Raw genomic sequence first — 57,671 nt, forward strand, 5'->3', positions numbered from 1 at the left:
TTCCGCTCCGCGTGCCCGTCGTCGGGCGACCCGTGCGGTGACCGCCCCGGAGGCGCCCGTCGCCGAGCCCGTCGTGGAAGCCGCCCCCGCGCCCGTCGTGGAGGAGCCCGCCGCCGCTCCGGCGCCGCGTGCCCGTCGTCGGGCCACCCGCGCCGTCGCCGCTCCGGCCGCCGTCGAGACGGTTGCCGAGCCCGTGGTCGAGGCCGCTCCCGCCGCGGCGCCCGTGGTGGAGGAGCCCGTCGCGGCTCCGGTTTCCGCTCCGCGTGCCCGTCGTCGGGCGACCCGTGCGGTGACCGCCCCGGAGGCGCCCGTCGCCGAGCCCGTCGTGGAAGCCGCCCCCGCGCCCGTCGCCGCCCCCGCGGCCGAGGACGAGGCCCCGGCCGCTCCGGCGCCGCGTGCCCGTCGTCGGGCCACCCGCGCCGTCGCCGCCCCGGCCGCCGCCGAGGCGCCCGTCGCCGAGAGCGCCGTCGAGACCCCGGCCGCCGTGCAGGAGGCCCCCAAGGCCGCCGCCCGCGCCGTGACCGTCGCCGACGCCGTCGACTCCCCGAAGCGCGGCGGTCGTCGCCGCGCCACCCGCTCCGCCTCGCCGGCCGCCCCGGCGCAGCCCGCGGCCGCCGTCGAGTCCGACACGGCCGCCGCCCCGGCTCAGAACCGCGCCGCCCGCCGCGCCGCGCGTCCCGCCGTGGCCGTCTTCCAGGCGCCGGTCTTCGCCGAGCCGATGTTCCAGACCCCGGAGACCGCCGCCATGGCCGCGGCCGCCGCAGCCGCCGCGTCCCACGCGGAGGAGGCCGAGGAGGAAGAGGACGAGACCGAGGTCGAGGCCCAGGCCCCGGCCCCCGTCGAGCAGCCCACCGGCCGTCGTCGCCGCCGCCGTGGCGCCGCCGCCGAGCCCGTCGCCGCGCCCGCCGCCCCCGCGCCGAGCGCTCCCGTGTCGCTGGCCGACGTCGAGCTCCTCGACGAGGAGCAGGACGCCGAGGCCGAGGCCGCCGACCTCGACGAGGACGAGGCCGACGAGTCGGGCGAGCGCCCCTCGCGCCGTCGTCGTCGCGGTGGCCGCCGTCGCCGTCGCGGTGAGTCCGCCGACCTCGACGAGTCCGCCGAGGAGGAGACCGGCGCCGCCGAGGAGCCCGAGGAGGAGGACGCCGACGACGCGGACGACGCCGAACTCGGTTCCTCGTCCAGCCGTCGCCGCCGTCGCCGGCGCCGTCGCAGCGGTGACTCCGCCGCCGACGCCGAGAGCGCCGAGGACGACGGCGTACGCACCGTCGTCAAGGTCCGCGAGCCGCGCCCGGCGCGCGAGCGCGGCGAGTCCACCTCCACCTCTTCCGACGAGGTCCAGTCCATCAAGGGCTCGACCCGCCTGGAGGCCAAGAAGCAGCGCCGCCGCGAAGGCCGCGAGCAGGGCCGCCGTCGCGTCCCGATCATCACCGAGGCCGAATTCCTGGCCCGCCGCGAGGCCGTCGAGCGCGTCATGGTCGTCCGCCAGGCCGGCGAGCGCACCCAGATCGGCGTGCTCGAGGACAACGTCCTCGTCGAGCACTACGTCAACAAGGAGGAGGCCACCTCCTACGTCGGCAACGTCTACCTGGGCAAGGTCCAGAACGTGCTGCCGTCCATGGAGGCCGCCTTCATCGACATCGGCAAGGGCCGCAACGCGGTCCTGTACGCCGGTGAGGTCAACTTCGAGGCGCTCGGCATGGCCAACGGGCCGCGTCGCATCGAGTCCGCCCTCAAGTCCGGCCAGTCGGTCCTCGTGCAGGTCACCAAGGACCCGATCGGCCACAAGGGCGCCCGCCTGACCAGCCAGGTCTCGCTGCCCGGCCGCTACCTGGTCTACGTGCCCGAGGGCTCGATGACCGGCATCAGCCGCAAGCTGCCCGACACCGAGCGCGCGCGCCTGAAGACCATCCTCAAGAAGATCGTCCCCGAGGACGCGGGCGTCATCGTGCGCACCGCCGCCGAGGGCGCGAGCGAGGACGAGCTGCGCCGCGACGTAGAGCGCCTGCAGGCCCAGTGGGAGGACATCCAGAAGAAGTCGAAGCAGATCTCGACCTCTTCGCCGAGCCTGCTGTACGGCGAGCCGGACATGACCGTCCGTGTCGTCCGCGACATCTTCAACGAGGACTTCTCGAAGGTCATCGTCAGCGGTGACACCGCCTGGGAGACCATCCACGGCTACGTGAACCACGTGGCCCCGGACCTGGCCGACCGACTGTCGCGCTGGACCTCCGAGGTCGACGTCTTCGCGACGTACCGGATCGACGAGCAGCTCGCCAAGGCGCTCGACCGCAAGGTGTGGCTGCCCTCGGGCGGCTCCCTCGTGATCGACAAGACCGAGGCGATGATCGTCATCGACGTCAACACCGGCAAGTTCACCGGTCAGGGCGGCAACCTCGAGGAGACCGTCACCAGGAACAACCTGGAGGCGGCCGAGGAGATCGTGCGCCAGCTGCGGCTGCGCGACCTGGGCGGCATCGTCGTCATCGACTTCATCGACATGGTCCTGGAGTCGAACCGGGACCTGGTGCTGCGGCGCATGCTGGAGTGCCTGGGCCGGGACCGCACCAAGCACCAGGTGGCCGAGGTCACCTCGCTGGGCCTGGTCCAGATGACCCGCAAGCGGGTGGGCCAGGGTCTGCTGGAGTCCTTCTCCGAGACCTGCGTCCACTGCAACGGCCGCGGCGTCATCGTGCACATGGAGACCCCGACCGTGGTCGGCGGCGGCGGCAACGGCAAGCGTTCCAAGCGCCGTGGCGGCCGTGGCACGGAGCACGACCACGACCACGAGACGGTCGAGACCGTCGGCACGGACGTGTTCGAGGCCGACGCGGAGATCGAGGCCGAGACCGAGGCCGAGGTGGCCGCCGAGGCCGCCGCGCCGCGGGCCCTGCCCGAGCCGGAGTTCGTCGCCGACGAGGAGCTGTACGGCAGCGCCGCCGAGGCGGAGGCCGCCGCCGGTGTCAGCGGTCGTCGCAACCGTCGTCGCGCCACCCGCAAGGCGACCGCTCCGGCGGGCGCCCCGCGCGGTGCGGTGCGGCCCGCCGCGGCCCCGGTGACCCCGGTGGTCGAGGACGAGCCGGTCGTGGAGCCCGCCGACACGGTCCTGGAGCCGACCCCCGAGGCCGCCGCGGTCGTCGAGGCGGTCGCCGTGGAGACCCCGGAGGCTCCGGAGGTCCCCGTCGAGGAGGCCGCGCCCAAGGGCCGGACCCGTCGTCGTGCGACCCGTAAGGCGACCGCTCCGGCGGGCGCCCCGGCCGGCGGGACCGCTGCCCCGGCAGCGTCCGTGACGCCGGAGGCGCCGGCCGCCCCGGAGGCCCCGGCAGCCGTCGAGCCGGAGCCCGTCGTCCCGGTCGTGGCCGACGAGGCCCCGGCCGCCGTCGAGGCCGAGCCGGTCGTGGAGGCCGCTCCGGCCCGTCCGCGGCGCCGCGCGGTCCGCAAGGCCACCGCACCCGCGGGTGCGGCGGAGGCGGCCGTCGTGGTGGTCGAGAGCGCCGCTGCCGACGTCGCCGAGCCGGTGACCGAAGCCGACGCCCCGGCCGCCGAGGCCGAGGCCGAGCCGGCTCCGGTGAAGAAGGCCCGTAAGGCGCCGGCCAAGAAGGCGACGACCACGGCCGCGAAGAAGGCCCCGGCCAAGAAGGCGGCGGCCGCGAAGAAGACCGTCGCGAAGAAGACGACGGCCAAGAAGACCGTGGCGAAGCGGGCGACGAAGAAGACCGCGGCGGCGGAGCAGACGCTCCCGTCCGTCTCGGCTCCGACCGACGAAGCCTGATCCGCTCCACGCCGTGGGCCCCGCCGGAAGGCGGGGCCCACGGCCGTGCGGGGCCCGGTTTGACCCCCCGGAACCAGCCCCGTAACCTAGACCGTCGGCGTGTCTTGAACGATTACCGTTCAACGTGCGTCGCGCTCCTGAGCACCTTCCTCCCACATCGTCCGCGCGAGCGGACGGGTCACGGGAGAGGCCGCTCGTCCAATCCGGATCACCGTGGGCCCCGGCCCGCGTGAGTGGCTGGCTTCAGGAGCATCCGTCCCGAGTGAGAGAGAGATCCGCGTGTACGCCATCGTGCGCAGCGGTGGTCGCCAGCACAAGGTTGCTGTCGGCGACATCGTTGAGGTTGACAAGATTTCCACTGCCAAGGTTGGCGACACGGTCGAGCTCTCGACCCTGCTCGTTGTCGACGGCGACGCCGTGACCAGCGACCCGTGGGTGCTGGCCGGGATCAAGGTTCAGGCCGAGATCGTGGACCACCACAAGGGCGCCAAGATCGACATCCTGCGCTACAAGAACAAGACCGGCTACCGCCGTCGCCAGGGTCACCGCCAGCAGTACACGGCGATCAAGGTCACCGGTATCCCCACGGCTGCGAAGTAAGAGGGACTGAGACATGGCACACAAGAAGGGCGCATCGTCCACCCGGAACGGGCGCGATTCCAATGCTCAGCGGCTCGGCGTGAAGCGCTTCGGCGGTCAGGTCGTTTCCGCTGGTGAGATCCTCGTCCGCCAGCGCGGCACCCACTTCCACCCGGGTTCGGGTGTGGGCCGTGGCGGCGACGACACGCTGTTCGCGCTGCTGCCCGGTGCCGTCGAGTTCGGCACCCACCGCGGTCGCAAGGTCGTCAACATCGTTCCGGCCGCCTGATCCAGCTCCTGCTGATCAAGGCGTACTGAACTCCCCGAGGGCGGATCTCAACTCTTCCCGGCGCATGCCGGGAAGAGAGGTCCGCCCTCGGCGCGTTGTCATATGGACACGTTAAATGGGTAGCAAGGCCTGCCCGGGACATTCCCGCATGTATCTGGAGGAACAACCATGACCACCTTCGTGGACCGCGTCGAGCTGCACGTCGCCGCGGGTAACGGGGGCCACGGCTGCGCCTCCGTTCACCGGGAGAAGTTCAAGCCGCTCGGCGGCCCCGACGGCGGCAACGGCGGCCGTGGCGGTGACGTCATCCTCGTGGTGGAGCAGGCGGTCACCACCCTGCTGGACTACCACCACAGCCCGCACCGCAAGGCGACCAACGGTCAGCCCGGCGCCGGCGACAACCGCTCCGGCAAGGACGGCCAGGACCTGATCCTGCCCGTGCCGGACGGCACCGTCGTCCTCGACAAGGAGGGCAACGTCCTCGCCGACCTCGTCGGCCAGGGCACCACCTACGTCGCCGGTGAGGGGGGCCGCGGCGGCCTCGGCAACGCCGCGCTCTCCTCGGCCCGCCGCAAGGCGCCCGGCTTCGCGCTCCTCGGTGTCCCCGGCACCACCGGTGACATCGTCCTGGAGCTCAAGACCGTCGCCGACGTGGCGCTGGTCGGCTTCCCGAGCGCGGGCAAGTCCTCGCTGATCTCGGTGCTCTCCGCCGCCAAGCCGAAGATCGCGGACTACCCCTTCACCACCCTCGTCCCGAACCTGGGCGTCGTCACCGCCGGCTCGACCGTCTACACCATCGCCGACGTACCGGGCCTGATCCCGGGCGCCAGCCAGGGCAAGGGCCTCGGCCTGGAGTTCCTGCGCCACGTCGAGCGCTGCTCGGTACTGGTGCACGTGCTCGACACCGCCACCCTGGAGTCGGACCGCGACCCGCTCGCCGACCTCGACGTCATCGAGGAAGAGCTGCGGCTGTACGGCGGCGGCCTGGAGAAGCGGCCCCGCCTCGTCGTCCTCAACAAGGTCGACATCCCCGACGGCCAGGACCTCGCCGAGATGGTGCGCCCCGACCTGGAGGCCCGCGGCTACAAGGTCTTCGAGGTCTCCGCGGTCGCCCGTACCGGTCTGAAGGAGCTGTCCTACTTCCTCGCCGAGGTAGTGGCCAAGGCCCGCGCGCGCAAGCCGAAGGAGGAGGCGACCCGCATCGTCATCCGCCCGAAGGCCGTCGACGACTCCGGCTTCACCGTCACGTACGACGAGGTCGAGGACGTCTACCAGGTGCGCGGCGAGAAGCCCGAGCGCTGGGTCCGTCAGACCGACTTCAACAACGACGAGGCCGTCGGCTACCTCGCGGACCGGCTCAACCGCCTCGGTGTCGAGGACGCGCTGAAGAAGGCCGGCGCCCGCGCCGGTGACGGCGTCGCCATCGGCTCCGACGAGAACTCCGTGGTCTTCGACTGGGAGCCGACCATGATGGCCGGCGCCGAGATGCTGGGCCGCCGTGGCGAGGACCACCGCCTGGAAGCACCGCGCCCGGCGACCACGCGCCGCAAGGACAAGGAAGCCAAGCGCGGCGACTCCTCCCAGCAGGAGTACGACGAGTTCCGCCCGTTCTGATCCCGCGGATCCGGGGACTTGAAGCCGGCCTTACATCGTTCGCCTAGGATCCTGCGGGTGAACAGCAGCAATTCCGGCACTGACGCCGCCGCGGCCCCCGCCGTCTCCGTGGTGGTGATCGCGTACAACGACGCCGGGCTCGTGGGCGAGGCCGTTTCCTCGGCCCTCGCCCAGGGCCCGGTGGTCGCCGAGGTCATCGCGGTCGACGACGCCTCCTCGGACGGCACCGGCCGGGTCCTGGACGAGCTGGCGGCCGTCCACCCCCGGCTGAGGGTCGTCCACCGCACGCGGAACAGCGGCGGCTGCGGCACCCCGCGCAACGACGGGATCGCCGCCGCGAGCGCCCCGTACGTCCTGTTCCTGGACAGCGACGACGTCCTGCCGCCCGGTGCCGCCGCGGCGCTGCTCGCGGCCGCCGAGGAGCACCGGGCCCCCGTCACCGTCGGCGCGTGCGTGCGCCGTGAGCTGCCCGAGGGCCGCGACGTGCCGTGGATGCCGGGGCTGCACACGCCGGGCGAGGTCATCGAACGGCCCGCCGACCGGCCCGAACTGGTCCGCGACACCCTCTGCGTCAACAAGTTGTACGAGCGCGCCTTCCTGGAGAAGCACGGCATCCGCTTCCCCGACGGCCGCTTCGTCTACGAGGACTTCCTCTTCACCGCCCGCGTCCTCGCCGCGGCCCCCCGCATGGCCGTCATCGGCGACCTCGTCTACGTCTGGCACGTGCGCCGCAGCGCCGCCCGGAAGTCGATCTCCCTCGACCGCGCCGACGTCAGCAACTGGCGCTCCCGCGTCGAGGCCCACCGGGCCGCCTGCGCCACCCTCGCCGAGGCCTCCGCGGAGCTGGGCCGCGCCTGCCAGGTCAAGTTCCTGGACTACGACCTGCGCATGTACCTGCGCGAACTCGGCCAGGACCCCGGCTACCGCGCGGCCTGGTGGGACCTCACCCGGACCTACCTGAAGGGCTTCGCCGAGGCCGACGTCGAGGCCGCCCCCGCCCGCGCCCGCTGGACGGCGCGCGTGCTGCTGGCCGCCCCGGCCCCGCCCGCCGACGTGGAGCGGCTGACGCGCCTGGCCGCCGAGCCGGCCCGGCTGCCGCCCCCGTACGCCGCGGACCCGGCCGGGCTGCCGGTGTGGAGCGCGGAGCTGCCCGTTCCCCTCGACGGCCTCGCCGAGCTGCCCGTCGCGCAGTTGCCCGTCACCATCGACGCCGAACCCGCCGCCGGCGGCGCCGTCCGCCTCCGCGTCCACGACCTGTACGGCCGCCTCGCGCAGGCCGGTCCGCAGAGCGTCGCGCTGACCTTCCACCCCCGCACCGGCGCGGAGCCCGTACCCGCCCGCCCGGTGGAGCTGAGCCCCGACGGCGACGGCTGGACGGCCGTGGTCCCGCTGCGGCCCGCAGCGCTCGCCGCCCTCGGCCGTCGCCGCGGCCTGCGCGGCATGCAGGCCTGGGACGTCCGGGCGGGCGTGCACTGCGCCGACGGAAGCTCCTTGATCACCTCCCTGCGCCCCCTCGGCGGACTGCTCCGCCGCCGCGCACTGCCCAGCAGCCGGTACGGTGTTCTGCTGGCGCAGCCCTACCGGACGGCGTCGGGAGCACTGGCCCTGCGCCTGGCCCCCGGCGCCGGGGGCGCCCTGACCTTCGTACGCAACCGCCTCGACCGCGCCCGCACGCGCCGGTCACGCTAGAGCTCGGGAGATACGCATGACATTTCTGATCACCGGTGGCGCCGGTTACATCGGCGCGCACGTCGTTCGCGCGATGCTGCTCGCCGGAGAGGAGGTCGTGGTGCTCGACGACCTCTCCACGGGCAACGAGGACCGTGTCCCGGAGGGCGTTCCGCTGGTGGTCGGCTCGGTCCTGGACCGGCTGGTGCTCGACGACACGATCCGCCGCCACCACATCACGGGCGTCGTGCACCTGGCGGGCAAGAAGCAGGTCGGCGAGTCCGTCGAGAAGCCGATGTACTACTACCACGAGAACGTGCAGGGCCTCACGGTGCTGCTCCAGGCCGTGGCCGCCGCCGGCATCCGCAACTTCCTCTTCTCCTCCTCCGCCTCCGTGTACGGGATGCCCGACGTGGACTCGGTCACCGAGGAGACCCCCTGCCGGCCGCTGAGCCCGTACGGCGAGACCAAGCTCGCCGGCGAGTGGCTGGTGCGCGCCGCCGGCAAGGCGCACGGCATCTCCACCGCCTGCCTGCGCTACTTCAACGTGGCGGGCGCGGCCACCCCCGAGCTCGCGGACACCGGTGTCTTCAACCTGGTCCCGATGGTCTTCGAGCGCTACGACGCCGGCGAGGGCGCCCGCATCTTCGGCGACGACTACCCGACCCCGGACGGCACCTGCATCCGCGACTACATCCACGTCGAGGACCTCGCCGACGCCCACGTGGTGGCCGCGCGCCGGCTCGCCGAATGGGGTGCCGCGGGCGACCACAAGGACCTCACGGTGAACATCGGTCGGGGCGAGGGCGTCTCCGTCAAGGAGATGGTCGAGCTGCTGAACGAGGGCACCGGGCACACCCACGCCCCGGTCGTCACCCCGCGCCGCCCCGGCGACCCGGCGAAGGTCGTGGCCTCGGCCGACCGGATCGCCGCCGAGCTGGGCTGGAAGGCCCGGCACGACGTACGCGAGATGATCACCTCGGCGTGGGCCGGCTGGGAGGCCAACAAGGCGGGCGCCCGCCGGGACCCGCACAAGGACGTCCACGCGGTCTGACACCACGGCACCGACGAAGCCGCCCGCCCCGGAACGGTCCGGGGCGGGCGGCTTCGTCGGTGCTGCGGGGCTCAGCGGTCCAGGAACGCGAACAGGCTTTCCCAGCGGTCGGTGATCTCGGCACTGGAGAAGCGCCGCACGTGACGGAAGCCGGCGTCGCCGAGCCGGTCGCGCAGGGCCGCGTCCGACATCAGGGCGTCCAGGTGCCCGGCGAGTTCCATGGTGTTGCCGAGGCGGGCCAACAGCCCGTCCTCGCCGTGCTCCACGATCGCCCGTACGCCCGGCGCGCAGTCGAAGGCGGCCACCGGCAGGCCCGCGGCCATCGCCTCCAGCAGGGTGATCGGGAACCCCTCGGCGCGGGAGGCCTGGGCGAAGACCGACGCCCCGCGCAGGGAGCCCAGTACGTCGTCGGTGCTGCCCATCCACTCCACGCAGTCGTCGAGCCCCAGCGAGGTGCAGTGGGCCCGCAGGGACTTCTCCTCCACGCCGGCGCCGTAGATCCGCAGGGTCCAGTCGGGATGGTGGGGGGCGGCGTCCGCCCACGCGTCGAGGAGCAGGTCCACGCCCTTCTCGAAGGCGAGGCGACCGACGCTCGCGACGACCTTCGAGCTGCGCGGGGCGGGGGAGTCCGGCATGAACGGCAGCGGGTTCGGCATGCTGTCGACGTTCTCCATGCCGGCCCGGATCCACAGGTCCGCGTCCTCCGGGGTCAGCACCAGCAGGCGGTCGACCTGGGAGTAGTGGCGGCGGACCCGCTCGCCCCGGGTGGACTTCCGGCTGGCCTCGAAGGACTCGTGGCTCATCCCGATGACCGACAGCCCCTTGGTGTCGGCGAGGGCCACCCACTCCATCGCCCAGACCTGGGTGACGATGACCACGGCGCCGGGCCGGGCCGCGCGGAAGAGACCGCTCAGCGTCTCCGCCCGGTCGCGCATCCCCGCCCGCCGGGCCGCCTGCCGGCGGCGCTCGGGGGCGTTGAGCCGGCCCTTGATGCCGCGCAGCCGGCGCGCCTTCGGCGGGTGGTTGTCGTAGAGCGTCGTCGTCGCGTACGGCAGGTCGTCCGGCAGCTTCTGGCGGATCTCCTCGGCGACGGGCGCGATGCCGACGACGTGCACCCGGTGTCCGCGGTCGGTCAACAGCCGGGCCATCTGGTGCGACCAGGTGGTCACCCCACCGAGCTCGTCCACGCTGTTGGAGACGAGGAAGACGTCGCGGCCGCCCGGCGTCGCGGACTCGTGGGGCTGGAGGCTCACTTGCCGCTCCTGGTGAAGAACTTCTCGACGATCTGGCGGGCGGCGTCGCCGCGGTCGTACTCGCCGAACTCGGTGAGGAAACGCTGACGGGCCTCGGCGTACTTGGCGTCCGCCTCGTCGAAGGCCGCGACGGCCTGCATCAGCTCGTCGGCCGTGGACACGACCGGGCCCGGCGCCTTCTCCTTCAGGTCGAAGTACGTGCCGCGGATGTCCGTCGCGTACGCCTCGTAGTCGTAGGCGAAGAACAGCATCGGCCGGTCCAGCACCGCGTAGTCGAACATCACGGACGAGTAGTCGGTGATCAGCCCGTCGGCCAGGGCCAGCAGCGGGGTGACGTCGTGGTGCCGGGACACGTCCAGGACCCGGCCCGCGACGGACGGCGGCAGCGACACGCTGTTGAGGTAGTGCGTGCGCACCAGCAGGGTGAAACGGTCGCCGAGCCGGTCGGCGAACTCCTCCACGTCGAAGGGGAACGCGAAGTTCTCCACCGTGCCGTCCGCGTTCGCCCGGAACGTCGGCGCGTACAGCAGCACCTTCTTGTCCGGGTCGATGCCCAGCTCCGCGGCGAGCGGTCCGCGCAGCCGCTCCCCGCTGTCCGCCTCGGCCCGCTGCGCCTCGACCAGGGCGTCGTTGCGCGGGTAGCCGGTGCGCAACAGGACCTCGTCGCGCAGCCGGAAGCCCTTGGCGAGGGTGCGGGTGTCGTGCTCGGAGCGGATCAGGAAGTGGTCGAAGCGGTCGACGGCCGCCTGGAAGCGGTCCTGCCCGGCCTTGCCCTGCGCCTTGGTGCGGGGCTCGTGGAAGCCCATCCGCTTGAGCGCGGACCCGTGCCAGGTCTGGATGTACGTGGTCCCGGGGCGCTTGGCCAGGGCCAGCGGGAAGCCCTGGTTGTCGACCCAGTACTCGGCCTGCGCGAGCGCCCGCAGGTACGGCCAGCTCCAGCGCCGCACCAGGGTGGCCTCCTTGGGGAAGCCGGTGGGCTTGCCACCCGCGTACGACCAGATGGCCTCGAACGGCGCGCCCTGACGGACCAGCTCCTCGTAGATGGCCTTGGGGCTGTCGCTGTACTGCTTGCCCATGTGGCTCTCGAAGACGACCGTGCCCTTCTTGACGGGCAGCTTCGAGAAGACCTCGTGGTAGACCTTCACCTTCTGCTCGCCCGAGCCGATGTTGCGGCGGGCCCTCAGCGCGCGGCGCAGGCCGCGCTTGACCACTCCGGCGGCCTTGCCGTGCATCGCGCTGTTGATCAGCGTCTGGGTGCGGACGGCCGCGGCGCCCTCGGCGGTCAGGACGTAGGAGAGGTTGCCCTTCTTCGTCACCTCCGGCTCGAAGCGGTCGGAGACGAGCCGGGTCAGCCGCGGGCGCACGCGCAGTCGGGCCGCCGAGTCGAGGTCGACGGCGCCGACGGAGACGCGGGTCGTCATCCGGTCGGCGCCCGCCGTCAGCTTCAGGCGGACGTCCCAGACGGCGTCGATGATGCCGAGCGGGCGGACGGTGCTGCCGACGTCGGCCGTGGTGGACCACTCGATCGAGTCACCGGCGTGGCGCACGGTGGCGACCGGGAAGCTGAACGAGCGGACCCCGATCTGGCGCCGGGCCCGGAATTCGAGCGTCGCCTTCAGCTCGCTGTCGGCGGCGATGCGGCCCAGCGGGTTCACGACGGAACCGGCCAGGGTCACGATGCCGCGCCCGTCGTCCTCGTAGGAGGTCAGACGGTTGCCTAGGGCCAGGGAGGCGAGCGGGGCGGTGTGGAAGCCCTGGCCGGTGACGTCCAGTATCCGGCGGCCCTCGGCGTCGTCGAGATGGCCCCCGCACCAGTAGACGCGGCCGTCGCGCTCCGCGAGCGGGGAGGACAGCCGGCCCTTGTTGGTCATCGCGTCGGCCGCGGCGAGCAGGTTGTCCCAGTCCTCCTTGCCGAGCAGGTAGGCGCAGATGGCCTGGAGGTGGGTGACGTTCTCGTACGCGGCCGGGTCGAGGTCCGCGAGGTAACCGTTCGCCAACCGGGCGAACTGCTGCCGGTAGTCGTGACCGAGGAGCGGCAGGTCACGCAGGTGCAGGACCAGGTCGTGCTTGAGGAACTTGGCGTCCTTCGCCGACTTGATCGCCGTGTGGCCCTTGGCGGCGAGCAGTTCGTCGACGCGGCGGTGGATCTCCATCCGGTGGACGAAGTTCGCGATCTCGTGGCGCCGGTTGCTGATCGACTTCGCCGCGGCCTTCTCGACCACGTTCCAGAAGTAGACGTGGTTCGGGATCAGCGTGATGCGGCGGGCGGCCACGTAGGCCTGCGCGGAGAACAGCAGGTCCTCGTAGTGGATGCCGACCGGGAACTCCAGGCCCTGCTCCAGCAGGAACGCGCGCCGGTAGCACTTGTTCGTGGAGAGGGTGTCGTAGACCAGCAGGTCCGGGTACTCGGTGATCGACTCCAGCGTGCGGGTGCGCGAGTAGATCCACGGGTACCACTCGGTGGTCTTGTTCCACCGGTTGTCCAGGTGCACGCGCACGCACATGCCCGACACCAGGTCGGAGCCGGTGCGCTCGGCGGCCGCCAGCATGTTCCGGCAGGCGTTGCGCTCCAGTACGTCGTCACTGTCCAGGAACATGACGTACGTGCCCGTGGCCTGCTTGATGCCGTGGTTGCGCGGCGCACCGCAGCCGCCGCTGTTCTCGGGCAGCTGGAAGGCGCGCACCCGTCCCGGATGCGCCGCTTCCAGCTCCTTGGCGACCGAGTAGGACCCGTCCTTGCTGCAGTCGTCCACGACCACGACTTCGACCCCGCGCAGGGTCTGGTCCAAAACCGACTGGACGGCTGTCGGCAGACGCTCTGCGTCGTTGTAGACGATGACGACCACGGAGACGTCAGGCACGTGCACCTCAATCCCTTCGTTCCATTCCGCTTATCCCGTCAAAGCTACCGTGTACCGCACGCGACTCCGGCAGGCCGGCCACCGGCGTGCATACTTCTAAGGAAGAGGTGAGTGGCGGGTCCGGTCGCCGACAATCACCCGTTCGGACCCAGCAGGAAGTACTCATGACCAAGCTGTCGGTAGTCGTCCCTTGTTACAACGAAGAAGCTGTCATCGACAGCTTCGACGCGGAGATCAGGCGGGTGCTCGACGCCCTGCCCGTCGAGTACGAGGTCTGCTACGTCGACGACGGCAGTCGTGACGGAACTCTCGAAAAGCTCCGCAAGATCGCCTCCGAGTGCCCCGACCGGACCCGGTACGTCTCCTTCAGCCGCAACTTCGGCAAGGAGGCCGGCATGCTCGCCGGCCTGCGCGAGGCGACCGGCGACGCCGTCGTGATCATGGACGCCGACCTCCAGCACCCGCCCGAGCTGATCGCCACGATGCTGGAGCACTACCGGCAGGGCCACGACCAGATCATCGCCCGCCGCACCCGCGAGGGCGACAAGAAGCTCCGCTCGGCCCTCAGCCGCCTCTACTACCGGGGCGTCAACCGCTGGGTCGACGTCGAGCTGGCCGATGGCGTCGGGGACTTCCGCATGCTGTCCCGGCCGGCCGTGGACGCCCTCCTCGCGCTCCCCGAGTACAACCGCTTCTCCAAGGGCCTCTTCTCCTGGATCGGCTTCGACACCGTCCACTTCGACTACCGCAACGCCCAGCGCGAGGCCGGCGAGACGAAGTGGAAGTTCGGCAGCCTGCTGAACTACGGCATGGACGGGCTGATCTCGTTCAACAACCGCCCGCTGCGGATCGGGATCTGGCTCGGCGTGTCGCTCGTCGGCCTGACCGGTCTGTACGCCCTGTGGATCACCATCATGGCGATCACCAACGGCATCGACTCCCCGGGCTACGTCACCCTCGTCGCGATGATCGCCGGCATCGGCGGCATGCAGATGATCATGCTGGGTCTGATCGGCGAGTACATCGGCCGCATCTACTACGAGACCAAGCGCCGCCCCCACTTCCTGGTCAAGGAGGCCCACGGAGCCGAGCGCATGCCCGGGATCTCCGAAGCCGTGATCGCGGAGCGCAGCCGCGGATGACGGAGCAGCGACCGGCGACGAACCAGCCGGCGACGAACCAGCCGCCGACGGCGGAGCAGCCGCCGATGACGAAGAAGGATCAGCTCGGCCAGATCTTCCGGTTCGCCCTCGTCGGCGGCGTCAACACCTGCACCTTCTTCGGGTGCTACCTGCTGCTCCACCCGTGGATGCCGTACTTCGCCGCCTACACCCTGGCGTTCCTGCTGTCGATGATCGGGTCGTTCTTCATGAACACCTACTTCACCTACCGCACCCGGCCCACCTGGAAGAAGTTCCTCTTCTTCCCGCTGACCAACGTCACCAACTACGTCATCCAGTCCGTCGGCCTCTACGCCCTGGTCACCTGGGCCGGCATGGACACCCGGATCGCGCCGCTCGTCGCGGCCGTCGTCGCCATCCCCTTCACCTTCCTGCTGTCCCGCAAGATCCTGGTACCCGGCGCCCCCCGCGAGGCGGAACCCGCACCGCGGCCGCCGTCCTCGTCCACGGTCTGAAACCGCCGAGCGCGCGCTCACGGCCACCCCGTAGATTGGGCGGGTCGGCCGGACCATCCGTCCGGCCGTCCGGCAAGGGGCAAGGGGACAGACGTGTCAGCGGCAAGGCAAGGCGTGCTGGACGCCCGCAGGATCGTGGTCAAGGTCGGCTCCTCCTCCTTGACCACGGCGGAGGGCGGACTCGACGCCGACCGGGTGGACGCCCTGGTCGACGTACTGGCCAAGGCGCGCGGCGGCGGGGAGAAGGAGATCGTCCTGGTCTCCTCCGGAGCCATCGCCGCCGGACTCTCCCCGCTCGGCCTGCGCCGCCGGCCCAAGGACCTTGCCCGCCAGCAGGCCGCCGCCAGCGTCGGCCAGGGCCTGCTCGTCGCCCGGTACACCGCTTCCTTCGCCCGCTACGGCATCCGCGTCGGCCAGGTCCTGCTCACCACCGACGACACCAGCCGGCGCGCGCACTACCGCAACGCCTACCGGACCCTCGACCAGCTCCTGGCCATGGGCGCGCTGCCCGTCGTCAACGAGAACGACACCGTCGCCACCGACGAGATCCGCTTCGGCGACAACGACCGGCTCGCCGCCCTCGTCGCCCACCTGGTCCGCGCCGACCTCCTCGTCCTGCTCTCCGACGTCGACGGCCTCTACGACGGCGACCCCTCGCAGCCCGGCACCACCCGCATCGACGAGGTGCGGGGCCCCCAGGACATCGCCCACGTCACCATCGGCAGCGCCGGCAAGGCGGGCGTCGGCACCGGCGGCATGGTCACCAAGGTCGAAGCCGCCCGGATCGCCGCCGCGGCGGGCATCCCCGTCGTCCTCACCTCCGCCAGCCAGGCCGCCGACGCGCTCTCCGGCCGCCCGACCGGTACGCACTTCCACGCCACCGGCCGCCGCTCCGCCGACCGGCTCCTGTGGCTCCAGCACGCCTCGACCCCGCAGGGCCACCTCGTCCTGGACGACGGGGCCGTCCGCGCCGTCACCGAACGCGGCAGCTCCCTGCTGCCCGCCGGGATCGCCGCCGTCGAGGGCGAGTTCGTCGCGGGGGACCCCGTGGAGCTGCGTTCCGCGGACGGCCGCGCCGTCGCGCGGGGCCTCGTCAACTTCGACGCCAAGGAGCTCCCGCAGCTCCTCGGCCGCTCCACCCGCGAGCTCGCCAGGGAGCTCGGACCGGCGTACGAGCGGGAGGTCGTACACCGTGACGATCTGGTGCTGCTCCAGGGCTGAGGTTCGGCAAAACCGCCGCGCGGGGGGCCGGGGACTGGTCAACTGTGAGGGGCGGACACGCGTAGCGCAGACAGGAGGCGGCTGGTGAGACGAGCGCTGACCAGCGTCGGCACCGGGGACGGCCACGGCCAGGGGAACGGTCACCAAAACGGCGACCACGGCTGCGGGGGCGACGGCCACGGGGACCGGGACGAGTCCCGCCTGTGGCACATCACCCTGAGCGTCTCCGGCAAGCCCGCACCCCTGTCGGAGGTCCGTCGCGGGCTGGAACAGCTCGCCCACGACCACCCCTTCCTGCTGACGAGCCGGTACGCCGACGATCACGCGGAGATCCGCTACTGGGAGGAGGCGCGCGACCTCCACGACGCGGCGGCCGTCGCCCTGCGCCTGTGGGGTGAACACCGCTCCTCGGCGCAGCTGCCGCCCTGGGAGATCGTCGGCCTGGAGGTGATCGACCGCGCGACCTACCACCAACGAGTGGCGGAGGGCTACGGCCCACCCCCGGCCCACCCGGTGGGCGTACACCCCTACTAGGCGGAGGCGGACCGCCCGGATCCAGCCGCCGTCGGGTGCCGCGCCCCCGGCCGCTCCCGGCCCCGCCGGCGTTTGAGGCGCGGGCAAGGGGTCCGGGCGCAGCCCGGGAAACGGAGAAGGGTCGGGGCGGGGCGAAGGCCCGCCCCCGACCGGTGGGGGGCCGGAGGGGGAGCCCCGCGCAGCGACCCGCGCCCCCGCGTCTCGCGGGATGGAACCCCTTCGGACCCGGTCGGACCGGGGACTACCCTGACCGCATGACCTCGCTCGACGACGCCCCCGCCACCTCCCCCGTCCTCGCCACCGCGCAGCGGTCCCGTACGGCCGCCGCCACCATCGCGCCACTCCCGCGGTCCGCCAAGGACACGGCCCTGCTGGCCATCGCGGACGCCCTGGAGGCCCGTACGGCGGAGATCGTCACCGCCAACGCCGTGGACACGGCCAAGGCGCGCGAGGCCGGCACGAGCGAGACGGTCATCGACCGCCTCACCCTCACCCCGGAGCGGATCAGGGCCATCGCCTCCGACGTGCGCGACGTCGCAGCCCTCCCCGATCCCGTCGGCGAGGTCGTCCGCGGCTCGACCCTCCCCAACGGCATCGACCTCCGCCAGGTCCGGGTACCGCTCGGCGTCGTCGGCATCATCTACGAGGCCCGCCCCAACGTCACCGTCGACGCCGCCGCGCTCTGCCTGAAGTCCGGCAACGCCGTGCTCCTGCGCGGCAGTTCGTCCGCCTATGCCTCCAACACGGCCCTCGTCGCGATCCTGCGCGACGCCGTGGAGAGCGCCGGCCTGCCCGCCGACGCGATCCAGCTCGTCCCCGGTGAGTCCCGCGACTCCGTCCGCGAGCTGATGCGCGCCCGCGGCCTCGTCGACGTCCTCATCCCGCGCGGTGGCGCCTCCCTCATCAAGACCGTCGTCGAGGAGTCCATCGTCCCGGTCATCGAGACCGGTACCGGCAACTGCCACGTCTACGTGGACGCCCTGGCGGACCTCGGCATGGCGGTGGACATCCTCATCAACTCCAAGGCCCAGCGGCCCTCCGTCTGCAACTCCGCCGAGACCCTCCTCGTGCACCGCGACATCGCCGACGCGTTCCTCCCGCTCGCCCTCGACGCCCTCGCCGACGCCGGCGTCACCGTCCACGGCGACGAGCGGGTCCTGGCCGCCGCCGAGGGCACCAAGGCCACCGCCCTGCCCGCCACCGACGAGGACTGGGCCGCCGAGTACCTGTCCTACGACATCGCCGCCGCCGTCGTGGACTCCCTCGACGACGCCGTCACCCACATCCGCCGCTGGACCTCCGGTCACACCGAGGCGATCGTCACCACCTCCCAGGCCGCCGCCCGCCGGTTCACCCAGCTGGTCGACTCCACCACCGTCGCCGTGAACGCCTCGACCCGCTTCACGGACGGTGGCCAGTTCGGCTTCGGCGCCGAGATCGGCATCTCCACCCAGAAGCTGCACGCCCGGGGCCCCATGGGCCTTCCCGAGCTCACCTCCACCAAGTACATCGTCACCGGCGACGGTCACATCCGGTAACCGTCGGGCGAACACGGTGTGGCCGGATCCCGGCGTACGCCTGCCCAAAGCCGCCCCCCAGGTCTACGCTGGTGGTGTGCCGGACGACGTGGGGGGCAAGCCGTTCCCGGACGACGGGGCCCCCGAAGACGATGCAGACGACCGCGGAGGCGCGGAACAGGACTTCGCCTCCGTGGTGTTCGACGAGGCCTTCGTCCGGAACGCCGAGATCCATGAACCGAGCGCCGCCGAGCGCCAGCGGGCCGCCGACCGGGCCCGGGCCGAGGCCGAGGCCGCCCGCGTCGCCGGCGGCTGGAACGGCGACGACGACCACGGCTACGGCCACCCCGACGGGTACGGCCTCGACGACGACCCCGGCTGGGATCCCGACCACCACGGCTACGGCTACGCCGAGGGCCCCTACGGCGCCTACGGCGGCAGCCTGCGCCCCTACCGCGGCCGGTCGCCGTGGCTGAGGCCGGTCGCCTGGGTGCTCGCCTTCGTCATGGGGCTCGGCATGGTCGCCCTCGCCTTCAGCGCCGTTTACCGCAACGCCTCCGGCGAAGCGGAGCCCGCCCCGGCGCCCGCCAGTACCCCGCTCAGGGAAGTCGGCGACGTCGGCGCGTTTACCTACCCCGTGGTTCGCCAACCCTGAAGGTACGACCCCGCTTGCGCGAACCGGAGACGGGGGCTTCTCTGAAGCGGGGACAGCGGGGAGAAGCAATGGCCGTTCCAGGAGATCCACCAGGCGGCACCCCCGACGGCATCGGCGGGGGCGATGACGAACTGCGCCCGGACGAGTACCGGTCGGTGGTGTTCGACGAGGACTTCGTCCGCGCTGCCCGACTCCAGGAGTTCTCCGCCGAGGAACGCATGGGGGAGCACGCCCGGGCCGTGCGCAGCCGCTCCCTCTGGTCGGCCGGCGGAGCCGCCACCGGGCAGCGGACGAGCACCCCCGGGCGCGGGGCCCGCCAGGGCATGCTGCTCGTGCTGCTCATCGCCACCGCCTTCGCGGTCGCCGTCTACATGGGCCTGCGCAACCCGTACGTCCCGCCGCCCGGCGGCACGGCCGAGCCGCTCAGCAGCGTCGTCGTCCCCCTCGCCCCGGCCGAGACGGTGCCCGGCGGGAAACCCGCGGAGCTGTACGAGAGGAGCCGGGCGGCCGACTACCGGGTCGGGGCGGCCGGGATCACCCTTCCGGCCCTGCGACGCACGCACCACTTCACCGAGGGGCAGGTCGTCGCCGCGCTGTCCATCGCCAAGGACTACCTGGTGCAGTCCTCGCTGGACCCCGACGTGCTGTCGGGGACCGCCTCACGGCCCGTCCGGGTCCTGCTCGATCCCGGCCAGCTCACCCAGTTCGACCAGAGCATGACCGCACCCTCCGGGGACGGCAGGCACGCCGCCACCGGCTGGCTCGTCCGCTTCGACCCCGCCGTCGCCCTCGTGGCCGACACCCGGGTCCGGGTCAGCGGCACCCTCGCCTTCCGGGAGCTGACCCCGGAGGTCCTGGAAGTGACCACCGACCACACCTTCGTGTACGCCGTCCGCCCGGCGGGCGGCGCGGCGGCCGGCGCCGACGGGGCCTCGCTGTTCACCGTCCGGCGCGAACTGCGGATGCGCTTCGACAAGGACGACCTCACGGCCCGCCGCACCGAGCTGACCTCGGCCTACGTGATGGCGGGCCCGCAGGACTGCGCCAGTGACCCCGCCGCCGGGTTCCGCCCGCTGACGGCCGGCGCGGCCCCCACCACCGTGGGCCCGCCCGCGACCGATCCCTGGACCGACGGCCGGCCCCGGCGCGCGGCCGGGCTGTGCGGGGTGCTGGCCCCGGCCGCAACGCCCACGGCGCAGCCGCCGCCCCCGCCCGCGCCGCAGGCCGTGGAGCCCGCCGGCGGCCCGGCCGGGACCGCGGCCCCCGTCAGCCCTGCTCCGGCGCCGGCCCCGTAGTGCCCTTGCCCTCGGAACCGCTGCCGCCGGCGGTACCCGTACCCGATCCCGAACCTGCCCCCGCCCCGGCTCCGGTGAACCGGTCGCGGAGCTTGCCGCCGAGGTCACCCGCGCCGCCGGCGATGTCGCCGACCAACTTCATCAGCGGGTCCTTGCTGGTGCGCACCGTGTCGGCGTAGTGCGAGGCCGACTGGCGGAAGGAGTCGGTCACGGAGGTGTCCTTGTCCTCCTCGCGCCGCGGGTAGTGACCGTCCATGATCCGCTGGTAGTCGCGGTGCTGGGACCACTTCTTCAGCTCGGCGGCCCGCACCGTGGTGAAGGGGTGGGTGCGCGGCAGCACGTTGAGGATCTTCAGCACGGAGTCGCGCAGGTCCCCGCTCTTCTCGTACTCGTCCGCCTGGGCCAAGAACGCGTCGACGTTCATCTCGTGGAGGTGGTTGCCGCCCGCGATCTTCATCAGGCCGCGCATCGATGCGTTCAGGTCCTGGCCGACCAGCAGACCGGCCCGGTCCGCGGACAGCTCCGACTTGCGGAACCACTCGCGCAGCGCGGTGACCAGCGCCATGATCGCCACGTTGCCCAGCGGGATCCACGCGACCTTCAGCGCCAGACCCGTCAGGAACAGCAGGATCGTGCGGTACACGGAGTGCCCGGACAGCGCGTGGCCCACCTCGTGGCCCACCACCGCCCGCATCTCCTCCTCGTCGAGCAGCTCCACGAGGCCCGTGGTCACCACGATGATCGGCTCGTCCAACCCGATGCACATGGCGTTCGGCTTCGGGTCCTGCTGCACGTACATCTGCGGGACCTTCTCCAGATCCAGGATGTAACAGGCGTCGCGCAGCATCTCGTGCAGGTGCGGGAACTGCGTCTCGCCGACCCGCACCGAGTCCGACAGGAAGAGCAGCCGCAGGCTGCGCTCCGGAAGCAGCCCGCTCAGGGTCTTGAACACCGTGTCGAAGCCGCTCAACTTGCGCAGCGCCACCAGCGCGGAACGGTCCGCGGGGTGCTCGTACGCCCGTGAGGAGATTCCGGGGAACCTCCTGCGATTGCGTGCCGGTACCTTCTCGAAACCCGTGTCCGTCATAGCGCCTCCCCCTTGATCGGCCTGTGTCCTCTGGCGTCCATCCTCTCCAACGACTGAGTCGGCGTGAGCGTGCCCAGGGGCCCCGCTTACGATGTGAGCGAAGTCTCCGCACGCTCCCCGACTCGATAGGTATCTGCCTGATGAGCCTCTCCACCACCACCCACAACATGGTCGTTCTCGCATCGGGGGGCGCCGAGCACGGCAGCAACCACGACAGCCTGAGCCCCTACCTCACCGGTGGCGCTGCGTTCGTCATCCTGATGCTGATGCTCTGGGTGACCACGCGCCTGAACCGCGACCGCTAAGCCCCTCCGTGCACGCGGCACCGGGCCAGTAGGCTCTGCGCTCATGGGAGAGCAGGAAATGCCTACGGGCCCGGTCAAGCGCCGGCTCGGCGTGATGGGCGGGACATTCGACCCGATCCACCACGGCCACCTCGTGGCCGCCAGTGAAGTCGCCGCGCTGTTCCACCTCGACGAGGTGATGTTCGTACCGACGGGTGAGCCCTGGCAGAAGTCGCAGCGGGCCGTGTCACCCGCCGAGGACCGGTACCTCATGACGGTCATCGCGACGGCCTCGAACCCGCAGTTCTCGGTGAGCCGCATCGACATCGACCGCGGCGGCCCGACGTACACCATCGACACCCTGCGGGACCTGAGCGCGCTCAACGACGACGCCGACCTGTTCTTCATCACCGGCGCCGACGCCCTCGCCCAGATCCTGACCTGGCGGAACGCCGACGAACTCTTCTCCCTCGCGCACTTCATCGGAGTGACCCGCCCCGGCCACGTGCTCACCGACGACGGACTGCCCGAAGGCGGCGTCTCCCTCGTCGAGGTCCCCGCACTGGCCATCTCCTCCACGGACTGCCGCGCCCGGGTCGCCCAGGGCGACCCGGTCTGGTATCTCGTTCCCGACGGTGTGGTGCGCTACATCGACAAGCGTGAGCTGTACCGGGGAGCCTGAGCTTCCGGAAGAGAGGGGCCCGCGGTGAACGACCCACAGGATCCGTACGACCCGTACGCCGCCCAGGAGCGCGAGCTCATCGGCTACGACCCGTACGGCAGACCCGTGTACGGCCCGGTCGCCGCGCCTCCCGCCACCCCGCCCCCCGCCGCGCCTCCTCCGTACGGGTACGCGTACGAGTACGGATACGAGCAGCAGCCGTACCCGCAACAGCAGCCGTACCCGCCTCAGCAACAACCGCCTCAGCAATACCAGCAGCCGTACGGGCAGCAGCAGTACCAGTACCAGCAGGCCCCGTACCCACAGGACTCCGGACCCGGGTACGACACCCGGCAGGCGCAGCAGTGGATTCCGCAGCAGAGCGCCCCGGAGCCGACGTACCTGCCCCAGGAACAGGCGCAGCCGCAGCCGCAGCAGCAGCAGCGGTACGAGCCGGCCGCGGAGCCGCCGCCGCAGGTGCCCGAGCCGCGCCGCGAGTCGGCCGGCGAACCGGGCGCCGACGCGGACCGGCGCGCCGAGCAGTTCGCGTTCGTCGACCAGCCGGACGAGGACTCCGAGGACGTCATCGACTGGCTCGCCTTCACCGAGAGCCGCACCGAGCGCCGCGAGGAGGCCCGCCGGCGGGGCCGCAACCGCGGGGTCGCGCTGATCGTCGTCCTGTCCCTGTTCGTCGTCGGGGGCGCCGGCTACCTCTGGTACGCGGACCGGCTGCCGTTCCTCGACGGCCCCGGCGGGCGGAAGAACACCGCCGCGCCCATCGGCGAACAGAAGCGCGACATGATCGTCGTCCACCTGCACAACACCAAGCGCGGCGGCACCTCCACCGCCCTCCTCGTGGACAACGTCACCACCCGCCGGGGCGCCACCGTGCTGCTGCCCAACACCCTCGGCGTCACGAAGCAGGACGGCACCCCGGCGGCCCTCGGCAAGGCCGTCGAGGAGGGCGCCCTCGGCACCCGCGAATCCCTCGACACGGTCCTCGGCACCCGCATCGGCGGCACCTGGCGCCTGGACACCCCCTTCCTGGAACGCCTCGTCGAGCTGGTCGGCGGCATCGAGACGGACACCGACACCGCCGTCCCGGCCGACGAGCAGGCCCGGACCCCGGCCGTCGGACAGGGACCCAAGCAAAGCCTCACCGGGGCGATGGCCGTCGCGTACGCCACCCACCGCGGCCCCGGGGAACCGGAGGCCAAGCAACTGGAGCGCACCGGCCGCGTGCTGTACGCCGTCCTGCGCAAGATCCCCGGCGACCCGAAGTCCGCCGCGACGACCGTGGAGAGCATGGGCCAGATCCTGGACCCCGGACTCGACGCGCAGAACCTCGGCGCGCTCCTGTCGCGGATCGGCGAGCACGCCAAGATCGGCGCGTACCGCACCGACGTCCTCGGGGTGAAGCCCGACGGCAGCCTCACCGACGAGGCGAACAAGAAGGTCGTCAAGGAGGTCCTCGGCGGTTCCTTCACCGCGGCCCAGCCGGGCGCCGCCCCACGGGTCGGCCTCAGGGACGCCACGGGCGACGAACGGACCGGGACCGCGGCGAAGGCGGCCCTGCTCAACGGCGGCTACGCGTTCGTGGACGGCGGGAAGGCGGACCGGACCGACGCCACCTCGCGAATCACCTACCAGGACGACGCCCAGCGGGACCGGGCGATCGACGTCGCCAAGACGCTCGGACTGCCGGAAACGGCCGTGAAGAAGGCGGAGAACGCGGTGAACGCGGACGTCGTGGTCGTCCTGGGCCGGGACTACAAGGCGTCCTGAGCGCCCCGAGGCTCCCTGCGCAGGGCCCCTGAGCCGGTGCCCAGCCCGCGCGGAACGTTCTGCGCGGGCGGGGTCGGCGGTACATGAGACCCTTGTAAGGATCTGCCCGTCAACCCGAAAGCATGGCCACGTGACCGCCACGGACCGCTCCATCGAGCTCATCACCGCCGCCGCCCAGGCCGCGGCCGACCGGCTCGCTCACGACATCATCGCGTACGACGTCAGCGACGTGCTGTCGATCACCGATGCCTTCCTCCTCGCCTCCGCGCCCAACGACCGCCAGGTCAAGTCGATCGTGGACGAGATCGAGGAGCAGCTCCTCAAGAAGCTCGGCGCCAAGCCCGTGCGCCGCGAGGGCGACCGCGACGCCCGCTGGATCCTCCTCGACTACGTCGACATCGTCGTCCACGTCCAGCACAGCGAGGAGCGCGTCTTCTACGCGCTGGAGCGCCTGTGGAAGGACTGCCCCGAGATCGAGCTCCCCGAGGACGCCAAGCTCACCATCGGCAAGGCCGAGGAGCACGCCAAGCTGCGCGAGGCGGCGGGCGACGACGAACTGGACGGTGATCTGTTCTGAGCACCAGCGCAACGGGCACGACCAGCAGGAAGATCGTCCTCTGGCGGCACGGCCAGACCTCGTGGAACCTGGAACGACGCTTCCAGGGCTCCACGGACATAGAGCTGACCGAGACGGGTGTGGCGCAGGCGCGCCGCTCCGCTCGGCTGCTCGCCTCGCTGCAGCCGGACGCCATCGTGGCCTCCGACCTCCGGCGGGCCGCGGACACGGCCGCCGAGCTGGCCGCCGTCACGGGCCTGTCCGTCCAGCACGACGAGGCGCTGCGCGAGACCTACGCCGGCGAGTGGCAGGGCCTCACCCACGACGAGATCCTCGCGAAGTACGGCGAGCAGTACGCCGCCTGGAAGCGCGGCGAGCCCGTCCGCCGCGGCGGCGGTGAACTGGAGACCGAGGTCGCCGACCGCGCCGCTCCGGTCGTGCTGCGCCACGCCGAGGCGCTGCCCGAGGGCGGCACCCTCGTGGTCGTCAGCCACGGCGGCACCATCCGTACGACGATCGGCCGCCTGCTCGGCCTGGAGGCGTACTACTGGGAGGGCCTCGGTGGGCTCTCCAACTGCTGCTGGTCCGTCCTCGGCGAGGGCGCGCGCGGCTGGCGGTTGCTGGAACACAACGCCGGCACGCTGCCGGAACCGGTGCTCGGCGACGACGACTGAGCCCGCGCGGAGCCCGGCCTGACACGTCGGAACGGGCCCTCCACCCGGATTTCACTTTCCGGCTGGTCACAGGCTAGAGTTCTTCTTGTTCGCAGCGAAGAACACCGGAAACGGGGGGAACGCGGCGGAGAGCGGGGCTATAGCTCAGTTGGTAGAGCGCCTGCATGGCATGCAGGAGGTCTGGAGTTCAATTCTCCATAGCTCCACAATCAGGATCCCGTCCCCAACAGGGGGCGGGATCCTTGCGTTTGTTCCTTTTGCGACGGCTGCCCCCGCCGGCACGGGCATGGCAGAATCGGACGGCCGGAGGGGGTCACGACGGCCCGACGCGGGAGGGAGTCGCTGACGGATGGGTGCACACCGGCGGCGGTGCGACTGGTGCGACAACGGCACGCCGATCGTGCGGGACATGGAACCGGTCAACCCCGACTACCAGTACTGGTGCGAGGAATGCGCGCGGGCGCTGATCATAAAAGGCGACCCGATCGAGACGTACCGGGAGCTCGAAGGGGAACCGATCTACGGGCGGCTGCTCGATGAGCACTGCACGTTGAAGCGGTTCTACCAGTTCGCGAGAGCCTGACGGGCCCGACGAGAAGGTAGCGAGAAGGCGGCGATACACCCCAAAACGGACATGGCCCGTGGTCGGCGGAAACCGATTTTTGGACCAGGGCCATGACCGTGTAATGTTTGGGACGTCGCCAAGGGGAACCGGCAAGGGAAACCGAAGCGGCAAGCAGAGCAAGGGGCTATAGCTCAGTTGGTAGAGCGCCTGCATGGCATGCAGGAGGTCTGGAGTTCAATTCTCCATAGCTCCACAGTGAAGAAGCGGGCCACCCGGATCGGGTGGCCCGCTTCTCGTCGTGCCCACCGCTCGGAACGGCAGAGCGGCCGTGGGGGCCGCTGCGGTACCCTGACGCCATGCGTGCCGTACGCCTTCTGCTTACCGAGCCGCGCTGATCAGTACCGACCCATCGAGCCCACGGATGTGATCGGCATCGGCGTGGCGTCCCCTCCTGTGCGAGGGGTTTTTTCGTTTGGGCAGGCAGAGACGGCAGAGTCGATCGATGGAGCTTCAGGAATCATGAGCGAGACGAACACCCCGGCCCCCGAGGCGGCCGAGGGGCACCGCTACACGGCTGCCATGGCCGCCGACATCGAGGCACGCTGGCAGGACGTATGGGACGCGGAGGGCACGTACGAGGCCCCGAACCCGAGCGGTGACCTGGCCGGCGACCCCGCCGTGGTCGCCCGGCCCAAGAAGTTCATCATGGACATGTTCCCTTACCCGTCCGGTGCGGGCCTGCACGTCGGCCACCCGCTCGGGTACATCGCCACCGACGTCTTCGCCCGCCACCAGCGGATGACCGGCCACAACGTCCTGCACACCCTGGGCTTCGACGCCTTCGGCCTGCCGGCCGAGCAGTACGCCGTGCAGACCGGCACGCACCCGCGCGTGTCGACCGAGGCGAACATCGAGAACATGAAGGTCCAGCTGCGCCGGCTGGGCCTGGGCCACGACAAGCGCCGCTCGTTCGCGACGATCGACCCCGAGTACTACAAGTGGACGCAGTGGATCTTCCTGCAGATCTACAACTCCTTCTACGACACCGACGCGCGGCGCGCCCGCCCGATCACCGAACTGGTCGCCGCCTTCGAGGACGGCAGCCGTGAGGTGCCCGGCGGCCGCGCCTGGGCCGAGCTGACCGCGGGCGAGCGGGCCGACGTGCTGAACGGCTTCCGGCTGGCCTACGCCTCCGACGCGCCGGTCAACTGGTGCCCCGGGCTGGGCACCGTACTGGCCAACGAGGAGGTCACCGCGGACGGCCGCTCCGAGCGCGGCAACTTCCCCGTCTTCAAGGCCAAGCTGAGCCAGTGGAACATGCGGATCACCGCGTACGCGGACCGCCTGCTGGACGACCTGGACGCGCTGGACTGGCCCGAGGCCATCAAGCTGCAGCAGCGGAACTGGATCGGCCGCAGCGAGGGCGCGCGCGTCGACTTCGCCGTCGGCGACGCCGGTGCGATCACCGTCTTCACCACCCGCCCGGACACCCTGTTCGGCGCGACCTACATGGTCCTGGCGCCCGAACACGAGCTGGTTTCCGCCGTCGTTCCGGCCGCTTGGCCCGAGGGCACGCACCCGGTGTGGACCGGCGGCTGGGCCACGCCCGCAGAGGCCGTCGACGCGTACCGCAAGCAGGCGGCGTCGAAGTCGGACGTCGAGCGACAGGCCGAGGCCAAGGACAAGACCGGCGTCTTCACCGGCGCGTACGCGACCAACCCGGTCAGCGGCGAACAGGTCCCGGTCTTCATCGCCGACTACGTGCTGATGGGCTACGGCACCGGCGCGATCATGGCCGTACCCGCCCACGACGGCCGCGACTTCGAGTTCGCGCGCGCCTTCGAGCTGCCGATGCGCTGCGTCGTGCAGCCGACGGACGGTCGGGGCACCGACCCGGCCGAGTGGGACGCCGCGTTCGTCGCGTACGACGCCACGCTGGTCAACTCCGCCGGCGAGGGCATCTCGCTGGACGGCCTGGGCGTCGTCGAGGCCAAGGCCGCCATCACCGACTGGCTGGCCGACCGCGGCATCGGCGAGGGCACCGTCAACTTCCGCCTGCGCGACTGGCTGTTCAGCCGTCAGCGCTACTGGGGCGAGCCCTTCCCGATCGTCTACGACGAGGACGGCGTCGCCCACCCGCTGCCCGCGTCGATGCTGCCGCTGGAACTGCCCGAGGTCGAGGACTACTCGCCGCGCACCTTCGCGCCGGACGACGCCGGCTCCAAGCCGGAGACGCCGCTGTCGCGCAACGAGGACTGGGTCAACGTCGACCTGGACCTGGGCGACGGGGCGGGCGTCAAGCGCTACCGCCGCGAGACCAACACCATGCCCAACTGGGCGGGCTCCTGCTGGTACGAGCTGCGCTACCTGGACCCGCACAACGCGGACGCGCTGGTCGACCCCGAGATCGAGCAGTACTGGATGGGCCCGCGGGAGGGTGCCCCGCACGGCGGCGTCGACCTGTACGTCGGCGGCGCCGAGCACGCCGTCCTGCACCTGCTGTACGCCCGTTTCTGGTCGAAGGTCCTGTTCGACCTGGGTCACGTCTCCTCCGTCGAGCCGTTCCACAAGCTGTTCAACCAGGGCATGATCCAGGCGTACGCGTACACCGACTCGCGCGGTGTGTACGTCCCGGCGGCCGAGGTCGAGGAGCGCGACGGCGGCTGGTTCCACCAGGGCGAGCCCGTCAAGCGCGAGCACGGCAAGATGGGCAAGTCCCTGAAGAACGCCGTCACGCCGGACGAGATGTGCGAGGAGTACGGCGCGGACACCCTGCGCCTGTACGAGATGGCCATGGGCCCGCTGGACGTCTCGCGTCCGTGGGACACCCGCGCCGTCGTCGGCTCGTACCGACTGTTGCAGCGCCTGTGGCGCAACGTGGTGGACGAGGAGAGCGGCGAGGTCACGGTCGTCGACGCGGAGCCGGGCGAGGACACCCTGCGGGCGCTGCACAAGGCGATCGACGGGGCCGGCGCGGACATGGCGGCACTGCGGTTCAACACCGCCATCGCCAAGATCACCGAGCTGAACAACTTCCTGACGAAGGCGGGCCGCCCGCTGGAGCGCTCCGTCGCCGAGCGGCTGGTGCTGCTGGTCGCGCCGCTGGCCCCGCACATCGCGGAGGAGCTGTGGCACCGCCTGGGCCACAGCGAATCTGTGGTCCACCAGGACTTCCCGGTCGCGGACCCGGCGTACGTCGTGGACGAGACCGTCACGTGCGTCGTCCAGGTCAAGGGCAAGGTCAAGGCGAGGCTGGAGGTGCCGCCCACGATCTCCGACGCGGACCTGGAGCAGCTGGCCGTCACGGACGCCGACGTGGTCGCGGCGCTGGGCGGCGCGGAGATCCGCAAGGTGATCGTGCGGGCGCCGAAGCTGGTGAACATCGTCATCTGAGGGGGCCTCGGGAGGGGCTCCCCGAGCGAAGGGCGTCCCCGGGTGAGGGACATCCCGTAAGGGCAGGTTGGGGGTTCGACGGGAACCCCCGACCTGCCCTTGGCGTTTACGGTGGAGGGGACGGATTCGGCGGAGGAAGGGAACCTCATGGAGGCGGGCGCTTTGATCATCTTTGCCCTGTTGGTGCTGTTCGCCTTCTTGGGGCTGGGTGCCTGGGCCACGGTGAAGGTGGTGGGCGCGGCGAAGCGCGGCGTCGACCGTACGATCACGCAGGCCCGCCGGACGGTCGAGGACACGACCCTGAGGGCGAAGAGCTTCGGCCAGGTCGGGGTCACGGGGGCGCTGGCACAGCTGCGGCTGGACCTGCGCAACTCCATGCGGGCCACGCAGCAGGCGCTGTACCAGGGGGTGCAGGCGGACAGCTCGCTGAAGGAGTCGATCCACCTCTTCGAGCGGCTCAGCGCCCACGGGTACGAGCTGGACGACGAACTGAAGCGGCTGGAGCACGACCCGGACCGCAAGCGCATCGAGGAGAGCCTGCCGGACCTCCGCGAACGCACCGCCAAGATCACGCAGGCTGCGGACGCGCTGCGCTGGGCCGCGCGGGACCGGGCCCGCAGGTTCGCGCAGGACGACCTGGACGTGTTGTCGGCGCAGATCGGCGTCGAGTCGGACGCGCTGCGTGACTGGTCCCCGGAAGCCGTCGACGAACTGGCCGCCGCCGCGGCCGCGTGGGACGCGCAGCAGGCGGGGGCGGGTTCGCAAGGTTCCCAGGGTTCGCAGGGTTCCCAGGCGTCTTCCGGGTGGGCGGCTCGGGAAGGGCGGCCGGAGGCGGCCGCGCTGAATCCGCCCGCGCCTGAGGTGCGGTACCCGTGGCAGAAGGCTCCGCGGCCCGAGGCCACCACCTGAGGTGGCCGGCTGACGGGTTTCGGGTGTTCGGGCCGTCGGGGTGGGCGGCGGGCGTGCTCGGGCCGTCGGGTTGGTGAGGCGTGCTCGGCCGCAGTGGCGGTGGGGCGTGCTCAGGTTTTTTCGGCCCCGACCGGTGTGGGGCTTGCGGGTCCGTCGTGGTGACGGACCCGGTCCGAAGTTTTCGCGGGGCTCGGACCTGCTGTTCTTCGTGAGCCGAGGGGCCGGGCTGCCGGATCGCCCCCGGTGGCGGTAACCTCCGGCTCATGTCCCGCCATGTCGCGATCATCACCGATTCCACGGCCTATCTGCCCCCACCGGCGATGGCGCGGCACGGGATCAGCTCCGTCCCCCTGACCGTGGTCCTGGGGGGCGAGGCCCTGGAAGAGGGCACCGAGATCTCGGCGCGCAGCCTCGCCATCGCCCTGCAGAAGCGCCGCTCCGTCACCACCTCCCGGCCGGGTCCGGAGGAGTTCGTACGGGCCTACCGGGCCGCGGCGGACGCCGGTGCGACCGGCATCGTCAGCCTGCACCTCTCCGCCGAGTTCTCCGGCACCTACGACGCCGCCGTGGTGGCGGCGAGGACGGCGCCCGTACCGGTGCGGGTCGTCGACACCGGCATGGTCGCGATGGCCCTCGGCTTCTGCGCCCTCGCGGCGGCCGAGGCGGCCGAGGCCGGCGGTTCCGCCGACGAAGCCGTGGCCGCGGCGGAGAAGCGGGCCGCGGAGATGTCGGCGTACTTCTACGTGGACACCCTCGACTACCTCCGCCGCGGCGGCCGGATCGGGGCCGCGCAGGCCCTCCTCGGCTCGGCGCTGGCGGTCAAGCCGCTGCTGACGCTGGACGGCGGGCGCATCGAGATGCTGGAGAAGGTGCGGACGGCCTCCAAGGCCATCGCGCGACTGGAGGAACTGGCCGTCGAGCGGGCGGGTTCGCTGAGCGTCGACGTCGCCGTGCACCACCTGGCGGCCCCCGAGCGCGCCGAGAAGTTGGCGCAGCGGCTTCGGGAACGGATCCCGGGGCTGGTCGAGCTGCACGTCAGCGAAGTCGGCGCGGTCATCGGGGCGCATACGGGGCCTGGGTTGTTGGCGGCGGTCGTCTCGCCACGGTGACCTGTGGTCGGGGTCGGGGTACGTGTGTGCGTGTGCGTGCGCGTGGTGGGGGATCGAGTTCGGGGATTCGCCACCGGAACGGGTGGTCGAGTTATCCACAACGCGACTGATATCCACTGGAATTGAGGGCTCCGAGCGGGGGTCGGGATTCGCCCCTAGCGTCGTGGCATGACTGTGCGAACGCGCTCCTCGCGCCACTCCGTAGCCTCCGGTGCCACCAGCGGTCCCGGCCGCCCCCGCCGTTCCGACGGACGTCCGCGCGACCGTCCCGACCCCGACCGCATGCGGCGTCGCGCCGAGGCGCTGCTGGCGTCCGGCGCTGCCGGGGGCGGGCGGGAGACCGGGCGGGCGCCCGATCCACCGCCGCCCGACGTCCAAGGAGGTATGGGTGGCTTCGGCGTGCGCGGCGTGCGGGCCGGGGGTGAGGGGCTCGGCGAGGATGCGCCGGGTATCGGCCCCGCTGTCTCCGGTGCGATGGGGGAGCGGGCCGGGGCGGGGGCTGCCGTGTCGGGCGGGTCGAGGGCGGAAGCCGGGGCGCTGAGCGGAGCGGCCGTGCGCCGACTGGCCGTACGGGAGCGGCTGCCGGTGTGGGTGCAGGCCCGCTGCGGTGTGGAGCGGCGCACCGTGGCCGCCGTGGCCGTCGTGCTGGCCGTGGCGGTCGGATTGGCCGCCCAGCAGTACTGGTCGGGTCGGCCGCAGCCGGTGACGGCGCCCGCGGTGGTCACCCCGGCTCCCGTACCGGCTCCCGTACCGGCACCCGGCCCGGCGCCGGGGCCCGGTGCCGTGGCGGGGCCGGGCGGGCGCATCGTGGTGGACGTCGGCGGCAAGGTCCGGGACCCCGGCGTGCGGAGGCTGCCCGCCGGTTCTCGGGTGGAGGACGCGCTGGCGGCGGCCGGGGGAGTGCGGCCGGGTACCGACACCACCGGGCTCAACCGGGCCCGGATCCTGGTGGACGGCGAACAGGTGCTGGTGGGGGCGCCGTCGCAGCCGCCGCCGATGGCGGGCGCCGCGGGTGCGGGTGCCGGTTCGGGTGCGGGCGCCGGTTCGGGCGTCGTGCCGCTGAGCCTTGGCAGTGCGACCGTCGAGCAGTTGGACGGGCTGCCCGGGGTGGGTCCGGTACTGGCCCGGCACATCGTCGACTTCCGCACCGCCCGGGGAGGATTCCGGGCCGTGGAGGAACTCCGGCAGGTCAACGGCATCGGTGAGCGGCGCTTCGCCGACCTGCGCCCCTTGGTCAGGCCATGAGTCCCCCCGGCGGGCGTGGTCCCGAGGGGCGTGGGCCCGGAGGGTGTGGGGGCGTCCCTGAGGGGTGCCGGGCTCACGGGGCCGGGTGCGTGGGGCGCGTGCGGCGGGCGGACGGTCCGGCGGGGCCGGCCGGTGCGGCGGCGGAGCGGTGCGGTGCCGGCGGGCGGGGGAGCGAGCGGGTCGGGTCGGTGGATCTCAGGCTCGTCGTGCCGGCCCTCGGCGCCTGGGCGGCGGCGGCCCTGGCCCTGGCGGCGCCGGGCCCGTGGAACGCCGTCGGGGTGGGGGTCGCGGTGGTCGCGGCGGGGGTGCTGCTGGTGTGCGGCGCCCGCGGGCCGCAGCTGCTGCGGAGGGTCGGGGTGACCGCGTCCGCCACCCTGCTCTGCGCGGCCGCCGGGGCGGGCGGGGCCGGGCTGGAACGGGCCGAGGCGCGGGCGGGACCCCTGCCCCGGCTCGCCGGGGAGCACGCCCGGGTCCTCGTGGAACTCACCGTCGGCGCGGACCCCCGGGCGGCCCGCGCGGGAACCGGGCCGCCCGTGGTGGTGATGGACGCCGTGGCCACCCGGGTGACGGGCCCCGACGGGAGGGGGAGCCGGATCCGGACCCCGGTGCGGGTACTCGCCGCGCACCCCGGATGGGTCCGGCTGCAGCCCTCCACCCGGGTCGCGGTGGTGGCCCGCCTCGCCCCGGCCCGGAGCGGCGAACGGGCCGTGGCGCTGGTCCGCCCCGCGGGCGATGCGCCGCCCCGGGTGACGGGCGGGCCGGACACCGCGCAGCGCTTCGCCGGGACCCTGCGCGCCGGCCTGCGCGAGGCCACCGACGGTCTCGCGCCGGATGCCAGGGCCCTGCTTCCGGGTCTGGTGGTCGGCGACACCTCACGGGTCCCGCCCGACCTGCACGACGCGTTCAGGGCCACCGACCTGCTGCACCTGCTGGCCGTCTCCGGGGCCAACCTGACCGTCGTGCTGTACCTCCTCATCGGGCCCCCGGCCCGCGCGCAGCACGTCGAGCGGCGGGGGTTGGCGCCCCGCCTGGGGCTGTCGCTCAGGGCCACCGCGTGGTGCGGGGCGGCGCTGACCCTGGCCTTCGTCGTGGTCTGCCGTCCCGAGCCGAGCGTGCTGCGCGCCGCCGCCTGCGGGGGGATCACCCTGCTGGCCCTCGCCACCGGGCGGCGCAGGTCCCTGATCCCCGCGCTGGCCGGGGCCGTCCTGCTGCTGGTGCTGTACGAGCCGTGGCTGGCCCGCAGCCCCGGATTCCTGCTCTCCGTCCTGGCCACCGGGTCGCTGCTCACCCTCGGGCCCCGTTGGGGCGAAGCCCTGCGGCGGCGGGGGATGCGGCCCCGGTTCGCCGACGCGCTGGGGGCCGCCGCCGCGGCGCAGGCCGTGTGCGCCCCCGTCGTGGTCGTGCTCTCCGCCCGGGTGAGCCTCGTCGCCATCCCGTGCAACCTGCTGGCGGAGCTCGCGGCGGGGCCGGCCACGGTGTTGGGCTTCGCGGTCCTCGCCACGGCTCCGTGGTGCATGCCCCTGGCGGAGCTGCTGGCGCGGTGCGCGGGCGTGCCCGCCGGGTGGATCGCCGCGGTCGCGCGGGCCGGGGCGCGGCTGCCGGGGGCGGAGCTTCCCTGGCCGGGCGGACCGGGCGGAGCCCTGCTGCTGGTGGCCGCCACGGCGGCCCTCGTCGGACTGGCCGTCAGGTTCGGCCGTCGGCGGGGGGTGTGCGCCGGTGTCGCCGTGGTGCTGCTGATCGCGGTACTGCGGCCGCCGCAGCTGATCCGTACGTTCACGGCCTGGCCGCCGCCCGACTGGAGTTACGCGCAGTGCGCCGTGGGCCAGGGTGACGCCGCCGTGCTCGCCGTCGGGCCGGGCACCGCCGTCGTGGTGGACACGGGGCCGGAGCCCGCTCCGGTGGACGCCTGCCTGCGGGCCCTGGGTGTGAGTCGCGTCCCACTCCTGCTCCTGACGCACTTCCACGCCGACCACGTGGGAGGGCTCCACGGCGTGCTGCGGGGCCGGTCCGTGGGTGTGATTCAAACCACCACCGTGCGGGAGCCTCCCGGGCAGGCGGCGTTCGTCGGGCGGGCCGCGGCGGCTGCCGGGGTGCCCGTCACGCAGGCCGTGGCGGGGGAGCGCCGGAGGGCCGGAAGGCTGGAGTGGCAGGTGCTGTGGCCCTCGGCGGCCGGCCCCCCGCCCGAGGGGGCCAATGACGCCAGCGTCGCCCTCCTGGTACGCACCTCCGGATCGACGTTCCTGCTGCTGGGAGACCTCGAACCACCCTCCCAGGAAGCCCTCTTGAGGGAACATCCCGAGCTGGGGCCGGTGGACGTGCTGAAGGTCGCCCACCACGGTTCGGCACGCCAGGACCCCGCGCTCCACGACCGTGTGCGACCGCGGATCGCGATCGTCCCGGTCGGCGCGGGCAACCGCTACGGCCATCCGGCGCCGAGCACGCTGGCCCGGCTGCGGGCCCGCGGAGCGACTGTCCTGCGCACCGATACCGACGGTTCGGTCGCGGTTTCCGGCAGCGGTCCCCGGATGAGGGCGTTTCCGGCCGGGCGGCGTCGCAGCGGGCTCGGGCATACCGGGCGCGACCATTCTGTTTGCCCACAACCCGGCAGCATGATCGAATGCGTCTTCGCCGGATCGGTCCGGGTCCACACAGCACGGGGGTGCGTCAACCATGTTCGGTCGTCGACGGGGGATGGAGTCGGCCGGCAGCGTCGACTCGCAGAGAACGGCGACGCTCACGCTGCCGCCGACGGCGCGGCTGTTGAGCTGTCGGGTCCTCGACACGGTCCACCAGCCCGTCAGGCAAGCCAAGTTCGAGGTCACCGATCCGATCGGCAGACGGGTCGTCAGCGGCGAAACCGATCCGTACGGAGGGTTCACCGCGGCCATGCCGGAGGGCGAGTACCGGCTCGCGGTGACCGCCGAGGGGTACGCGCCGTTCCACGGGGCGACCCTCGTGGGCGACCCGGCGCAGCTCGGCACCGCGGAGATCATCCTGGACGCGGTGGAACCGCCCCGGCTGCCGCAGCCCGGGCACTGGGAGCTCGACCCGTCGCACTCCTCGATCGCCTTCGCCGCCCGGCACATCGGGTTCGCCCGGATCAACGGCCGCTTCAACACCTTCGCCGGCGCGGTCCGGATCGCGGACCGCATGGAGGAGTCGTCCATGCACGTCATCATCGACGCGGCGAGCATCGACACCGGACTGCGCCTGCGGGACGACCACCTGCGGTCCGCGGACTTCCTCGACGCCGCCCGGCATCCGACGGTGGAGTTCTACAGCGAGCGGTTCATCCACCGCTCCGGCAGCCGCTGGGCGGTCGCCGGCGCCCTGACCCTCCACGGTGTCAGCCGTTCCGTCACCCTGGACACCCAGTACCTGGGTCACGGCACGGGCCTGGAGGGGGAACCGCGGGCCGCCTGCCGGGCCACCGCGGAACTGAACCGCGAGGACTTCACCCTGAACTGGCAGTCGATGCTGGCGGCCGGCGTCGCGGCCATCGGCGCGAGCGTGGAAGTGGCGCTGGACGTGCAGATCGTCCACAAGGCCTGACGCCCCGCCCCCGGAGCCCGGCCCGGCCGGGGCGGCCGTCAGGGGGCTTCCAGCCAGCCCTCGTACTCGGCGGCGAGGTCGTCCAGGGAGCCCGCGTCGAGCCGCTCCCGCGGGTCCTCCACGACCACCAGCCACTGGGCGTCCTCCGCGTCGTCCTCACCGGCGAGGGCGTCGCGCACCAACTGGGGTTCTTCGGGCAGGCCGAAGCGGTCGACGGCTTCCTGGGCCACCTCTTCGGCGGCGTCGCGGTCCGGGAGGACCAATACATGTCGCACGTTCACCCGACCATTCTCGGGTACCGGACGCGGGGGTCTGTCGGTGCGGCGTGGGATGCTGGAGCCGATGGCCACCAGGAAGAACTCCACCGACGACCTGCTCGCCCCGCTCACCCTCGCGGTGGGGCAGGAGGACCTGCTGCTCGACCGTGTCGTACGGGACGTGGTGACGGCGGCCCGCGCGGCCGACGCCGACACGGACGTGCGGGACCTCACCTCCGACCAGCTCCAGCCGGGCACGCTGGCCGAGCTGACCAGCCCCTCGCTCTTCTCCGAGCGCAAGGTCCTGATCGTGCGCAACGCGCAGGACCTGGGGGCGGACACGGTCAAGGAGGTCAAGGCCTACCTCGGCGCACCGTACGAGGAGATCGCCCTCGTCCTCCTCCACGCGGGAGGCGTCAAGGGCAAGGGCCTGCTCGACGCGGCTCGCAAGGCGGGCGCCCGCGAGGTCGCCTGCCCCAAGATGACCAAGGCGGCGGACCGGCTGTCGTTCGTGCGCGGGGAGTTCCGGACGCTGGGGCGCTCCGCGACCCCCGAGGCCTGCCAGACGCTGGTCGACGCCATCGGCAGCGACCTGCGCGAACTGGCGAGCGCGGCGGCGCAGTTGTGCGCGGACGTCGAGGGCACCATCGACGAGGCCGTGGTCGGCCGCTACTACACGGGTCGGGCCGAGGCCTCCAGCTTCACCGTCGCCGACCGGGCCGTCGAGGGGCGGGCCGCGGAGGCGCTCGAAGCGCTGCGCTGGTCCCTTTCCACGGGGGTCGCGCCGGTCCTGATCACCAGTGCGCTGGCCCAGGCGGTCCGGGCGATCGGCAAGCTGGCCTCCGCGCCGCGCGGGGCCCGCCCCGGCGACCTCGCCCGTGACCTCGGCATGCCGCCGTGGAAGATCGACCGGGTCCGGCAGCAGATGCGGGGCTGGTCGGCGGACGCCGTCTCCGACGCGCTGCGCGCGGTCGCCGCGGCCGACGCGGGCGTGAAGGGCGGGGGCGACGACCCCGAGTACGCCCTGGAGAAGGCAGTGGTGGCGGTGGCCCGCGCGGCCCGCCCGGCCCGTCACTAGGGTCCGCCCGGGAGCTTTCGTTCGCCGACCCGGCGTCCGATCCCTTGGTGCGGGTGCGCCGATCCGTCCCCGGGGAGGCGGGACCGGTTCCGCTCGGGCCGCAGCCGCCGGGCGGGACCGGGTGCGGGCCGGGCCGGGCCCGTAGCGGGCTCGACGAGGACGGCGGCCCCGCCGGTGGAGCAGCCGCCGGGCGGGACCGGGTGCGGGCAGCGCGAAGGCCCCGGCGGTCCGTCCTGGAGAAGGGCGGAGGCCGGGGCCTTCGGTCACTGCTTTGGTTGCGCCGCACCCGCGTGGCGAACGCAGGCCGCGTGCGGCGCGGTGTGCCGGTACGGAGCGGGAGAGAGGGCCCGCTGAATCCCTACCGGCGATTCACATCGAGAGCTCAGCCCTGGAGGGAGGCAACCTTGGAGGCCAGCGCCGACTTCTTGTTGGCGGCGGCGTTCTTGTGGATGACACCCTTCGAGACAGCCTTGTCGAGCGCACGCGCGGCGGCGCGAGAAGCCACGGTGGCCTTCTCGGCGTCACCGGCGACGACGGCCTCGCGGGCCTTGCGGATCGCGGTCTTGAGCGAGGACTTGACGGCCTTGTTGCGCAGGCGCGCCTTCTCGTTCGTCTTGTTCCGCTTGATCTGGGACTTGATGTTCGCCACGAAAGAGCCTTTTCAGGTTCAGAGTTTTGTTCTTCGGACTGCGTCCCGCAGCTGAGAGGGCATACGAGACACAGCTGCCCAGGCTACCAGGCACGCTCCGACCGGCCCAAACCGAGCGCACTGCCCCGTCCATGGGACCATGGGAACCTGCGTACAGATCCCACATCGCGCCGACGAGGCGACGAGAGCCGAACTTCACTTCGGACAACGCTTCCGACTCCGACCGAGAATCAGGACACTGCGTGCCCGCGATCCCCAGCCACGTGCCCGAGCCGAGCCGTACCGACCCGGCGCTGATCCGCAACTTCTGCATCATCGCGCACATCGACCACGGCAAGTCGACGCTCGCCGACCGGATGCTCCAGCTCACCGGCGTCGTCGACCAGCGGCAGATGCGCGCTCAGTACCTCGACCGCATGGACATCGAGCGTGAGCGCGGCATCACGATCAAGTCGCAGGCGGTCCGTCTGCCCTGGTCGCCCACGGAGGGCGAGGGCAAGGGCACCACGCACATCCTGAACATGATCGACACGCCCGGTCACGTCGACTTCACCTACGAGGTCTCGCGCTCGCTGGCGGCCTGCGAGGGCACGGTCCTGCTCGTGGACGCCGCCCAGGGCATCGAGGCCCAGACCCTCGCCAACCTGTACCTGGCGATGGAGAAGGACCTCGCGATCGTCCCGGTCCTGAACAAGATCGACCTGCCGGCCGCCCAGCCGGAGAAGTTCGCCGAGGAGCTCGCGAACCTGGTCGGCTGCCAGCCCGAGGACGTGCTGCGCGTCTCGGCGAAGACCGGTCTCGGCGTGGACGTTCTGCTCGACAAGATCGTCGCCACGGTGCCGGCCCCCGTCGGCCCCAAGGACGCCCCGGCGCGCGCCATGATCTTCGACTCGGTCTACGACTCGTACCGCGGCGTCGTGACGTACGTCCGTGTCGTCGACGGCCAGCTCAACAAGCGCGAGCGCATCCGGATGATGTCCACCGGCGCCACGCACGAGCTGCTGGAGATCGGTGTCTCCTCCCCGGAGATGACCCCGGCCGACGGCATCGGCGTCGGCGAGGTGGGTTACATCATCACCGGTGTGAAGGACGTCCGTCAGTCCAAGGTCGGTGACACCATCACCAGCCTGCACAACGGCGCGACCGAGGCCCTCGGCGGCTACAAGGACCCGCGTCCGATGGTCTTCTCGGGCCTGTACCCGCTCGACGGTTCGGACTACCCGGACCTGCGCGAGGCGCTGGACAAGCTCCAGCTCAACGACGCCGCGCTGGTCTACGAGCCGGAGACGTCCGCGGCCCTCGGCTTCGGCTTCCGCGTCGGCTTCCTCGGCCTGCTGCACCTGGACGTGGTGCGCGAGCGCCTGGAGCGCGAGTTCGGGCTGGACCTGATCGCCACCGCGCCGAACGTGGTCTACCGCGTGGTCATGGAAGACGGCAAGGAAGTCTCCGTCACCAACCCGAGCGAGTTCCCCGAGGGCAAGATCTCGGACGTGTTCGAGCCGGTCGTACGGGCCACCCTGCTCGCGCCCTCCGAGTTCATCGGCGCGATCATGGAGCTCTGCCAGCAGCGCCGCGGCACCCTCCTCGGGATGGACTACCTCTCCGAGGACCGCGTCGAGATCCGCTACACGCTGCCCCTCGCGGAGATCGTCTTCGACTTCTTCGACCAGCTGAAGTCCAAGACGCGCGGCTACGCCTCCCTGGACTACGAGCCCACCGGCGAGCAGTCCGGCAGCCTGGTCAAGGTCGACATCCTGCTGCACGGCGACAAGGTCGACGCCTTCTCCGCCGTCTGCCACAAGGACGCCGCCTACGCCTACGGCGTGCGCTTGGTCGCCAAGCTGCGCGAGCTCATTCCGCGTCAGGCCTTCGAGATCCCGATCCAGGCGGCCGTCGGCTCCCGCGTCATCGCCCGCGAGACCATCCGCGCCATCCGCAAGGACGTCCTCGCCAAGTGCTACGGCGGTGACATCTCCCGTAAGCGGAAGCTGCTGGAGAAGCAGAAGGAAGGTAAGAAGCGGATGAAGATGGTCGGCTCCGTGGAGGTCCCGCAGGAGGCCTTCATCGCCGTCCTCTCCAGCGACGAGTCCGGCGGCAAGAAGAAGTAGCCGTACCGGCGGCCGCCGCGCGCGGCAGCCAAGGGAACACCAAGGGCGGGTCAAGAAGCGGCATCGCCCAAGTCGTACGAAACGGGCCCACATGCACACGCATGGGGGCCCGTTTCGTTATGAAGCGGCCACTCGCGGGCTCTTACGTGCCGGGCACGCGGCCTCTAGTCTGATCACTGCTCCATGGTTACTCGCCAGTTCTATTGCGCCAGTCGAACCGCCATCCGCACGGGTGGCGGCTGCACCCCGCCAGTCCCAAGCGCCCCACGCCCACGCCCTGCCGCGTGGACCCGGTCCGGAGGATGTCGTGAGCGACACACAGACCATGATCGAGAACCGTCCGCCCTCCGTGGCGGCCCTCTTCCTTGACCGCGTCGCCGCCACGCCGAACAGGGAGGCCTACCGCTTCCCCGTGCCGGCGGCCGGCCCCGAGGGCGGACCCGACGACTGGAAGTCGCTCAGCTGGGGGCAGGCCGCGGAACGCGTCTTCGGCATCGCCGCCGGACTCATCGCGCTGGGCATCCAGCCCGAGCAGCGCGTCGCCCTCGCCTCCAACACCCGGGTCGAGTGGATCCTCGCCGACCTCGGAGTGATGTGCGCGGGCGGCGCCGTCACCACGATCTACCCCAGCACCAACGCGGAGGAGTCGGCGTACATCCTCGCGGACTCGGAGAGCCACGTGCTGATCGCCGAGGACGGCACGCAGCTGGCGAAGGCGCGCGAGCGCCGCGCCGACCTGCCGCACCTCGCCCACGTGGTGGTCCTGGAGGCGGCCGACGCGGTCGCCGCCGACGGCGACCCCGAGGGCTGGGTGCTCTCGCTCGCCGACCTCGAGGCGCGCGGCGCGGAGTACCTCGCCAAGCACCCGGAGGCGGTGAAGCAGCGGATCGCGGACATCACCGCCGACCAGCTCGCCACCCTGATCTACACCTCCGGCACCACCGGCCGACCCAAGGGCGTGCGGCTGCCGCACGACAACTGGTCGTACATGGCCAAGGCCACCGTCGCCACCGGTCTGATCACCGCGGACGACGTCCAGTACCTGTGGCTGCCGCTGGCGCACGTCTTCGGCAAGGTGCTCACCTCCGGCCAGATCGAGGTCGGGCACGTCACCGCCGTCGACGGACGCATCGACAAGATCATCGAGAACCTGCCGATCGTCCAGCCGACCTACATGGCGGCCGTCCCGCGCATCTTCGAGAAGGTCTACAACGGTGTCGCGGCCAAGGCCCGGGCGGGCGGCGGTGCCAAGTACAAGATCTTCCAGTGGGCGGCCGGCGTCTCCCGCGAGTACGCCAAGGTCACCCAGGACAACTTCCGCCGCACCGGCCGGGCGAGCGCCCCCTTCGGCCTCAACACCCAGCACAAGATCGCCGACGCGCTCGTCTACTCGAAGCTCCGCGAGGCCTTCGGCGGCAACCTCCGCGCCGCCGTCTCCGGGGCCTCCGCCCTCGCCCCCGAGATCGGCTACTTCTTCTCCGGCGCCGGCATCCACATCCTGGAGGGCTACGGCCTGACGGAGTCCAGCGCGGCCTCCTTCGTCAACCCCGGCGAGGCCTACCGCACCGGCACCGTCGGCAAGCCGCTCCCCGGCACCGAGGTCCGCATCGCCGACGACGGCGAGGTCATGCTGCGCGGCCCCGGCATCATGCAGGGCTACCACCAGCAGCCCGACAAGACCGCCGAGGTCCTGGAGTCCGACGGCTGGCTGCACACCGGTGACATCGGGGAACTCTCGCCCGACGGCTACCTGCGCATCACCGACCGCAAGAAGGACCTGATCAAGACCTCGGGCGGCAAGTACGTCGCCCCCGCGGAGATTGAGGGCCAGTTCAAGGGCATCTGCCCCTACGTCTCCAGCATCGTCGTGCACGGCGCCGACCGGAACTTCTGCACCGCGCTGATCGCCCTCGACGAGCCCTCGATCCTGGCCTGGGCCGCCGACAACGGCCTGGAGGGCAGGACGTACGGGCAGGTCCTGGCCGCGCCGGAGACCGCCCGCCTCATCGAGACGTACGTCCAGACCCTGAACGAGGGCCTCCAGCGGTGGCAGACGGTCAAGAAGTTCCGGCTGCTGCCCCGTGACCTGGACGTCGAGCACGGCGACCTCACGCCCAGCCTCAAGCTGAAGCGCCCGGTCGTCGAGCGCGAGTTCAAGTACCTCATCGAGGAGATGTACGAGGGCTCGCGCGAGGCCTGACACCGGCCGCCCGCACCCGCCCGCGGCCACCTCGCGGGCGGGTTCCCCGGCGCCCCGCCGCGGGCGGACCGCCCGGGGCGGCGGGTGCGGGACAATGGGGGCATGCCTTCCGCACTGCCCGACGGTGAACCCATGCCCGAAGACGGCTCGCTGCCGTCGCACGCCCTCGTGGGTGCGGGGGACCGGCCGCTCGGGTTCTACCTGCACGTCCCGTACTGCGCCACCCGCTGCGGGTACTGCGACTTCAACACCTACACGGCCACCGAGCTGCGGGGCACCGGCGGCGTGCTCGCCTCCCGGGAGAACTACGCCGACACCCTGATCGACGAGGTCCGCCTCGCGCGCAAGGTGCTCGGCGACGACCCGCGCGCCGTGCGCACCGTCTTCGTGGGCGGCGGCACGCCCACGCTGCTGCCCGCCGGCGACCTCGTACGGATGCTCGCGGCGATCCGCGACGAGTTCGGCCTGGCCGAGGACGCGGAGATCACCACCGAGGCCAATCCCGAATCGGTGAACCCCGCCTACCTCGCCGAACTGCGGGCCGGCGGCTTCAACCGGATCTCCTTCGGCATGCAGAGCGCCAAGCAGCACGTCCTGAAGGTCCTCGACCGCACCCATACGCCGGGGCGGCCCGAGGCGTGCGTGGCCGAAGCCCGGGAAGCCGGCTTCGAGCACGTCAACCTGGACCTGATCTACGGCACGCCCGGGGAGTCCGACGACGATTGGCGGGCCTCCCTGGAGGCCGCGCTGGGCGCCGGGCCCGACCACGTCAGCGCCTACGCCCTGATCGTCGAGGAGGGCACCCAGCTGGCCCGCCGCATCCGTCGCGGCGAGGTCCCCATGACCGACGACGACGTCCACGCCGACCGGTACCTGATCGCGGACTCGGTGATGGCCGACGCGGGCTACTCCTGGTACGAGGTGTCGAACTGGGCCACCTCGGAGGCGGGCCGCTGCCTGCACAACGAGCTGTACTGGCGCGGCGCCGACTGGTGGGGCGCCGGACCGGGCGCCCACTCGCACGTCGGCGGGGTCCGCTGGTGGAACGTCAAGCACCCCGGCGCCTACGCGGCCGCCCTCGCCGAGGGCCGCTCCCCGGGCGCGGGGCGCGAACTCCTCTCGGCGGAGGACCGCCGGGTGGAGCGGATCCTGCTGGAGCTGCGCCTCGTGGACGGCGTCCCGCTGTCGCTGCTCGCCCCGGCCGGGCTCGCGGCGGCCGGCCGGGCCCTGTCCGACGGCCTGCTGGAGCCGGACCCGTACGCGGCCGGCCGGGCGGTGCTGACCCTGCGCGGGCGGCTGCTGGCCGACGCGGTGGTCCGGGACCTGGTCGACTAGGACGGCCGCCCGGCCCCGTCGCCCGGGGCCTCAGGGCGCCGTGACGAAGTCGATCAGTTCCTCGACGCGTCCCAGCAGGGCCGGCTCCAGGTCCCGGTACGAGGTGACGCGCGACAGGATGTGCTGCCACGCGGCCCCGGTGTTCTCCGGCCAGCCCAGGGCGCGGCAGACGCCCGTCTTCCAGTCCTGGCCGCGCGGCACCACGGGCCAGGCCGCGATGCCCAGCGCGGACGGCTTCACGGCCTGCCAGACGTCCACGTACGGGTGGCCCACGACCAGCACGTCCGCGCCGGTCACCGCCGCGGCGATCCGGGACTCCTTCGAGCCCGGAACCAGGTGGTCCACCAGGACGCCCAGGCGGGCGTCCGGAGCCGGGGCGAACTCCGCCACCACGGCGGGCAGGTCGTCGACGCCCTCCAGGTACTCCACGACCACGCCCTCGATGCGCAGGTCGTCGCCCCAGACCCGCTCCACGAGCTCCGCGTCGTGCCGCCCCTCGACGTAGATCCGCCCCGCGCGGGCCACCCGGGCCCGGGCCCCCGGGACGGCCACCGAACCCGACGCCGTACGGGCGGGCGCGGCCGGCGCCCGCGAGGCGCGGACCAGGGTCACGGGGGCGCCCTCCAGCAGGAAGCCGGCCGGCTCCAGGGGGAAGGCCCGGCGCTTGCCGAAGCGGTCCTCCAGGGTCACGGCGCCGGCCTCGCACTCGACGACCGCGCCGCAGAAGTCGCCGCCGGCCACCTCGACGACCAGGCCGGGATCCGCCGGCACCTGGGGCACCGCCCGGGGACGCTTCCACTGCGGGGTCAGGTCGGGGGAGTACTCGCGCATCCGGCCGAGCGTAGGAGAGCCGCGCCGATCACGCCTCCGACACGCCGAACCTGGCCGCCAGTGTGGCGCGTTGCTCACGTACGAAGTCGGCCGTGACCAGCGCTCCGTGACCCGGCACGTACACGGCGTCGTCCCCGCCGAGCGACAGCAGCCGGTCCAGGGCGGCCGGCCACTGCCCGGGAACCGCGTCGCCGCCCGCCTGGGGTTCGCCCGACTCCTCGACGAGGTCACCGCAGAAGACCACCTCGCGCTCGCCCGGCACGAAGACGGTCAGGTCGTACTGCGAGTGCGCGGGCCCCAGATTGGCCAGCAGCACCTGCACCCCGCCCAGCTCCAGCGTCCACTCGCCCGACACCAGGTGCCGCGGCGCCCGCAGGAGCTCCGCGGCCTCGGCGGCCTCGTCCTCGGCCAGCCCGTTGCGGACCGCGCTCGCCCGCAGTTCCTCGCGGCCCCTGGCGGGGGCCAGCAGCCGCTCCAGGCCGACCGCGCCGAAGACCTCGGCCTCCGGGAAGGCCGGCGCGCCCATGACGTGGTCGAAATGTCCGTGTGTGAATGCGATATGGGTCACGCGGCGCCCCGTCAGACGCTCCGCCTCGGCGCGCACCCCGGCGCCCTCCCGCACCGAGGAACCCGGGTCGATCAGGAGGACCGAATCGTCCCCCACCACCAGTCCCACCGTGCAGTCCCACACCGGAAGGCGGCGACGGCCGGCCCGTCCGGTGAGCCGTTCCCAGCCCGCCTCTTCCCAACGTACGTCCATGGCGCGACGCTACCCTGACGGGCCGCCCTTGCCCCGCTCGTACCACCCGGCCGTACACTGACCGGGGGTTCTCTGGCACTCGCACGCTCGGAGTGCCAACAACGGTCGATCGAGCCGGACCGAAGTCGGGCCGCAGATCGACCGTAGCCCGACCGGGACCGACCGATACGACCGCATCCGGAGGTGTGCGCGATGCTCAGTGAACGCAGGCTCGAAGTACTGCGCGCCATCGTCCAGGACTACGTCGGGACGGAGGAACCGGTCGGTTCCAAGGCGCTCACCGAGCGGCACCGCCTCGGCGTCTCCCCGGCGACCGTGCGCAACGACATGGCCGTGCTGGAGGAGGAGGGCTACATCGCCCAACCCCACACCAGCGCCGGCCGGATCCCCACGGACAAGGGCTACCGCCTCTTCGTCGACAAACTGGCGGGGGTCAAACCGCTGTCGACGCCCGAGCGCAGGGCCATCCAGAACTTCCTCGACGGGGCCGTCGACCTCGACGACGTGGTGGGACGCACGGTGCGCCTCCTGGCGCAGCTCACCCGCCAGGTCGCCGTCGTCCAGTACCCGTCCCTGACCCGCTCCACCGTCCGGCACGTCGAGCTGCTCTCCCTGGCCCCGGCCCGGCTGATGCTCGTGCTGATCACGGACACCGGGCGGGTCGAGCAGCGGCTCGTGGACTGCCAGACGCCCTTCGGGGAGGCCTCCCTGGCCGACCTGCGGGCGCGGCTGAACAGCCGGGTCGTCGGCCGTCGGTTCACCGACGTGCCGCAGCTCGTGCAGGACCTTCCGGAGTCGTTCGAGACCGAGGACCGGGTGACGGTCAAGGCCGTCCTCGACACCCTCCTCGAAACGCTGGAGGAGGAGGCGGAGGAGCGGCTGATGATCGGCGGCACCGCCAACCTCACCCGCTTCGGACATGATTTTCCCTTGACGATCAGGCCGGTGCTCGAAGCGCTGGAGGAGCACGTCGTGCTGCTCAAGCTGCTGGGTGAGGCAGGGGAGTCGGGGATGGCGGTACGGATCGGTCACGAGAACGCCTACGAGGGGCTCAACTCCACGTCGGTCGTCTCCGTCGGCTACGGTTCGGGCGGCGAGGCAGTCGCCAAACTCGGCGTGGTCGGACCGACCCGCATGGACTACCCCGGAACGATGGGAGCGGTACGCGCAGTGGCACGTTACGTCGGACAGATCCTGGCGGAGTCGTAAGTGGCCACGGACTACTACGCCGTACTCGGCGTGCGCCGCGACGCATCGCAGGACGAGATCAAGAAGGCGTTCCGGCGGCTCGCGCGCGAGCTGCACCCGGACGTCAATCCCGATCCCAAGACGCAAGAGCGCTTCAAGGAGATCAACGCCGCCTACGAGGTCCTCTCGGACCCGCAGAAGAAGCAGGTCCACGACCTCGGCGGTGACCCCCTGTCCGCCGGCGGCGGTGGCGGCGCGGGTGGCTTCGGAGCCGGTGGCTTCGGCAACTTCTCGGACATCATGGACGCCTTCTTCGGCCAGTCCCAGCAGCGCGGACCGCGCTCGCGGACCCGCCGGGGCCAGGACGCCATGATCCGCCTGGACCTGGAACTGGACGAGGCGGCCTTCGGGACGACCAAGCCCATCCAGGTCGACACGGCCATCGTCTGCACCACCTGCTCCGGTGAGGGCGCCGCACCCGGCACCTCCGCGCAGACGTGCGACATGTGCCGCGGTCGCGGCGAGGTCTCGCAGGTCACCCGGTCCTTCCTGGGCCAGGTCATGACCTCGCGGCCCTGCCCCCAGTGCCAGGGCTTCGGCACCGTGGTCCCCACCCCGTGCACCGAGTGCGCGGGCGACGGCCGGGTCCGTTCCCGCCGCAACCTGACGGTCAAGATCCCCGCCGGTGTCGAGAACGGCACCCGGATCCAGCTCGCGGGCGAGGGCGAGGTCGGCCCCGGCGGCGGCCCCGCCGGTGACCTCTACGTGGAGATCCACGAGCTGCCCCACCCGACCTTCCAGCGGCGCGGCGACGACCTGCACTGCACGGTCACCATCCCGATGACCGCGGCCTCCCTGGGCACCAAGTGCCCGCTGGAGACCTTGGACGGCATGGAGGAGATCGACATCCGGCCCGGCACCCAGTCCGGCCAGTCGATCCCGCTGCACGGGCGCGGCGTCACGCACCTGCGCGGCGGCGGCCGCGGCGACCTGATCGTCCACGTCGAGGTGACCACCCCGAGCAAGTTGGACGCCCAGCAGGAGGACCTGCTGCGCCAGCTGGCGAAGCTGCGCGGCGAGGAGCGGCCCACGGGCCAGTTCGCGCCCGGCCAGCAGGGCCTGTTCAGCCGCCTGAAGGACGCGTTCAACGGCCGCTGAGCGGCCCGCGACAGCACGCAGGAGCCCGGCCCGGGTCACCCGGACCGGGCTCCCGCGCGTTGCCGCACAACCCGTACGGGCCTTGCGGGAAGCGGACTATGCCAGGCGAATGCCGTGATTCGGTCCGGTGGTCGGGACGTGGCACGATGCAGTCCATGTCCTCCGCACCGAACGGTCTCTCCCCGTACCCGATCGTGCAGGCTCCCATGGCGGGCGGCGCCTCCTGCCCGCCCCTGGCCGCCGCCGTGTGCGAGGCCGGCGGGCTGGGATTCCTCGCCGGTGGCTACAAGACCGCCGACGGCATGTACCAGGAGATCAAGCAGACGCGCGGGCTCACCCGGCGCCCCTTCGGCGTGAACCTCTTCATGCCGCAGAACGGCTACGTCGACCCGGCCGCCGTCGAGGCCTACCGCGGACAGCTCGCCGGCGAGGCCAGCTGGTACGAGGTCTCCCTCGCCGAGGAGGACATCATCGGGACCTGCGACGACGGCTACGACGCCAAACTCGCGATCCTCCTCGACGACCCCGTCCCCGTCGTCTCCTTCACCTTCGGCTGTCCCGCGCCCGCCGTGTTCACCCGGCTGCGCAAGGCCGGCACCTACGGGATCGTCACCGTCACCTGCGTCGACGAGGCCCGCGCCGCGCAGGAAGCCGGCGCCGACGCCCTCTGCGTCCAGGGCGTCGAGGCCGGCGGCCACCAGGGCACCTACCGCGACGATCCGCAGATCGACGGCACCGCCGGCGTGGGCCTGCTCGCCCTGGTCGCCCAGGTGCGGGAGGCGGTCACCCTGCCCCTCATCGCCTCGGGCGGCCTCATGCGCGGCGCGCAGATCGCCGCGCTCCTCGCCGCGGGCGCGGAGGCGGCGCAGCTCGGCACCGCCTTCCTCGCCTGTCCCGAGTCGGGCGCGCACCCGCTGCACAAGAAGGCCCTGACGGACCCCCTGTTCGCCCACACGGAACTCACCCGGGCGTTCTCGGGCCGCCCCGCCCGGGGCCTCGTCAACCGGTTCATGCGCGAGCACGGACCGTACGCCCCGGCCGCCTACCCGCAGGTCCACCACATGACCTCGGGGCTGCGCAAGGCGGCCGCGGCCGCCGGCGACCCGCAGGGCATGTCCCTGTGGGCCGGGCAGGGGCACCGGCTGGCGCGGACGATGCCGGCCGGGGACCTGGTGGAGCTGCTGGCGGCCGAACTGGTCGAGGCACAGAGCACGTTGAAGATGTTGCACATGAGGAGAGCGTCATGACGGCCCCCGTGTTCGTGGTCGAAGAGGTCCCCACGGGGCCCGAGTTCGTGCTGGACGGCCCCGAGGGCCGGCACGCCGTGTCCGTCAAGCGGCTGAACCCGGGCGAGGAGCTCGTCCTCACCGACGGCCGGGGCCGCTGGGCCGAGGCCGTCGTGAAGTCCGCCGAGGGCAAGGACCGGCTCGTCGTCTCCGTCGCCGAGGTGTCCGAGGAGGCCGAACCGGCCGTCCGCATCACCGTGGTCCAGGCCCTGCCCAAGGGCGACCGGGGCGAGGTCGCCGTCGAGACGATGACCGAGACCGGCGTCGACGCGATCGTCCCCTGGCAGGCCTCGCGCTGCATCACGCAGTGGCGCGGCGACCGCGGCGCCAAGTCCCTGGCCAAGTGGCGGGCCACCGCCCGGGAATCCGGCAAGCAGTCCCGCCGCGTCCGTTTCCCCGAGGTCGCCGAGGCGCTGTCCACGAAGCAGGTCGCCGCGCTGCTCGCCGAGGCCGACCTGGCCATGGTGCTCCACGAGGACCGCGACGCCGCCTCGGACGCCCTCGCCACGGTCCCGCTGCCGGAATCGGGCTCCGTCGTCCTGGTCGTCGGCCCCGAGGGCGGCGTCTCGCCCGAGGAACTGGCCGCGTTCGCGCAGGCCGGCGCCCGGCCCCACCGGCTGGGCCGCAGCGTCCTGCGCACCTCCACCGCCGGCACGGCCGCGACCGCCGTCCTGCTGGCGCGCACCGGCCGCTGGTCCTGATCCGCAACGCCTCGAGGGGCGGGCGGGCTCCGGCGGATCTCCGGCGGACCGAGCCGTTCGCGGAGCCGGGGGCGGTTACGATGCCCGGACCGATCAACGTCACGGGAGGCGCAGCAATGGCCGGGGAACCGCAGGCGGACTGCCTGTTCTGCAAGATCGTCGCGGGCGCCGTACCGGCGACCGTGGTCCGGGAGACCGGGACGACCATCGCCTTCCGGGACATCAACCCGCAGGCACCGACCCACGTCCTGGTCATCCCCAAGGCGCACTACCCCGACGCGGCCTCCCTCGCGGCCGCCGAGCCGGCCCTCGCCGCGGACGTGCTGGCCGAGGCCGGCCGGGTCGCCGCCGACGAGAAGATCGAGGAGCACGGCTACCGGATCGTCCTCAACACGGGCGCCGGCGCCGGCCAGACCGTCTTCCACGCGCACGCCCACGTGCTCGGTGGCCGCGGCCTCGAATGGCCCCCGGGATAAACCGTGTCCGTACGTGAATTCGTGGTGCTCGGCACCGCCAGCCAGGTCCCCACCCGGCACCGCAACCACAACGGCTACCTGCTGCGCTGGGACGGCGAGGGCATCCTCTTCGACCCGGGCGAGGGCACGCAGCGACAGATGCTGCGCGCCGGGGTCGCCGCGCACGACATCAACCGGATCTGCGTCACGCACTTCCACGGTGACCACAGCCTCGGCCTGGCCGGGGTGATCCAGCGCATCAACCTGGACCAGGTCCCGCACCCGGTCACCGCGCACTACCCGGCCTCCGGGCAGAAGTTCTTCGACCGGCTCCGGTACGCGACGGCCTACCGGGAGACGGTGGCGCTCGCCGAGGAGCCGGTGTCGCGGGACGGGGTGCTCGCGCAGGGGCCCTCGTACGTCCTGGAAGCGCGGCTGCTCTCGCACCCCGTCGAGTCCTTCGGCTACCGGATCACCGAGCCGGACGGGCGCCGGATGGTGCCGGAGCTCCTCGCGCGGCACGGGATCAAGGGGCCGGACGTAGGGCGGATCCAGCGCGAGGGGCAGCTGGGCGGGGTCGGTCTCGACGACGTCAGCGAGCACCGGGCCGGTCAGCGGTTCGCCTTCGTCATGGACACCCGTCTGTGCTCCGGGGTGGACGAGCTGGCGCAGGGCTGCGACATGCTGGTGATCGAGTCGACGTTCCTGGAGGCCGACGAACGGCTCGCCACCGACCACGGCCACCTCACCGCGGGTCAGGCGGCGCGGGTGGCGCGGGACGCGGGCGTCCGGCACCTGGTCCTGACGCATTTCTCGCAGCGGTACTCCGACCCCTCGGCCTTCGAGCGTGAGGCGCGGGCGGCGGGGTTCGAGGGCGAGCTGACGGTCGCGGCGGACCTGGTCACGGTGGCGGTGCCCAAGCGTCCCTGACGGGTCGGCCGGGCCGCCGGGGGCACGTGTGGCGGGAGAGCGGCGATCCGGTGGTGAGGTGCGTCACACTGGTTTCGGTTCTGCCGGGCCGGCCGGCGCCGGCGCTCACCCCGGCTCCGCACCGTGAAACCACGAGAAGAAACGACACTTCGCTTCACGGGGCTCCAAGGAGCTCCACAGACCTTCGCGCACCGGGGAGTACACCGTGACCAGTCGGGACAGCCTCATCAGCCCGCAGGGAAAGCTGGACAAGCTGGACCCGCTGGGTCCGCTCCGCGATCCCCACGAACCGGGCTGCGACGTCTTCCTCACCGGCACCGTCTTCCTCGACATCATCTTCACCGGCCTCGACTCCGCCCCGGTGCGCGGTACGGAGTCCTGGGCGCGCGGCATGGGCTCCAGCCCCGGCGGCGTCGCCAACATGGCCACCGCGCTGGCCCGGCTGGGACTGCGGACCTCCCTCGCCGCCGCCTTCGGCGACGACCACTACGGCGAGTACTGCTGGGACGCGCTCGAACAGGGCGAGGGCATCGACCTGGCCATGTCGCGGACCATCCCCGGCTGGCACAGCCCCGTCACCGTCTCGATGGCCTACGAGGGCGAGCGCACGATGGTCTCCCACGGCCACGAGGCCCCGCCCCCCGCCGGCCCCGGGGCCGTCCCGCGCTGCCCCCCGAAGGCCCGGGCAGCCGTGGCCTCGCTGGCCGCCGGGCCGGGGGAGGCGTGGATCGCCGAGGCCGCCCGGCGCGGCTCGCGGATCTTCGCGGACGTGGGTTGGGACGAGACCGGGCGCTGGGACCTGGGCGCCCTCACCGACCTGGAGCACTGCGAGGCCTTCCTCCCCAACGCCGGCGAGGCGATGCGCTACACCCGGACCGAGTGTCCGCGCGCCGCCGCCCGGGCGCTCGCCGAGAAGGTGCCGGTGGCCGTGGTGACGATGGGCTCCGAGGGTTCGTACGCGGTCGACTCCCGGACCGGGGAGACCGCCGAGGTGCCCGCGATCGCCGTGGACGCCCTGGACCCCACCGGCGCGGGGGACGTCTACGTCGCCGGGTTCGTCACCGGCAGCCTGGCCGGGTGGCCGCTGGCCGACCGGCTGGCCTTCGCGGGGCTGACGGCCGCCCTGTCCGTCCAGGAGTTCGGCGGCTCCCTCTCCGCCCCGGGCTGGCCGGAGGTGGCCCACTGGTGGCGCGCGGCCCCGGAGCCGCTGCGGGAGCGGTACGGCTTCCTGGACGCCCTGGTGCCCCCCGGCGCGACCCCCTCGCCGCGCCGCCGCGCCGTCCCGACGATCGGCTTCAAGCACCCCGTGTGACCGTACGCCCGTTCCCGGCGCGGCCCAGCCGGAAAACCCCTCGGGTAAGCGACGCCGTGGACGTACCCTTGGTACTCCGGAGGTCGGCGATCCGCGCGACCCTTCAGTGGGAGGTATGCGCAGGCCACAGTGCCGGCCCATGACTCAGACACCGACAGGCCACACCCCCGCGCCGGGTCAGGCGCGCGCCCACTTCACGGTTCCGGCCAGCCACCCCATGGTGACGGTGCTCGGTTCCGGCGACGCCCTGCTGCGCGTGATCGAGAGGGCTTTCCCGAAGGCCGACATCCACGTTCGGGGCAATCAGGTCAGCGCGATCGGTGAAGCGGCGGAAGTCGCCCTCATCCAGCGCCTGTTCGACGAGATGATGCTGGTGCTCCGCACCGGGCAGCCGATGACGGAGGACGCAGTGGAACGCTCGATCGCCATGCTCCAGGCGAACGGCTCGGGAGGCGGCGAGGCCGAGACCCCCGCCGAGGTGCTCACGCAGAACATCCTCTCCAGTCGCGGCCGCACGATCCGCCCCAAGACGCTCAACCAGAAGCGGTACGTCGACGCGATCGACAAGAACACGATCGTCTTCGGCATCGGCCCCGCCGGTACCGGCAAGACCTACCTCGCCATGGCGAAGGCGGTCCAGGCCCTGCAGTCCAAGCAGGTCAGCCGGATCATCCTGACCCGCCCCGCCGTCGAGGCCGGTGAACGCCTCGGCTTCCTGCCCGGCACCCTGTTCGACAAGATCGACCCGTACCTGCGGCCGCTCTACGACGCCCTGCACGACATGATCGACCCGGACTCCATCCCCCGCCTGATGGCGGCCGGAACGATCGAGGTGGCGCCGCTGGCCTACATGAGGGGTCGCACCTTGAACGAGGCCTTCGTCGTCCTCGACGAGGCGCAGAACACCACCACCGAGCAGATGAAGATGTTCCTGACCCGGCTCGGCTTCGATTCGAAGATCGTGATCACCGGTGACGTGACGCAGGTCGACCTGCCGGGTGGCGCCCGTAGCGGTCTGCGACAGGTCCAGGACATCCTCGAAGGCGTGCCCGACATCCACTTCTCGCGGCTCACGTCCGAGGATGTCGTCCGCCACAAGCTGGTCGGCCGTATCGTCGACGCGTACGAGAAGTACGACGACAGCCAGCAGGCCACGAACGGCCACCAGCGGAAGTAGAGCTCAGCGCACCATGTCGATCGACGTCAACAACGAGTCCGGAACCGAGGTCGACGAGCAGGCGATCCTCGACATCGCCCGCTACGCGCTCACCCGGATGCGGATCCACCCGCTCTCCGAGCTCTCCGTCATCGTCATCGACGAGGACGCCATGGAGCAGCTCCACATCCAGTGGATGGACCTGCCCGGCCCGACCGACGTCATGTCCTTCCCGATGGACGAACTGCGTCCCCCGTCGAAGGACGACGAGGAGCCCCCGCAGGGGCTCCTCGGCGACATCGTGCTGTGCCCCGAAGTGGCGAAGAAGCAGGGCGAGGAAGCCCCGACGCAGCACTCCATGGACGAGGAACTCCAACTCCTCACCGTCCACGGGGTGCTGCACCTCCTCGGGTACGACCACGAGGAGCCGGACGAGAAGGCCGAGATGTTCGGCCTCCAGGCGGCCATCGTCGACGGCTGGCGCGGTGAACGCGGCATGACCGGCGCGTCCCCGGCCCCCACCGTCTCGTGAACGCCCCCCAGCTGATCACGGGAGCGGTCCTGCTGGTGGTGGTGGCCTGGTTCGCGGCGTGCGCCGAGTCCGGGATCGCCCGCGTCTCCAGCTTCCGCGCCGAGCAGGCCGTACGGGAGAACCGGCGCGGCAGCGCGAAGCTCGCCCAGGTCACCGGGGACCCCACCCGCTACGTCAACGTGGCGCTGCTGGTGCGCGTCACCTGCGAGATGGCCGCGGGCGTGCTCGTCACGTACGTCTGCCTCGACGAGTTCGGGGAGAACTGGACGGCGCTGTTCGTCGCCATCGGCGTGATGGTGCTGGTCTCCTACGTCGCGGTCGGCGTGTCCCCGCGCACCATCGGGCGCCAGCACCCGCTGAACACCGCGACGGCGGCCGCGTACGTCCTCGTACCGCTCGCCCGGATCATGGGGCCGATCCCGCAACTGCTCATCCTCATCGGCAACGCGCTCACGCCCGGCAAGGGCTTCCGCAAGGGGCCCTTCGCCTCCGAGGCCGAGCTGCGCGCGATGGTGGACCTGGCGGAGAAGGAATCGCTGATCGAGGACGACGAGCGCCGGATGGTGCACCAGGTCTTCGAGTTGGGCGACACCCTCGTGCGCGAGGTGATGGTGCCGCGCACCGACCTGGTCTGCATAGAGCGCTACAAGACGGTCCGTCAGGCCACCACGCTGGCCCTGCGGTCCGGCTTCTCGCGGATCCCCGTCACCGGGGAGAACGAGGACGACATCGTCGGGATCGTCTACCTGAAGGACCTCGTCCGCAAGACCCACATCAGCCGGGAGGCGGAGGCCGACCTGGTCTCCACGGCCATGCGGCAGGCGGTGTTCGTGCCGGACACGAAGAACGCCGGTGACCTGCTGCGCGAGATGCAGTCCGTGCGCAACCACGTGGCCGTCGTCATCGACGAGTACGGCGGCACGGCCGGGATCGTCACCATCGAGGACATCCTGGAGGAGATCGTCGGCGAGATCACCGACGAGTACGACCGCGAACTGCCGCCCGTCGAGGACCTGGGCGGCGATCGCTACCGCGTCACGGCGCGACTGGACATCACCGACCTCGGCGAGCTGTTCGGGGCGCTGGCCTTCGACGACGAGGACGTGGAGACGGTCGGCGGGCTGCTGGCGAAGGCGCTGGGCCGGGTGCCGATCGCGGGCGCCTCGGCCATGGTCGACCTGCCGGACGGGCGCCCGCTGCGGCTGACGGCCGAATCCCCGGCGGGACGCCGGAACAAGATCGTGACGGTGCTGGTCGAGCCGGTGCCGCCGGCGGCGGCCGACGGGGAGGAGGGCGAATGACGCCCGCCCAACTGCGCGCGTTCTGCCTGGGCTTCAACGCGGCGGTCGAGGAGTTCCCGTTCACCCCGGAGACCTCGGTGTTCAAGGTGCTGGGCAAGGTGTTCGCGCTGAGCGCCCTGGACGCGGAGCCGCTGAAGGTCAACCTCAAGTGCGAGCCGGAGTTGGCGGTGCGCCAACGCGAGGAGCACGAGGCGATCGTGCCGGGTTGGCACATGAACAAGCGGCACTGGAACACGGTGACCGTGGGCGGCCTGCCGGACGCGCTGGTGCGCGAGCTGGTGGAGGACTCGTACGACCTGGTCGTCGCGGGGCTCCCGAAGGCGGAGCGGCTGCGGCTCGACCGACCCTGAGCCGACCGGGGGCGGGGCCGGTCGTACGGCTCCGCCCGCGCTCTCCCTATGCTTTCGACCATGACGGAGAGCACGGGCATCGACCCCGAGGACACCAAGATCATCACACTGGCCCGCAGTGCCCGCGCCCGCAACGGGGTGCCCGAGGGGGCGGCCGTGCGCGACGAGACCGGCCGGACGTACGTCGCCGGGACGGTGGCGCTGGACTCCCTCAAGCTGAGCGCGCTGCGGACGGCGGTCGCGATGGCCGTGGCGAGCGGGGCGCGGTCGCTGGAGGCGGCGGCCGTGGTGACGGAGGCCGGGGCGCCGGCGGAGGCCGACCGCGCCGCCGTCGCGGACCTGGGCGGTCCGGACACCCCGGTCCTCCTGGCGGCCCCGGACGGCACCCTGAAGTCGACCACCCCGGCCGGCCCCCCTGCCTGACCGCGCCGCCAGGCGCCCCTGCGCGAGTTCCCCGCCGAAACTTCCACCCCGGCCCCCCGCACCGGCGGGCTGGGGTGGCCGGGCTGTGCGGCGTCGGCCGCCGTCTCCCCCGGGGCTCCGCCCCGGACCCCGCGCCTCAAACGCCGGCGGGGCTGGGGTGGCCGGGCTGTGCGGAGCACGGCTGGATGGGCGGCCTGGCCCCGAGCGGTTGCTGCGCGGAGCGGCCCCGAGCAGGCCGAACGGCGCCGTCTCCCCCGGGGCTCCGCCCCGGACCCCGCGCCTCAAACGCCGGCGGGGCTGTATGGGCGCCGGCGAGGCTCGGGTAGCGCCTGCGGGGCTGGACGGATGCCTGCGGGGCTGGATGGACGGGCCGCCGTCGGCCAGGGTGGGCCGCGCAAGTCGGGGTCGGGGACGGGGTGGGGTGTCGTCAGGGACTAAAACGTGATGTGTTGGCGCCCACTCCCGCCCCACCGGCGCAGCCCGGGACAGGGCGCCATAAATCATGCCCGTCCCGGACGACACCCCACCCCGGCACCGGCCCCGACCCCACCCGCAGCCCCGAACCCGCCCGGCCCGGCCCCACCCGCAGCCTCCGTCCCCGTCCCCGCCCCCGGACCCGACCCGACCCGACTCGCCCGCAGCCCTCAGGCGGTCATCCCCGGACCCCCGTCGGCGCGGCCCCGCCTGATGACCATCGCCATCAGGGCCGCCACCGCGCACAGCCCGCCGGACGCGTACCAGACGAGGTCGTACGAGCCGAACGCGTCGCGGGCCACCCCGCCCAGGAAGGCCACCAGCGCCGCGCCCACCTGGTGCGAGGCCAGGACCCAGCCGAAGACGATCGCGCTGTCCTCCCCGTAGTGCTCCCGACACAGGGCGATGGTCGGCGGCACCGTGGCCACCCAGTCCAACCCGTAGAAGACGATGAAGAACACCATCGGCGGGTGCACCGACGGCGCGAGCAACATCGGCAGGAAGAGCAGCGAGATCCCCCGCAGCGCGTAGTACACCGCCAGCAACCGCCGTGCCTCGAAGCGATCCGTGAACCAGCCGGAGGCGATCGTCCCGAGGACGTCGAACACCCCGATCACCGCCAGCAACCCGGCGGCAGCCGTCACCGGCATGCCGTGATCGTGCGCAGCCGGCACGAAGTGCGTCTTGACCAGCCCGTTCGTCGACGCCCCGCAGATCGCGAAGGTACCGGCCAGCAGCCAGAACGGCCCCGTCCGAGCCGCCTTGAACAGCACCGTCACCGCCCGCCGCGCAGCGCCCCGTACCGGCGCCGGTTTCGGCGCGTACGCACCCCCGTACGGCGCGAGCCCCACATCGGCGGGGTGGTCGCGCAGCAGCAGCCACACGAACGGTACGACGGCCAGCGCCGCGAGCGACACGGTGACCGCCGCCGGGCGCCAGCCGTGGTGTTCGACCATCCAGGACAGCAGCGGCAGGAAGACCAGCTGCCCGGAGGCGCCCGCCGCGGTCAGGATCCCGGTGACCAGGCCGCGCCGCGCGGTGAACCACCGGTTGGTGACGGTCGCGGCGAAGGCCAGCGCCATCGAGCCGCTGCCGAGGCCGACCAGGACGCCCCAGTACAGGACCAGCTGCCACGGTCGCGTCATCCACACGGTGGCCACCGACCCGCCGGCGATGACGGTGAGGGCCAGGGCGACGACCTTGCGGATGCCGAAGCGGTCCATCAGCGCGGCGGCGAACGGCGCCGTGAGCCCGTAGAGGGCGAGGTTGACGGAGACGGCGAAGCCGATCGTGCCGCGCGACCAGTCGAACTCCTCGTGCAGCGGCTCGATGAGGAGGCCCGGCAGGGAGCTGAACGCGGCGGCGCCGATGATCGTCACGAAGCCGACGGCCGCCGCGTACCAGGCGCGGTGGATGCGGCCG

Annotated in this window: 48 protein-coding genes, 2 tRNA genes and 1 pseudogene (1 of these 51 only partly in view); 43 read left to right on the top strand and 8 right to left on the bottom strand. The window is 72.3% G+C overall.

Features of this window, described 5'->3' with window-relative positions; genetic code table 11:
• The 6 genes from ACFY0I_RS14850 to galE form a co-directional block, all read left to right on the top strand.
• On the top strand, window positions 1-3,769 hold a 3,769-nt coding region (locus tag ACFY0I_RS14850), incomplete at its 5' end, for a ribonuclease E/G (RefSeq protein WP_388894711.1).
• 279 nt (window positions 3,770-4,048) lie between these two features.
• Window positions 4,049-4,369, top strand: a complete 321-nt coding sequence (rplU, locus tag ACFY0I_RS14855; RefSeq protein ID WP_030159347.1) for a 50S ribosomal protein L21 — start codon at window positions 4,049-4,051, stop codon at window positions 4,367-4,369.
• Window positions 4,370-4,382: 13 nt separating this feature from the next.
• Window positions 4,383-4,637, top strand: a complete 255-nt coding sequence (rpmA, locus tag ACFY0I_RS14860; protein WP_362876795.1) for a 50S ribosomal protein L27 — start codon at window positions 4,383-4,385, stop codon at window positions 4,635-4,637.
• 168 nt (window positions 4,638-4,805) lie between these two features.
• On the top strand, window positions 4,806-6,251 hold the full coding sequence (gene obgE / locus ACFY0I_RS14865; RefSeq protein WP_388894714.1) for a GTPase ObgE: 1,446 nt from the start codon (window positions 4,806-4,808) through the stop codon (window positions 6,249-6,251).
• A 57-nt stretch (window positions 6,252-6,308) separates the two neighbouring features.
• Window positions 6,309-7,940 (top strand): glycosyltransferase, encoded by a 1,632-nt coding sequence (locus ACFY0I_RS14870; protein ID WP_388894717.1) that lies wholly within the window; start codon window positions 6,309-6,311, stop codon window positions 7,938-7,940.
• A gap of 16 nt (window positions 7,941-7,956) precedes the next feature.
• On the top strand, window positions 7,957-8,973 hold the full coding sequence (galE, locus tag ACFY0I_RS14875; RefSeq protein ID WP_388894720.1) for a UDP-glucose 4-epimerase GalE: 1,017 nt from the start codon (window positions 7,957-7,959) through the stop codon (window positions 8,971-8,973).
• Between the two features lie 71 nt (window positions 8,974-9,044).
• Here galE and ACFY0I_RS14880 read toward each other — a convergent pair whose 3' ends face one another.
• Both ACFY0I_RS14880 and ACFY0I_RS14885 read right to left on the bottom strand, forming a co-directional pair.
• Window positions 9,045-10,226, bottom strand: a complete 1,182-nt coding sequence (locus ACFY0I_RS14880) for a glycosyltransferase (RefSeq protein WP_388894723.1) — start codon at window positions 10,224-10,226, stop codon at window positions 9,045-9,047.
• Window positions 10,223-13,093 (bottom strand): CDP-glycerol glycerophosphotransferase family protein, encoded by a 2,871-nt coding sequence (locus tag ACFY0I_RS14885; RefSeq protein ID WP_388894726.1) that lies wholly within the window; start codon window positions 13,091-13,093, stop codon window positions 10,223-10,225. Before ACFY0I_RS14885 ends, ACFY0I_RS14880 begins: the two co-directional genes overlap by 4 nt.
• 158 nt (window positions 13,094-13,251) lie before the next feature.
• On the opposite strand from ACFY0I_RS14885, the gene ACFY0I_RS14890 reads away from it, so the two are divergent.
• From ACFY0I_RS14890 to ACFY0I_RS14920, 7 genes are all read left to right on the top strand, one after another.
• On the top strand, window positions 13,252-14,229 hold the full coding sequence (locus ACFY0I_RS14890) for a glycosyltransferase family 2 protein (RefSeq protein WP_388894729.1): 978 nt from the start codon (window positions 13,252-13,254) through the stop codon (window positions 14,227-14,229).
• A gap of 65 nt (window positions 14,230-14,294) precedes the next feature.
• Window positions 14,295-14,723 (top strand): GtrA family protein, encoded by a 429-nt coding sequence (locus ACFY0I_RS14895; RefSeq protein ID WP_388895329.1) that lies wholly within the window; start codon window positions 14,295-14,297, stop codon window positions 14,721-14,723.
• 93 nt (window positions 14,724-14,816) lie between these two features.
• A complete protein-coding gene (gene proB / locus ACFY0I_RS14900) occupies window positions 14,817-15,944 on the top strand; it encodes a glutamate 5-kinase (protein ID WP_388894732.1) in 1,128 nt (375 codons plus the stop codon).
• 84 nt (window positions 15,945-16,028) lie between these two features.
• Complete coding sequence (locus tag ACFY0I_RS14905) at window positions 16,029-16,478, top strand: hypothetical protein (RefSeq protein ID WP_388894735.1); 450 nt, start codon at window positions 16,029-16,031, stop codon at window positions 16,476-16,478.
• A 254-nt stretch (window positions 16,479-16,732) separates the two neighbouring features.
• Complete coding sequence (locus ACFY0I_RS14910; RefSeq protein ID WP_388894738.1) at window positions 16,733-18,016, top strand: glutamate-5-semialdehyde dehydrogenase; 1,284 nt, start codon at window positions 16,733-16,735, stop codon at window positions 18,014-18,016.
• Between the two features lie 76 nt (window positions 18,017-18,092).
• Window positions 18,093-18,650: a hypothetical protein gene (locus ACFY0I_RS14915; protein ID WP_388894741.1), complete on the top strand. Its 558-nt coding sequence runs from the start codon at window positions 18,093-18,095 to the stop codon at window positions 18,648-18,650.
• 68 nt (window positions 18,651-18,718) lie between these two features.
• Window positions 18,719-19,945, top strand: a complete 1,227-nt coding sequence (locus ACFY0I_RS14920; RefSeq protein WP_388894744.1) for a hypothetical protein — start codon at window positions 18,719-18,721, stop codon at window positions 19,943-19,945.
• Here ACFY0I_RS14920 and ACFY0I_RS14925 read toward each other — a convergent pair.
• A complete protein-coding gene (locus tag ACFY0I_RS14925) occupies window positions 19,917-21,032 on the bottom strand; it encodes a M48 family metallopeptidase (RefSeq protein ID WP_388894747.1) in 1,116 nt (371 codons plus the stop codon). The genes ACFY0I_RS14920 and ACFY0I_RS14925 overlap by 29 nt on opposite strands.
• 140 nt (window positions 21,033-21,172) lie before the next feature.
• Here ACFY0I_RS14925 and ACFY0I_RS14930 point away from each other — a divergent pair, with 140 nt between their 5' ends.
• The 14 genes and pseudogenes from ACFY0I_RS14930 to ACFY0I_RS14995 all read left to right on the top strand — a co-directional run bounded on the left by ACFY0I_RS14930 (window position 21,173) and on the right by ACFY0I_RS14995 (window position 35,765).
• Window positions 21,173-21,337: a hypothetical protein gene (locus tag ACFY0I_RS14930; RefSeq protein ID WP_388894750.1), complete on the top strand. Its 165-nt coding sequence runs from the start codon at window positions 21,173-21,175 to the stop codon at window positions 21,335-21,337.
• 43 nt (window positions 21,338-21,380) lie between these two features.
• The gene (nadD, locus tag ACFY0I_RS14935; RefSeq protein ID WP_388894752.1) at window positions 21,381-21,998 is read left to right on the top strand and encodes a nicotinate-nucleotide adenylyltransferase; all 618 of its coding nucleotides are present in this window, start codon (window positions 21,381-21,383) and stop codon (window positions 21,996-21,998) included.
• 24 nt (window positions 21,999-22,022) lie between these two features.
• Window positions 22,023-23,762: an LCP family protein gene (locus tag ACFY0I_RS14940; RefSeq protein ID WP_388894755.1), complete on the top strand. Its 1,740-nt coding sequence runs from the start codon at window positions 22,023-22,025 to the stop codon at window positions 23,760-23,762.
• Between the two features lie 130 nt (window positions 23,763-23,892).
• A complete protein-coding gene (gene rsfS / locus ACFY0I_RS14945; protein ID WP_073915048.1) occupies window positions 23,893-24,339 on the top strand; it encodes a ribosome silencing factor in 447 nt (148 codons plus the stop codon).
• A complete protein-coding gene (locus ACFY0I_RS14950; protein ID WP_388895332.1) occupies window positions 24,336-24,992 on the top strand; it encodes a histidine phosphatase family protein in 657 nt (218 codons plus the stop codon). Before rsfS ends, ACFY0I_RS14950 begins: the two co-directional genes overlap by 4 nt.
• A gap of 133 nt (window positions 24,993-25,125) precedes the next feature.
• Window positions 25,126-25,198: transfer RNA gene (locus ACFY0I_RS14955), tRNA-Ala, on the top strand.
• A 143-nt stretch (window positions 25,199-25,341) separates the two neighbouring features.
• Entirely contained in the window at window positions 25,342-25,575 is a 234-nt protein-coding gene (locus ACFY0I_RS14960) for a hypothetical protein (protein ID WP_266577344.1), read from the top strand.
• Between the two features lie 162 nt (window positions 25,576-25,737).
• Window positions 25,738-25,810: transfer RNA gene (locus tag ACFY0I_RS14965), tRNA-Ala, on the top strand.
• 266 nt (window positions 25,811-26,076) lie between these two features.
• Window positions 26,077-28,950, top strand: a complete 2,874-nt coding sequence (gene leuS / locus ACFY0I_RS14970) for a leucine--tRNA ligase (RefSeq protein ID WP_388894758.1) — start codon at window positions 26,077-26,079, stop codon at window positions 28,948-28,950.
• Window positions 28,951-29,097: 147 nt separating this feature from the next.
• Window positions 29,098-29,859, top strand: coding sequence for a hypothetical protein (locus ACFY0I_RS14975; RefSeq protein WP_388894761.1), 762 nt, complete (start codon window positions 29,098-29,100; stop codon window positions 29,857-29,859).
• A gap of 263 nt (window positions 29,860-30,122) precedes the next feature.
• Window positions 30,123-30,968, top strand: a complete 846-nt coding sequence (locus tag ACFY0I_RS14980; RefSeq protein WP_388894764.1) for a DegV family protein — start codon at window positions 30,123-30,125, stop codon at window positions 30,966-30,968.
• 168 nt (window positions 30,969-31,136) lie between these two features.
• On the top strand, window positions 31,137-32,213 hold the full coding sequence (locus tag ACFY0I_RS14985) for a helix-hairpin-helix domain-containing protein (protein ID WP_388894767.1): 1,077 nt from the start codon (window positions 31,137-31,139) through the stop codon (window positions 32,211-32,213).
• Window positions 32,210-34,747, top strand: a pseudogene (locus ACFY0I_RS14990) (ComEC/Rec2 family competence protein); the annotation flags it as partial. The gene ACFY0I_RS14985 and the pseudogene ACFY0I_RS14990, both read left to right, overlap by 4 nt.
• Before the next feature lie 136 nt (window positions 34,748-34,883).
• Window positions 34,884-35,765 carry a YceI family protein gene (locus tag ACFY0I_RS14995; protein WP_388894770.1) on the top strand — a complete coding sequence of 294 codons (882 nt, stop codon included), beginning with the start codon at window positions 34,884-34,886 and terminating at the stop codon, window positions 35,763-35,765.
• A 38-nt stretch (window positions 35,766-35,803) separates the two neighbouring features.
• On the opposite strand, the gene ACFY0I_RS15000 is transcribed toward ACFY0I_RS14995, so the two are convergent.
• Window positions 35,804-36,046: a hypothetical protein gene (locus ACFY0I_RS15000; protein ID WP_281206795.1), complete on the bottom strand. Its 243-nt coding sequence runs from the start codon at window positions 36,044-36,046 to the stop codon at window positions 35,804-35,806.
• Window positions 36,047-36,107: 61 nt separating this feature from the next.
• On the opposite strand from ACFY0I_RS15000, the gene holA reads away from it, so the two are divergent.
• Window positions 36,108-37,100: a DNA polymerase III subunit delta gene (gene holA, locus ACFY0I_RS15005; protein WP_388894773.1), complete on the top strand. Its 993-nt coding sequence runs from the start codon at window positions 36,108-36,110 to the stop codon at window positions 37,098-37,100.
• A gap of 382 nt (window positions 37,101-37,482) precedes the next feature.
• Here the strand turns inward: holA and rpsT are convergent, their stop codons facing one another.
• On the bottom strand, window positions 37,483-37,749 hold the full coding sequence (gene rpsT, locus ACFY0I_RS15010; RefSeq protein WP_385178191.1) for a 30S ribosomal protein S20: 267 nt from the start codon (window positions 37,747-37,749) through the stop codon (window positions 37,483-37,485).
• Window positions 37,750-37,991: 242 nt separating this feature from the next.
• On the opposite strand from rpsT, the gene lepA reads away from it, so the two are divergent.
• From lepA to hemW, 3 genes are all read left to right on the top strand, one after another.
• A complete protein-coding gene (lepA, locus tag ACFY0I_RS15015; protein ID WP_388894777.1) occupies window positions 37,992-39,857 on the top strand; it encodes a translation elongation factor 4 in 1,866 nt (621 codons plus the stop codon).
• Between the two features lie 307 nt (window positions 39,858-40,164).
• The gene (locus ACFY0I_RS15020; RefSeq protein WP_388894780.1) at window positions 40,165-42,057 is read left to right on the top strand and encodes an AMP-dependent synthetase/ligase; all 1,893 of its coding nucleotides are present in this window, start codon (window positions 40,165-40,167) and stop codon (window positions 42,055-42,057) included.
• A 102-nt stretch (window positions 42,058-42,159) separates the two neighbouring features.
• Entirely contained in the window at window positions 42,160-43,392 is a 1,233-nt protein-coding gene (gene hemW / locus ACFY0I_RS15025) for a radical SAM family heme chaperone HemW (RefSeq protein WP_388894783.1), read from the top strand.
• Between the two features lie 30 nt (window positions 43,393-43,422).
• Here the strand turns inward: hemW and ACFY0I_RS15030 are convergent, their stop codons facing one another.
• A complete protein-coding gene (locus ACFY0I_RS15030) occupies window positions 43,423-44,223 on the bottom strand; it encodes a DUF3097 domain-containing protein (protein ID WP_388894786.1) in 801 nt (266 codons plus the stop codon).
• A gap of 28 nt (window positions 44,224-44,251) precedes the next feature.
• A complete protein-coding gene (locus tag ACFY0I_RS15035; RefSeq protein ID WP_388894789.1) occupies window positions 44,252-44,983 on the bottom strand; it encodes an MBL fold metallo-hydrolase in 732 nt (243 codons plus the stop codon).
• A 192-nt stretch (window positions 44,984-45,175) separates the two neighbouring features.
• Here ACFY0I_RS15035 and hrcA point away from each other — a divergent pair, with 192 nt between their 5' ends.
• From hrcA to ACFY0I_RS15095, 12 genes are all read left to right on the top strand, one after another.
• Window positions 45,176-46,192, top strand: coding sequence for a heat-inducible transcriptional repressor HrcA (gene hrcA / locus ACFY0I_RS15040; RefSeq protein WP_388894792.1), 1,017 nt, complete (start codon window positions 45,176-45,178; stop codon window positions 46,190-46,192).
• Entirely contained in the window at window positions 46,193-47,329 is a 1,137-nt protein-coding gene (gene dnaJ / locus ACFY0I_RS15045) for a molecular chaperone DnaJ (protein WP_388894795.1), read from the top strand.
• 155 nt (window positions 47,330-47,484) lie between these two features.
• Window positions 47,485-48,576, top strand: a complete 1,092-nt coding sequence (locus tag ACFY0I_RS15050) for a nitronate monooxygenase (RefSeq protein WP_388894798.1) — start codon at window positions 47,485-47,487, stop codon at window positions 48,574-48,576.
• On the top strand, window positions 48,573-49,316 hold the full coding sequence (locus tag ACFY0I_RS15055; protein WP_388894801.1) for a 16S rRNA (uracil(1498)-N(3))-methyltransferase: 744 nt from the start codon (window positions 48,573-48,575) through the stop codon (window positions 49,314-49,316). The genes ACFY0I_RS15050 and ACFY0I_RS15055 overlap by 4 nt, the downstream gene beginning before the upstream one ends.
• A gap of 116 nt (window positions 49,317-49,432) precedes the next feature.
• On the top strand, window positions 49,433-49,792 hold the full coding sequence (locus tag ACFY0I_RS15060) for a histidine triad nucleotide-binding protein (protein WP_388894804.1): 360 nt from the start codon (window positions 49,433-49,435) through the stop codon (window positions 49,790-49,792).
• Between the two features lie 3 nt (window positions 49,793-49,795).
• Complete coding sequence (locus ACFY0I_RS15065) at window positions 49,796-50,701, top strand: ribonuclease Z (protein ID WP_388894807.1); 906 nt, start codon at window positions 49,796-49,798, stop codon at window positions 50,699-50,701.
• A 226-nt stretch (window positions 50,702-50,927) separates the two neighbouring features.
• On the top strand, window positions 50,928-52,013 hold the full coding sequence (locus tag ACFY0I_RS15070; RefSeq protein WP_388895334.1) for a PfkB family carbohydrate kinase: 1,086 nt from the start codon (window positions 50,928-50,930) through the stop codon (window positions 52,011-52,013).
• A gap of 139 nt (window positions 52,014-52,152) precedes the next feature.
• Window positions 52,153-53,190: a PhoH family protein gene (locus ACFY0I_RS15075; protein WP_388894810.1), complete on the top strand. Its 1,038-nt coding sequence runs from the start codon at window positions 52,153-52,155 to the stop codon at window positions 53,188-53,190.
• Between the two features lie 13 nt (window positions 53,191-53,203).
• Window positions 53,204-53,701 (top strand): rRNA maturation RNase YbeY, encoded by a 498-nt coding sequence (gene ybeY / locus ACFY0I_RS15080; RefSeq protein ID WP_388894813.1) that lies wholly within the window; start codon window positions 53,204-53,206, stop codon window positions 53,699-53,701.
• Window positions 53,698-55,002 carry a hemolysin family protein gene (locus ACFY0I_RS15085; protein WP_383999764.1) on the top strand — a complete coding sequence of 435 codons (1,305 nt, stop codon included), beginning with the start codon at window positions 53,698-53,700 and terminating at the stop codon, window positions 55,000-55,002. Before ybeY ends, ACFY0I_RS15085 begins: the two co-directional genes overlap by 4 nt.
• The gene (locus tag ACFY0I_RS15090; RefSeq protein WP_388894816.1) at window positions 54,999-55,352 is read left to right on the top strand and encodes an MmcQ/YjbR family DNA-binding protein; all 354 of its coding nucleotides are present in this window, start codon (window positions 54,999-55,001) and stop codon (window positions 55,350-55,352) included. Before ACFY0I_RS15085 ends, ACFY0I_RS15090 begins: the two co-directional genes overlap by 4 nt.
• A 48-nt stretch (window positions 55,353-55,400) precedes the next feature.
• On the top strand, window positions 55,401-55,775 hold the full coding sequence (locus ACFY0I_RS15095; protein WP_388894819.1) for a cytidine deaminase: 375 nt from the start codon (window positions 55,401-55,403) through the stop codon (window positions 55,773-55,775).
• Between the two features lie 644 nt (window positions 55,776-56,419).
• Here ACFY0I_RS15095 and ACFY0I_RS15100 read toward each other — a convergent pair.
• Window positions 56,420-57,671 carry the 3' portion of an MFS transporter gene (locus ACFY0I_RS15100; RefSeq protein ID WP_388894822.1) on the bottom strand. 65 nt of this gene lie beyond the right edge of the window, so only the last 1,252 of its 1,317 coding nucleotides appear in the window; its start codon lies beyond the right edge, outside the window; it ends in the stop codon at window positions 56,420-56,422.

It is taken from the genome of Streptomyces sp. NPDC001568 (assembly GCF_042893755.1).
Taxonomy (GTDB): Bacteria; Actinomycetota; Actinomycetes; order Streptomycetales; family Streptomycetaceae; genus Streptomyces.

Excerpts from the sequence above, each read along its gene's own strand:
- ACFY0I_RS14980 (WP_388894764.1), top strand. The coding sequence starts at position 30,123 with ATGTCCCGCCATGTCGCGATCATCACCGATTCCACGGCCTATCTGCCC.
- ACFY0I_RS14925 (WP_388894747.1), bottom strand. The coding sequence starts at position 21,032 with ATGACGGACACGGGTTTCGAGAAGGTACCGGCACGCAATCGCAGGAGG.
- ACFY0I_RS15050 (WP_388894798.1), top strand. The coding sequence starts at position 47,485 with ATGTCCTCCGCACCGAACGGTCTCTCCCCGTACCCGATCGTGCAGGCT.
- ACFY0I_RS14920 (WP_388894744.1), top strand. The coding sequence starts at position 18,719 with ATGGCCGTTCCAGGAGATCCACCAGGCGGCACCCCCGACGGCATCGGC.
- ACFY0I_RS14995 (WP_388894770.1), top strand. The coding sequence starts at position 34,884 with ATGTTCGGTCGTCGACGGGGGATGGAGTCGGCCGGCAGCGTCGACTCG.
- rpmA (WP_362876795.1), top strand. The coding sequence starts at position 4,383 with ATGGCACACAAGAAGGGCGCATCGTCCACCCGGAACGGGCGCGATTCC.
- ACFY0I_RS15090 (WP_388894816.1), top strand. The coding sequence starts at position 54,999 with ATGACGCCCGCCCAACTGCGCGCGTTCTGCCTGGGCTTCAACGCGGCG.
- ACFY0I_RS15075 (WP_388894810.1), top strand. The coding sequence starts at position 52,153 with ATGACTCAGACACCGACAGGCCACACCCCCGCGCCGGGTCAGGCGCGC.
- ACFY0I_RS15035 (WP_388894789.1), bottom strand. The coding sequence starts at position 44,983 with ATGGACGTACGTTGGGAAGAGGCGGGCTGGGAACGGCTCACCGGACGG.
- ACFY0I_RS14960 (WP_266577344.1), top strand. The coding sequence starts at position 25,342 with ATGGGTGCACACCGGCGGCGGTGCGACTGGTGCGACAACGGCACGCCG.
- nadD (WP_388894752.1), top strand. The coding sequence starts at position 21,381 with ATGGGAGAGCAGGAAATGCCTACGGGCCCGGTCAAGCGCCGGCTCGGC.
- ybeY (WP_388894813.1), top strand. The coding sequence starts at position 53,204 with ATGTCGATCGACGTCAACAACGAGTCCGGAACCGAGGTCGACGAGCAG.
- ACFY0I_RS14985 (WP_388894767.1), top strand. The coding sequence starts at position 31,137 with ATGACTGTGCGAACGCGCTCCTCGCGCCACTCCGTAGCCTCCGGTGCC.
- hemW (WP_388894783.1), top strand. The coding sequence starts at position 42,160 with ATGCCTTCCGCACTGCCCGACGGTGAACCCATGCCCGAAGACGGCTCG.
- hrcA (WP_388894792.1), top strand. The coding sequence starts at position 45,176 with ATGCTCAGTGAACGCAGGCTCGAAGTACTGCGCGCCATCGTCCAGGAC.
- ACFY0I_RS15030 (WP_388894786.1), bottom strand. The coding sequence starts at position 44,223 with ATGCGCGAGTACTCCCCCGACCTGACCCCGCAGTGGAAGCGTCCCCGG.
- ACFY0I_RS14975 (WP_388894761.1), top strand. The coding sequence starts at position 29,098 with ATGGAGGCGGGCGCTTTGATCATCTTTGCCCTGTTGGTGCTGTTCGCC.
- ACFY0I_RS15055 (WP_388894801.1), top strand. The coding sequence starts at position 48,573 with ATGACGGCCCCCGTGTTCGTGGTCGAAGAGGTCCCCACGGGGCCCGAG.
- ACFY0I_RS14890 (WP_388894729.1), top strand. The coding sequence starts at position 13,252 with ATGACCAAGCTGTCGGTAGTCGTCCCTTGTTACAACGAAGAAGCTGTC.
- ACFY0I_RS15060 (WP_388894804.1), top strand. The coding sequence starts at position 49,433 with ATGGCCGGGGAACCGCAGGCGGACTGCCTGTTCTGCAAGATCGTCGCG.
- obgE (WP_388894714.1), top strand. The coding sequence starts at position 4,806 with ATGACCACCTTCGTGGACCGCGTCGAGCTGCACGTCGCCGCGGGTAAC.
- ACFY0I_RS14910 (WP_388894738.1), top strand. The coding sequence starts at position 16,733 with ATGACCTCGCTCGACGACGCCCCCGCCACCTCCCCCGTCCTCGCCACC.
- ACFY0I_RS14930 (WP_388894750.1), top strand. The coding sequence starts at position 21,173 with ATGAGCCTCTCCACCACCACCCACAACATGGTCGTTCTCGCATCGGGG.
- ACFY0I_RS15095 (WP_388894819.1), top strand. The coding sequence starts at position 55,401 with ATGCTTTCGACCATGACGGAGAGCACGGGCATCGACCCCGAGGACACC.
- ACFY0I_RS14895 (WP_388895329.1), top strand. The coding sequence starts at position 14,295 with ATGACGAAGAAGGATCAGCTCGGCCAGATCTTCCGGTTCGCCCTCGTC.
- leuS (WP_388894758.1), top strand. The coding sequence starts at position 26,077 with ATGAGCGAGACGAACACCCCGGCCCCCGAGGCGGCCGAGGGGCACCGC.
- holA (WP_388894773.1), top strand. The coding sequence starts at position 36,108 with ATGGCCACCAGGAAGAACTCCACCGACGACCTGCTCGCCCCGCTCACC.
- galE (WP_388894720.1), top strand. The coding sequence starts at position 7,957 with ATGACATTTCTGATCACCGGTGGCGCCGGTTACATCGGCGCGCACGTC.